General features: G+C 42.4%; 32 protein-coding genes, 1 tRNA gene and 3 pseudogenes (1 of these 36 running past the window's edge). 21 read left to right on the forward strand and 15 right to left on the reverse strand.

The window, feature by feature from the left end; translation table 11 throughout:
• The 11 genes and pseudogenes from PN457_RS07500 to PN457_RS07550 form a co-directional block, all read left to right on the forward strand.
• Window positions 1-230: the 3' portion of an RNA recognition motif domain-containing protein gene (locus PN457_RS07500; protein WP_271732383.1), read on the forward strand. 55 nt of this gene lie to the left of the window's left edge; 230 of the gene's 285 nt are visible here — the last part of the coding sequence; its start codon lies beyond the left edge, outside the window; it ends in the stop codon at window positions 228-230.
• A 405-nt stretch (window positions 231-635) separates the two neighbouring features.
• Window positions 636-1685, forward strand: a complete 1050-nt coding sequence (fbp, locus tag PN457_RS07505; RefSeq protein WP_271732384.1) for a class 1 fructose-bisphosphatase — start codon at window positions 636-638, stop codon at window positions 1683-1685.
• Window positions 1686-2041: 356 nt separating this feature from the next.
• Window positions 2042-3219 (forward strand): annotated as a pseudogene (gene tal / locus PN457_RS07510) (transaldolase).
• A 104-nt stretch (window positions 3220-3323) separates the two neighbouring features.
• The gene (zwf, locus tag PN457_RS07515; RefSeq protein ID WP_271732385.1) at window positions 3324-4853 is read left to right on the forward strand and encodes a glucose-6-phosphate dehydrogenase; all 1530 of its coding nucleotides are present in this window, start codon (window positions 3324-3326) and stop codon (window positions 4851-4853) included.
• A gap of 32 nt (window positions 4854-4885) precedes the next feature.
• Complete coding sequence (opcA, locus tag PN457_RS07520) at window positions 4886-6247, forward strand: glucose-6-phosphate dehydrogenase assembly protein OpcA (RefSeq protein WP_271732386.1); 1362 nt, start codon at window positions 4886-4888, stop codon at window positions 6245-6247.
• A gap of 155 nt (window positions 6248-6402) precedes the next feature.
• The gene (locus PN457_RS07525) at window positions 6403-7890 is read left to right on the forward strand and encodes a cobyrinate a,c-diamide synthase (protein WP_271732387.1); all 1488 of its coding nucleotides are present in this window, start codon (window positions 6403-6405) and stop codon (window positions 7888-7890) included.
• Between the two features lie 78 nt (window positions 7891-7968).
• The gene (locus PN457_RS07530) at window positions 7969-10710 is read left to right on the forward strand and encodes a cation-translocating P-type ATPase (protein ID WP_271732388.1); all 2742 of its coding nucleotides are present in this window, start codon (window positions 7969-7971) and stop codon (window positions 10708-10710) included.
• A 329-nt stretch (window positions 10711-11039) separates the two neighbouring features.
• Entirely contained in the window at window positions 11040-14024 is a 2985-nt protein-coding gene (locus tag PN457_RS07535) for a UPF0182 family protein (RefSeq protein ID WP_271732389.1), read from the forward strand.
• A gap of 135 nt (window positions 14025-14159) precedes the next feature.
• The gene (gene lpdA / locus PN457_RS07540) at window positions 14160-15587 is read left to right on the forward strand and encodes a dihydrolipoyl dehydrogenase (RefSeq protein WP_271732390.1); all 1428 of its coding nucleotides are present in this window, start codon (window positions 14160-14162) and stop codon (window positions 15585-15587) included.
• A gap of 155 nt (window positions 15588-15742) precedes the next feature.
• Window positions 15743-16669, forward strand: a complete 927-nt coding sequence (gene trpC / locus PN457_RS07545) for an indole-3-glycerol phosphate synthase TrpC (RefSeq protein ID WP_271732391.1) — start codon at window positions 15743-15745, stop codon at window positions 16667-16669.
• A gap of 315 nt (window positions 16670-16984) precedes the next feature.
• Window positions 16985-18133 (forward strand): pyridoxal-phosphate-dependent aminotransferase family protein, encoded by a 1149-nt coding sequence (locus PN457_RS07550; RefSeq protein ID WP_271732392.1) that lies wholly within the window; start codon window positions 16985-16987, stop codon window positions 18131-18133.
• 386 nt (window positions 18134-18519) lie between these two features.
• On the opposite strand, the gene PN457_RS07555 is transcribed toward PN457_RS07550, so the two are convergent.
• Entirely contained in the window at window positions 18520-18747 is a 228-nt protein-coding gene (locus tag PN457_RS07555; protein ID WP_200987871.1) for a DUF2949 domain-containing protein, read from the reverse strand.
• A gap of 448 nt (window positions 18748-19195) precedes the next feature.
• The gene (locus PN457_RS07560; RefSeq protein ID WP_271732393.1) at window positions 19196-19720 is read right to left on the reverse strand and encodes a DUF192 domain-containing protein; all 525 of its coding nucleotides are present in this window, start codon (window positions 19718-19720) and stop codon (window positions 19196-19198) included.
• Window positions 19721-20199: 479 nt separating this feature from the next.
• On the opposite strand from PN457_RS07560, the gene PN457_RS07565 reads away from it, so the two are divergent.
• Window positions 20200-21048 (forward strand): alpha/beta fold hydrolase, encoded by an 849-nt coding sequence (locus PN457_RS07565; protein WP_271732394.1) that lies wholly within the window; start codon window positions 20200-20202, stop codon window positions 21046-21048.
• A 21-nt stretch (window positions 21049-21069) separates the two neighbouring features.
• On the opposite strand, the gene treS is transcribed toward PN457_RS07565, so the two are convergent.
• Entirely contained in the window at window positions 21070-24471 is a 3402-nt protein-coding gene (gene treS, locus PN457_RS07570; protein WP_271732396.1) for a maltose alpha-D-glucosyltransferase, read from the reverse strand.
• Between the two features lie 316 nt (window positions 24472-24787).
• Here treS and grpE point away from each other — a divergent pair, with 316 nt between their 5' ends.
• Both grpE and PN457_RS07580 read left to right on the forward strand, forming a co-directional pair.
• Window positions 24788-26005 (forward strand): nucleotide exchange factor GrpE, encoded by a 1218-nt coding sequence (gene grpE / locus PN457_RS07575; protein WP_271732397.1) that lies wholly within the window; start codon window positions 24788-24790, stop codon window positions 26003-26005.
• 30 nt (window positions 26006-26035) lie between these two features.
• Complete coding sequence (locus PN457_RS07580; protein WP_271732398.1) at window positions 26036-29197, forward strand: Hsp70 family protein; 3162 nt, start codon at window positions 26036-26038, stop codon at window positions 29195-29197.
• 22 nt (window positions 29198-29219) lie between these two features.
• Here the strand turns inward: PN457_RS07580 and PN457_RS07585 are convergent, their stop codons facing one another.
• The 10 genes from PN457_RS07585 to PN457_RS07630 form a co-directional block, all read right to left on the reverse strand.
• Window positions 29220-30836 carry a glycosyltransferase family 39 protein gene (locus PN457_RS07585; protein WP_271732399.1) on the reverse strand — a complete coding sequence of 539 codons (1617 nt, stop codon included), beginning with the start codon at window positions 30834-30836 and terminating at the stop codon, window positions 29220-29222.
• 139 nt (window positions 30837-30975) lie between these two features.
• Window positions 30976-31896 (reverse strand): NAD(+) kinase, encoded by a 921-nt coding sequence (locus PN457_RS07590; RefSeq protein ID WP_271732400.1) that lies wholly within the window; start codon window positions 31894-31896, stop codon window positions 30976-30978.
• 6 nt (window positions 31897-31902) lie between these two features.
• Window positions 31903-32208, reverse strand: coding sequence for an NADH-quinone oxidoreductase subunit NuoK (nuoK, locus tag PN457_RS07595; RefSeq protein ID WP_006199065.1), 306 nt, complete (start codon window positions 32206-32208; stop codon window positions 31903-31905).
• Between the two features lie 81 nt (window positions 32209-32289).
• The gene (locus PN457_RS07600; protein ID WP_271732401.1) at window positions 32290-32904 is read right to left on the reverse strand and encodes an NADH-quinone oxidoreductase subunit J; all 615 of its coding nucleotides are present in this window, start codon (window positions 32902-32904) and stop codon (window positions 32290-32292) included.
• A gap of 191 nt (window positions 32905-33095) precedes the next feature.
• Window positions 33096-33653: an NAD(P)H-quinone oxidoreductase subunit I gene (ndhI, locus tag PN457_RS07605; RefSeq protein WP_271732402.1), complete on the reverse strand. Its 558-nt coding sequence runs from the start codon at window positions 33651-33653 to the stop codon at window positions 33096-33098.
• 82 nt (window positions 33654-33735) lie between these two features.
• Window positions 33736-34854: an NADH-quinone oxidoreductase subunit NuoH gene (nuoH, locus tag PN457_RS07610; protein WP_271732403.1), complete on the reverse strand. Its 1119-nt coding sequence runs from the start codon at window positions 34852-34854 to the stop codon at window positions 33736-33738.
• Between the two features lie 579 nt (window positions 34855-35433).
• Window positions 35434-36570: a citrate synthase gene (locus PN457_RS07615; RefSeq protein WP_271732404.1), complete on the reverse strand. Its 1137-nt coding sequence runs from the start codon at window positions 36568-36570 to the stop codon at window positions 35434-35436.
• Window positions 36571-36682: 112 nt separating this feature from the next.
• Window positions 36683-37177 carry a phosphohistidine phosphatase SixA gene (sixA, locus tag PN457_RS07620; protein WP_271732405.1) on the reverse strand — a complete coding sequence of 165 codons (495 nt, stop codon included), beginning with the start codon at window positions 37175-37177 and terminating at the stop codon, window positions 36683-36685.
• A 159-nt stretch (window positions 37178-37336) separates the two neighbouring features.
• Window positions 37337-38626: a DHH family phosphoesterase gene (locus PN457_RS07625; RefSeq protein ID WP_271732406.1), complete on the reverse strand. Its 1290-nt coding sequence runs from the start codon at window positions 38624-38626 to the stop codon at window positions 37337-37339.
• 919 nt (window positions 38627-39545) lie between these two features.
• Window positions 39546-40043, reverse strand: a complete 498-nt coding sequence (locus tag PN457_RS07630; protein ID WP_271732407.1) for an HNH endonuclease — start codon at window positions 40041-40043, stop codon at window positions 39546-39548.
• A gap of 362 nt (window positions 40044-40405) precedes the next feature.
• On the opposite strand from PN457_RS07630, the gene alr reads away from it, so the two are divergent.
• The 7 genes and pseudogenes from alr (at window position 40406) to PN457_RS07665 (ending at window position 49560) form a co-directional block, all read left to right on the forward strand.
• Entirely contained in the window at window positions 40406-41593 is a 1188-nt protein-coding gene (gene alr / locus PN457_RS07635; RefSeq protein ID WP_271732408.1) for an alanine racemase, read from the forward strand.
• Window positions 41594-41672: 79 nt separating this feature from the next.
• Window positions 41673-41754: transfer RNA gene (locus PN457_RS07640), tRNA-Leu, on the forward strand.
• 533 nt (window positions 41755-42287) lie between these two features.
• Window positions 42288-43346 carry a response regulator gene (locus PN457_RS07645; RefSeq protein ID WP_271732409.1) on the forward strand — a complete coding sequence of 353 codons (1059 nt, stop codon included), beginning with the start codon at window positions 42288-42290 and terminating at the stop codon, window positions 43344-43346.
• A gap of 60 nt (window positions 43347-43406) precedes the next feature.
• Window positions 43407-43784 carry a response regulator gene (locus tag PN457_RS07650; protein ID WP_271732410.1) on the forward strand — a complete coding sequence of 126 codons (378 nt, stop codon included), beginning with the start codon at window positions 43407-43409 and terminating at the stop codon, window positions 43782-43784.
• A gap of 7 nt (window positions 43785-43791) precedes the next feature.
• Window positions 43792-44292: a chemotaxis protein CheW gene (locus tag PN457_RS07655; protein WP_271732411.1), complete on the forward strand. Its 501-nt coding sequence runs from the start codon at window positions 43792-43794 to the stop codon at window positions 44290-44292.
• Window positions 44293-44820: 528 nt separating this feature from the next.
• Window positions 44821-46074: pseudogene (locus tag PN457_RS07660) on the forward strand (methyl-accepting chemotaxis protein); the annotation flags it as partial.
• 633 nt (window positions 46075-46707) lie between these two features.
• Window positions 46708-49560: a hybrid sensor histidine kinase/response regulator gene (locus tag PN457_RS07665; protein WP_271732412.1), complete on the forward strand. Its 2853-nt coding sequence runs from the start codon at window positions 46708-46710 to the stop codon at window positions 49558-49560.
• A 155-nt stretch (window positions 49561-49715) separates the two neighbouring features.
• On the opposite strand, the gene PN457_RS07670 is transcribed toward PN457_RS07665, so the two are convergent.
• Window positions 49716-50000 (reverse strand): DUF427 domain-containing protein, encoded by a 285-nt coding sequence (locus tag PN457_RS07670; protein ID WP_271732419.1) that lies wholly within the window; start codon window positions 49998-50000, stop codon window positions 49716-49718.
• A gap of 220 nt (window positions 50001-50220) precedes the next feature.
• Window positions 50221-50341 (reverse strand): annotated as a pseudogene (locus PN457_RS07675) (IS630 family transposase); the annotation flags it as partial.

The following is a 50341-nucleotide window of genomic DNA, read 5'->3' on the forward strand; positions in this document are numbered from 1 at the left end:
CTGTATTTGCCGAGTATGGTCAAGTCACAAGAGTGGTCTTACCTACTGACCGCGAAACAGGTCGGATGCGAGGCTTTGCATTTGTTGAAATGAAGGAAGATGCTCAAGAAGATGCAGCTATTACCGAGTTAGATGGCGCAGAATGGATGGGCCGTCAACTGAGAGTCAATAAAGCCAAGCCCAGGGAAGACAATCGCGGCGCGAGTTGGGGTAAAAAAAGAGATTATTAACAATAGCAGATTTTTATACCGACGGAAAATTAATTGCTCAATTTGACCAGTCCTAGAGCAGAAAGCCCACTCCTTCTTGGGGTGGGATAAATTTCCAGCAACTTTAGTTGCAGTCAAAACCTACTGACATTAATTTAGCGGTAAGGCAAACAATAGAAAAAATGAACTAGGTAAGCTAGTAAAACTCCTGATATCAAAAAAATTTGCTCATAAAGGTATACAAGCACTAACAGGCTATTTCCAGGAGTTCAGAGAACTTTCACAGGCAAAAGCCAAAATTTCAATTCTTTAGTTTATCTAAAATCATATTTGAGTTATCAAAATACCTTTCTAAGATAGAGGCAGCAACCAAAAGTTGTCATTAATAAATCCAACTCACAAGCACAATGCTAGGGAGTAACAAAAATGACTCAAGCTCCAGAATCTCTAGATTTTTTTATGAATGATGCTACGGATAAGAGCTTAGATCGTGATTGTACAACATTATCGCGTCACGTACTCCAACAATTTAAGACTTTTTCCCCAGATGCACAGGATTTGAGCGCGCTGATGAATCGTATAGCCCTGGCGGGTAAACTAGTTGCTCGTCGTCTGAGCCGCGCAGGTTTAATGGAAGGAGTTCTGGGATTTTCTGGAGACGTCAACATCCAAGGGGAATCTGTCAAAAAGATGGATGTCTACGCCAACGATGTATTTATCTCCGTGTTTAAGCAAAGTGGCTTAGTCTGTCGCCTCGCTTCCGAAGAAATGGAAGAACCTTACTACATCCCAGAAAACTGCCCTATAGGTCGCTATACCTTGTTATATGACCCAATTGATGGCTCATCTAATACCGACACCAATCTCAGTTTGGGTTCAATTTTTTCTATTCGTCAGCAAAAAGGCGATGATATTGATCGTCAAGCATCGGATCTCCTGAGCAACGGACGGGAACAAATCGCCGCCGGATATATACTGTATGGGCCGAGCACAATGCTGGTTTATACTATGGGCAATGGTGTTCATTCATTTACCCTTGACCCCAGCTTAGGGGAATTTATCCTCTCGGAAGAAAACATCCGCATCCCTAATCATGGTTCTGTTTATAGCGTTAACGAAGGTAATTTTTGGCAGTGGGAAGAATCAATGCGAGAGTATATCCGCTACGTTCATCGCACTGAAGGCTATACCGCTCGTTATAGTGGCGCTATGGTGAGTGACATCCATCGCATTTTAGTTCAAGGTGGCGTATTTCTCTATCCAGGGACAATTCAGAAACCAGAAGGGAAATTACGCTTACTTTATGAATCTGCTCCCTTAGCTATGTTGATTTCACAAGCAGGCGGTCGCGCCACCACAGGATTAGTAGATATTTTGGAAGTAGTGCCGAAAAAGCTACACCAACGCACACCTTTAATTATTGGTAGTCAGGAAGATGTGGCCAAGGTGGAGTCTTTTATTCAAAACGGACACTAGTACCGCTCCTAATTCCTAGTGCTGAGACTAAAAATTCTTTTGATTAATTGGCAATGAGTAGTTGATTCACACCGAGGAGCTAATAGATACAATAAATCTCTACCAAGAATTAACAGTTAACATGGCTATGTTATTCGAGAATATCTGGAATTGCGGACGGATCAGATCCCTGGTGATGAACTAAAAATTACCTCAGCGGGTCGATGTCATGAGTGATGATTAACGCCACAATTCAAAAGAAAACATCAAAAATTGATGTATTGTGCGTTGCTTCTCTGGTGATGGCAATAGCGTAGCGTGGCGTAGCTATAGCAACACACACCAGAAGTATCATCAACAGAAGTAAAATCATGGGTATGTCCACCAATCATTTGCTCGAAATTAAAAAACTTGGTCAAAGTCTCTGGATGGATAATTTGAACCGTAAAATTATGAAATCAGGTGAACTGCAAGACTTGGTAGAAAATCAGGGTATCTGTGGGATTACTTCCAATCCAGCCATATTTGAAAAAGCGATGGCTGGGCCAAGCTACGCTATCGCCAACAATACCATGTATGATGCGGACATTGAAGCTGGCATTCGGAAGGGATTACCCCCAAGAAAAATTTACGAATCCCTAATTTTTGCAGATATTTGCAACGCATATGATCTGCTGCACCCAGTATATGAAGCATCCAATAAACTCGACGGTTATGTGAGCATAGAAGTAACACCCACCATTGCCCATGATCCCCAAGCCTCAATAGCAGAAGCTCGTCGCTACTGTCAAGAAATTGGGGGGGAAATGTCATGGTAAAAATACCTGGGACACAGGCCGGTTTAGCAGCAGTAGAACAGGCCATATCCGAAGGTATCAACATCAACATCAGCCTAGTGTTTGCCGTAGACAGTTACATCAAAACAGCAAAGGCTTATATGCGGGGCTTAGAAAAACGGGCGGGAAAAGGTGATAGCGATAGCGTGGCGTTAGCCATAGACCTGAGTAAAATTGCTTCCCTAGCTAGCTTCCTTCTCAGTCGCATTGATACTAAAATTCATGCCAAAATAAAAAGTGGCATTACTGATATCACCCAAAAAGCCAAACTGCAAGCAGTCAAAGGCAAAGTCGCGATCGCTAACGCCAAAATTGCCTACCAGGAATACAAAAAAATTATTCAAAGCCAGAGATGGCAAGCCTTGGCGGACAAAGAAGCGAATGTACAGCGATTACTTTGGGCCAGTACCAGCACCAAAGAGCCAAAATACAGTGATTTCATGTATGTTAACCAATTGATTGGGCCCCAGACCGTTAACACCTTACCACCCGAGACAATTGCAGCTTGCGCAGACCATTGCGATGTAGCATTGCGCTGAGAAAGCGGCGTTGCAGAAGCCTATCAACTCATGGAAAGCCTAAAAGACCCAGACATTAACATTGATCTGAATGTAGTCATCGAGGAACTCCTAGTTGAGGGTATTGATAAGTTCGTCAAACCTTATGAGTCCTTGATGAACTCTTTAGAAAACAAAGTCAAGTTATTGTCACCAGTATAGACCTTCAAGGCACAAGTTTATTTGTAGATGCAATAGCCAAGCGTGGCGTAGTCAGATATCCAGCGTCTCATCAACACACCACTTAACACCCACTGAAAACTTCTATGGTTAGTTTGCTAGAAAATCCCTTGCGCGTTGGCCTGCAACAACAAGGGATGCCCGAGCCTCAAATTATTATCATCTTTGGCGCATCTGGTGACCTTACCTGGCGTAAATTAGTCCCTGCCCTTTACAAATTGCGCCGAGAAGGACGCATACCTCCAGAAACCACCATTGTCGGCGTTGCCCGTCGAGAGTGGAGCCACGAGTACTTCCGTGAGCAAATGCAAAAAGGCATGGAAGAAGCTCATGCTAAAGTACCTTTAGGTGAATTATGGCAAGACTTCTCCCAAGGTCTGTTCTACTGTCCAGGGGACATAGACAATCCTGAAAGCTACCAAAAGCTCAACACCCTTTTAAAGGAATTAGACCAGAAACGGGGCACAAGAGGAAACCGAATGTTCTACCTCTCCGTAGCTCCTAACTTCTTCCCCGAAGCCATTAGGCAACTAGGAAGCGCCGGAATGCTAGACGACCCCTACAAACATCGTCTGGTGATAGAAAAACCCTTTGGTCGCGACCTAGCATCAGCCCAGAGTCTGAACCAAATAGTGCAAAAATATTGCCAAGAAAATCAAGTTTACCGCATTGACCACTACTTAGGTAAAGAAACAGTTCAAAACCTGCTGGTGTTCCGGTTCGCTAATGCCATATTTGAACCGTTATGGAACCGTCAATTTGTTGACCACGTACAAATTACCGTCGCAGAGACCGTAGGAGTAGAAGACCGAGCCGGCTACTATGAAAAAGCGGGCGCTCTCAGGGATATGTTGCAGAATCACCTGATGCAACTTTACTGTCTCACGGCCATGGAAGCACCTAACTCTATGGATGCCGACAGCATCCGCACAGAGAAAGTAAAAGTACTGCAAGCCACGCGTTTAGCTGATATCCCCAATTTGTCACGGTCAGCAGTACGTGGTCAATATAGTGCTGGGTGGATGAAAGGTCAACCAGTGCCAGGATATCACGAAGAACCGGGAGTAGCCCCCAATTCCACTACACCCACCTATGTAGCTATGAAATTTCAGGTTGATAACTGGCGCTGGCAAGGTGTACCTTTTTACTTACGTACAGGGAAGCGGATGCCAAAAAAAGTAAGTGAAATATCTATTCACTTCCGCGATGTTCCCTCTCGTATGTTTCAATCAGCATCTCAACAAAGAAATGCCAATATCTTAGCCATGCGTATTCAGCCAAACGAAGGAATTTCCTTGCGTTTTGATGTTAAGATGCCAGGGGCTGAATTCCGCACCCGTTCGGTGGATATGGACTTTAGTTATGGTTCTTTTGGTATTGAAGCTACTTCTGACGCTTACGACAGACTGTTTCTTGATTGCATGATGGGCGACCAGACATTATTTACTCGTTCCGACGAAGTAGAAGCGGCTTGGCAAGTAGTAACTCCTGCTCTTTCAGTTTGGGATGCACCAGCAGACCCAGCTACTATTCCCCGGTACGAAGCTGGTACCTGGGAACCTACAGAGGCGGAATTATTAATTAACCAAGATGGTCGTCGCTGGCGCAGACTGTAAAAAAATAACCAACGAATACTGACTAAAGTACTATGATTTCCCAAGCTCCAACAATTTTCTCTCTTCAGGCTCCTAAAGATATTTCTATCAGCGAAATAGAAACGGAGCTTAATCAAATTTGGCAAAGTTACGGCATCACAGGTGAAGACGGTACTCTTCCTGCTGCTACCAGAGCCACAACATTTACTTTGCTAGTTTACGAACCGGAAGAAACTCAATATTTGTTATCAGTTCTAGGATTTTATAAAGGTCCTTTAGATGGCATTCTCGGTCCACAAATGGGAGCAGCCCTCAGGCAAGTTCAAGTGAAGTATGGACTTCCCGAAACGGGCACAGCGACACCGGAAACCGTGGCTATACTAAGGGAAGAATTCGCTAAACGTCAGGGAAATATGGCAACATCTGAAAGTGTTGCTTATAATTTCAGCCCCACAAGCCCCTCTATCGCTGATGAAATTGCTCTACGTAATCCCTGCCGCATTATTGCTCTGTTCCCTATTGCTGGGGAAGATGAAGGGGTTAGAGCTTCAATTTCTGCCTACTGTCCGATTCAAAAGCAGTCTTCTAGCACTCTTATCTGTTGTGAATATATTACTTTGAGTGGAACGGCTGCGGCTTTAGAACGCGTGGGAGGTATGATCCCAGCATTATTAATTGGTGGCTTACCCAAGTTTCTCTGGTGGAAAGCTACACCAGACCCTAATAACAATCTCTTTAAGCGACTGGCAACAGTTTGCAATAATGTGATTGTGGATTCTTGCAATTTTAACAAGCCAGAAGGTGATTTACTTAGCTTGCAAAAGTTGGTAGAAACTGGTGTTCCTTTGGCTGATTTAAATTGGCGACGCCTGTCGGCATGGCAAGAATTGACGGCTCAAGCTTACGACTCACCCCATCGTCGCGCGGCTCTTAAAGAAATTGACCGGGTGACTATAGACTATGAGAAGGGTAATCCTGCTCAAGCATTATTATTTTTAGGTTGGTTGGCTAGTCGCTTGCAATGGTCACCAGTTTGTTATAAAACAGAATCTGGTGATTATGAAATTACTCAAGTTCGTTTTGTTGCTCAAGATCAGCGACAAATAGAAGCGGAATTAGCCGGGGTTCCGGTTGCTGATGTAGGTGATGTTGTGGGTGATTTAATTGCTCTACGTCTAAGCTCCACAAATCCCCAAGCGGACTGTGGTACCGTTATTTGTACAGAAACTGGCGGTTGTATGCGTATGGAAACCCACGGGGGGGCTCAGTCTGCTGGTATGTTTCAACAGGTCGGTTCCCTTTCTGAACAAAAAGCAGAGTCTTTGTTAAGTCAGCAGGTGCAGCGTTGGGGTCGGGAGTTACTTTTTGAGGAAAGTTTGGCTGTTGTAGCCGAGATTCTGCTTTTAAACAGTTGAAAAGTATTCTCTAGCAGATGCAAGTTTCTTTAGTAGAGAAGTTCCGACGGAACGTCTCTACAGGGTAGCGTAGCACCACCCGATTGCTATGGCTATCCTTTTTCTTATGTCATAATTACTATGGTGCAGTTAATATTTTTGATGATTGCCAGTCTATGGCTTTAGTTGTCGCAGGAGAACGGAGTGGAGTGGGTAAGACAACGGTTACCCTGGCTCTTTTGGCATCTTTACGCCGTCGTGGTGTATCTATACAGTCTTTTAAGGTTGGTCCAGATTACATTGACCCTATGTTTCACGCTTATGTTACTGGTCGTCCTTGTCGCAACTTAGACCCGGTACTAACTTCTGAGGCTTACCTTAAAAGGTGTTTTGTTGATCACAGTCAGGAGTGTCAATATTCCCTGGTGGAAGGGGTGATGGGTCTATTTGATGGAGTCAAGGGGGTAAGAGGGGGGGAAAAACCTTCCTTGAGTACAGATTTTGCTAGTACGGCACATATTACCAGACTGCTAGATTTACCTATACTGTTAGTAATTGATTGTAGCCGTTTATCCGGCTCTGTGGCTGCGATCGCTCACGGTTATTGTTCTTTTGATCCAAGAATAAAAATTGCTGGGGTGGTCTTAAATCGCGTCGGGAGCGATCGCCATTTATCTCTACTTAAAGACTCTCTAGCAGTATTACAATTACCTATAGTGGGCGTACTGCGTCGTCAGGATAATATCACTATACCCGATCGTCATTTAGGTTTAGTGCCTACAGCAGAACTTCCGAAATTGGAAGCTGTTGTTAATGTTCTGGCTGATTTAGGCGATACCTGTTTTGACTGGCAATATTTATTACCATTGTTGGAGAATCCCAAGGGGGACACAGACGGGTACAGACCTTCCGACCGAACGTCTCTAGACTTTAAGGGAGAAGGGGGAGGAGAATTATTCCCACATTCCTACGGTTATCCTCTCAAAATTGCAGTAGCGCGCGATCGCGCTTTTAATTTCTACTATCAAGATAATCTCGATTTACTGCAAAATCTAGGTGCCGAAGTCGTTTTCTGGAGTCCTTTAACAGATACCCAACTACCTCCTGATATACAAGGAATGTATTTTGGCGGGGGTTTCCCGGAGGTTTTCGCTGAGGGTTTAGCAGCTAACATTTCTGTGCGTAATGCGGTTAAAACAGCAATTTTAGCAGGAGTACCCACCATAGCCGAGTGTGGGGGATTAATGTATTTATGTAAAGAAATTATCGACTTTGAGGGTAAACCTTGGCAGATGGCGGGGGTCTTACCCACATCTGCTATTATGGGCAAAAATTTAACTTTAGGGTATCGTCGAGCGGTAGCTTCACAAGATAACCTATTAGTATCAGCAGGTACAAGCATTTACGGTCATGAATTCCATCGTTCTGAGTTAAACCCTAAACCTGAGCAAAGTTTATTTAAAATTTATCCCTACGATGGTGATGGCTTGGAAGTAGAACACAACAGTCAACATCTGGGAACTGATGGTAAGACCCACAGCTTGTCTGGGCTACATCTGAGAAATCTGCACGCATCTTATATTCATGTACACTGGGGACAAAATCGGGAAATCCCCCGCAGGTTTCTGCAACGCTGTCTAGAGATATCAGAAAAGAAAAAGTAGTACAGACAGAGGACGACGTATTTATATATCCAAATTTATTTAGAGATTTTAACCACTCTAGAATTTGAGAACATTTTTATGCCGACGACTGGAACTAGTATATCAGCACCCCAAAACTATCACAGCCAATGGACAACAGAAGTTATTCAAGTTCTCAATAGCGACCCAGAAAGGGGATTATCTTCTACGGAAGTTGACAAACGACAATCTGAGTTTGGTAAGAATGAACTTAAGGGTAAACCGGGAAAGCCTGCTTGGTTGAGATTTGTCTTGCAGTTCAATCAAGCCCTTCTCTACATTTTACTTATTGCCGGGTTAATTAAGGCTCTTTTACTTCAGTGGACAAACGCCGGGGTAATTTGGGGTGTGACTCTAATTAACGCTATCATTGGCTTTGTCCAAGAGTCAAAAGCCGAAGGTGCGATCGCCGCCTTAGCCCAAGCTGTTACCACCGAAGCGACGGTGATTCGTAACGGACAAAAATCCCGAATCCCCTCCCAAGAATTAGTTCCCGGTGATATTGTCTTACTTACTTCTGGGGATAAAGTCCCAGCAGATTTACGGTTATTCAACGTTCGTAATTTACAGGTAGATGAGTCCGCTTTAACGGGGGAGTCAGTACCGGTAGAAAAGTCTACTGCTGACCTCAGACCCGATACTCCCCTAGCAGAAAGGGTGAATATGGCTTATGCAGGTAGCTTTGTCACCTTTGGTCAAGGTAGCGGTATTGTTGTGGCCATTGCCAACGCTACGGAAATGGGGCGTATTTCCCAGTCCCTAGAACAAACCACCAGTCTCAGCACCCCCCTCACCCGTAAATTTGACAAATTTAGTCATCAACTCCTCTATATAATCCTTGGACTAGCAGCTATGACGTTTGCTGTGGGCTTAGGAAAAGGACAAACCTGGCCTGCTATGTTTGAGGCATCGGTGGCCTTGGCGGTGAGTGCAATTCCCGAAGGTTTACCCGCAGTGGTGACGGTGACCATGGCTATTGGAGTTAACCGCATGGCAAAACGTCACGCCATCATCCGTAAACTACCGGCGGTGGAAACTCTAGGGGGGGCTACTGTTATTTGTTCGGATAAAACTGGTACTCTCACAGAAAATCAAATGACGGTTCAGGGAATTTACGCCGGCGGGCAGCATTTCCAAGTCACAGGTACGGGTTATAATCCTCAAGGGGAGATTCTGTTTGAGCAGCAACCAGTAGATTTACAAACCGGATACTTCCCCGCCCTTGCAGATTGTTTAATGGCTGGGTTACTTTGCACAGACTCTCATTTAGCAAAAAATAGTAATGGTAATTGGTCTGTGGTAGGTGATCCTACTGAATGCGCTATAATTATAGTGGCAAATAAGGCGGGGTGGAGTCAGTCGGAAATGACAAAATTAACTCCGCGCATTGATGGTATTCCCTTTGAGTCTGAGTTTCAATACATGGCTACTCTCCATGATAACCGAGACTCGGAGTCGAGAATTATTTACGTCAAGGGTTCCGTTGAAGCTATTACCAGTCGTTGTGAGCAAATGCTCAATGCTGAGGGAGAACTCGAACCAATGGCGGATCTTGAGTTAATAGAGCAGCGCGTGGTAACGATTTTAGCTAAACAGGGAATGCGGGTTTTAGCTTTTGGTAAAAAAATCGTCAGCCATGGGCAGAACTCTGTAGACCATGAAGATATTGCTTCTGGTTTGATTTTCTTAGGTTTACAGGGGATGATTGACCCACCCCGTCCAGAGGTGATCGCCGCAGTGCGTGCCTGTAAAACCGCAGGGATTCAAGTTAAGATGATTACAGGCGACCATATTACCACAGCCAAAGCCATAGCCCAACAAATTGGTTTAGAAAAAGACGGTCAGGTACAAGCCTTTGACGGTAAGCAAATCGCCCAAATGGACAACAGCCAACTCGCCCATGCTGTGGAGCATGGTGTGGTCTTTGCTAGGGTAGCTCCAGAGCAGAAATTGCGCTTAGTGGAAGCTTTGCAATCCCAAGGGGAAATTGTGGCCATGACCGGCGATGGAGTCAACGACGCTCCCGCTCTCAGACAAGCAGATATTGGTATCGCCATGGGGGGCGCAGGTACAGATGTAGCCCGGGAAGCCTCTGATATGCTGCTTACCGATGACAATTTTGCCTCTATTGAGGCTGCGGTGGAGGAAGGACGCACAGTATATCAGAATTTACAAAAGGCGATCGCCTTTATCTTACCGGTGAATGGGGGCGAATCCATGACTATTCTCATTAGCGCCCTCTTCGCCAGAGACCTACCCATTCTCTCCCTCCAAGTGCTGTGGTTAAACATGGTTAACTCTGTAGCCATGACCGTACCTTTAGCATTTGAACCCAAATCAGACCGGGTAATGAAACGTCCACCCCGCAACCCCAAGGAGCAGTTACTTTCTCGTACACTGTTCCAGCGCATAGCAGCAGTTTCTATCTTTAACTGGATTCTCATCTTTGGGATGTTTGAATGGGTGCGTCAAACCATAGGGGATATTAACATAGCTCGAACCATGGCAATTCAAGCTCTAGTCGCGGGACGAATTGTTTATTTATTGAGTATTAGTCAGTTAGCGAATGTAGCGGCGCGAAAAATCCAAGGTCAAGCAGTCAGTATCAACGATGGTCGCGCCATGTCTGTGGGTATACTCGGCACAGTATTATTACAAATCATATTTAGTCAATGGGATGTTATGAATCTTTTATTTAAAACCGCACCCCTGAATTTACAACAGTGGTTAATTTGCTTACTTCCGGCTATACCTATGATTCCCCTGGCTTGGTTTGTTAATCGCATAGACCCCACTAATTAAGGCCAATGGCTAACGCCACGCTATATGTGTCCGTTCTGTTCTACTATGTTCTTTGGTCTGACCAATATATTTGGTGTATTCCTTTACCTTTAAGTTGACCCACCAATTGCGGCACAGGAGTAAGCGATAGCGAAGCGCTGCTGCAAGCAGATCGCTATCAATAAAACTAGAGAAATAAATCTTTCACCAATTACATTAGTATCCAGGGTAAGAGCATCTGAATCACTGCATCGGTTACCACCATCACCACACCACTACCTCACCGAGATTCAGGTAAAATAGACCTAAGAGGGTGAAAGTTGTGCACTCTCGCTTACCTGAGTTGATTTATGTTACGGAATTGGTGGTTTAGATTACTAACAATATCCCTAGGAGTCTGGCTATTCCTGGATTTGCTTGCGCACCTAGGAGCAGAAATACTCTGGTTTGAAAATATCGGTTATTTACAAGTATTTCTTCTACGGATAGTCACCATGGGGGGACTGTGGATATTTGTAGCAGGTATCAGCGCCGCCTTTTGTTTGGGTAATCTTCACTTAGCTTACCGCCACCAGCATCCCCCAAATCATCCCTCCCCCATGGTGGCTGTAAAAGTGCAACAAGTCCCCAGAAGTAAAGAAATTAAACTAGTCTGGTTACTACCCATAGCATTAGTATTAAGTTTTCTAGTTGGCTTAATGGTGATTTACTATAGCCAAATAGCTGCTACCCATTGGCATCCGGGAATTATCCGCGATATTCCGGTAAATCCTCAGTTATTTCGACCGGGGCGCATTTGGGAGTTAATAGGTAACTTTATTTCCACCCCTTGGTATTTCGGTTTAATTTTGGCAATAGTCATCGCCATTGTAGTATATCCTCATTTTCTATTGCGGGCGATCGCAATTCTTCTGAGCCTTCTATTTGCTCAAATCATATCCCACAACTGGGCTAGGATACTGCAATATTTCGCCCCCACATCCTTCAACGCCTCCGAGCCATTATTTGATCAAGATATCAGCATATATATATTTTCCCTCCCCTTTTGGGAGCTTCTAGAACTATGGTTAATGGGATTATTCTTGTATACCCTCATCGCTGTAGCCCTAACTTACCTCTTGGGTGCCGGTAGCCTTAGTCAAGGCGTTTTCCTGGGGTTTTCTTCCCAGCAACAGCGTCATTTATACGGTAACGGTGGACTATTCATGCTCCTAGTAGCCCTGAGTTATATGCTCAGTCGTTACGAGCTAGTTTATTCCCCACGTGGCGTTACCTACGGTGCAAGTTATACCGATGTTACAGCCGTTCTCCCGTCCTATACCATCCTCTGCTTTGCTTCCCTAGCCCTAGCCTTTTACCTGCTATGGCGGACAGTAAGCTGGAAACCCCAATCCCGCTACCGGCCATTTATATTTTACAGCTTAGGAGTTTATCTAATAGGAATGGTCGCCGCCGATATTTTCCTCCCCACCCTAGTGCAATATTTAATCGTACAGCCCAACGAACTCCAACGGGAACAACCCTACATCCAGCGTACCATCGCCCTAACCCGCCAAGCATTTGACTTAGAAAACATTGACGTGCAAACCTTTAACCCCACAGGAGACCTAACAGAAGCCGATATCCAAAGAAATGACTTAACAATTCGTAACATTCGCCTGTGGGACCAGCAACCACTGGTAGAAACTAACCGCCAACTGCAACAGATTCGCCTTTACTACCGCTTCTCCGATGCGGACATCGACCGCTACACCCTGCTTAAGGAAGTACCCGCGGAAATACCCACAGCAACGGGGGTATTTCCCAACCCAGTAGACGAAGAGACCACAGAACGGCGACAAGTACTAATAGCCGCCAGGGAATTAGACTACACCGCCGTACCCCAGCAAGCTCAAACCTGGGTAAACCGCCATTTAATCTATACCCATGGTTTCGGGTTCACTATGAGTCCAGTAAATACCGTCGCACCTGGTGGACTACCAGAATATTTTGTCAAAGACATCGCCGGTAATAACGACACCGCCCTTACTACCTCCAGTGAAGCCATTCGCGAGAGCATCCCCATAGGAAAACCCCGGATTTACTTCGGTGAAATCACTGATACTTACGTCATGACTGGAACAAAAGTTAAAGAATTAGACTTTCCCAGTGGTAGCGATAATATATACAACATTTATGATGGTGTGGGCGGAATTCGTGTTGGTAGAGGGTGGAGAAGATTACTATTTGCCATGTATTTAAAAGATTGGCAAATGCTATTTACAGAAGACTTTTTACCAGATACTCAAGTGTTATTCCGGCGGAATATTAAAGAACGTATTCAAGCGATCGCCCCCTTCCTCCAATTTGACAGCGACCCTTATTTAGTTGCTGCTGATGCTGGTGACAAAGACTTTGAGAAAAACGGCAGCTACCTTTACTGGGTAGTTGATGCTTACACTACAAGCGATCGCTATCCCTATTCAGACACAACCAGCCTCAACATAGCCGACCATCAAGAGAAAATCAACTACATCCGCAACTCAGTTAAAGTAGTCATTGACGCTTACCACGGCACAGTTAACTTTTACATAGCCGACCCCGGAGACCCCATCATAGCCACATGGGGGAAAATATTTCCCGATACCTTCAAACCCCTCTTGGACTTACCACTGAACCTGCGGAAACATATTCGTTACCCCGTGGACTTGTTCAAAATTCAGTCCGAGCGATTAATAACCTACCACATGACCGACCCCCAGGTGTTTTATAACCGGGAAGACCAGTGGCAAATACCCACAGAAATCTACGGGGACGAAGCCCGTCCAGTTAAACCATACTACCTCATCACCAGCCTCCCCACAGTCCCCCTTTCTGACAGCAATTCCTCTCATAGGGAAGAATTTATCCTCCTCCTACCCTACACCCCCAGACAACGCTCTAATTTAATCGCCTGGTTAGCAGCTCGGTCAGACGGTGAAAACTACGGTAAATTATTACTCTATGTATTCCCCAAAGAACGCCTAGTTTTTGGACCAGAGCAAATAGAAGCCAGAATTAACCAAGACCCCATCATCTCTCAACAAATTTCCCTCTGGAATCGTCAAGGTTCCAGAGCAGTTCAAGGTAACCTCTTAATTATCCCCATTGAACAATCCTTATTGTACGTCGAGCCAATTTATTTAGAAGCCACTCAAAATAGACTCCCCACCCTAGTACGGGTAATCGTGGCTTTTGAAAATAGAATTGTGATGGCTCCTACACTCGAACAAGCATTACAGGGAATCTTTCAGCCAGAGGTAACACCAACCCCCACAATTATTCGTCCTTTGGAGGAACCAACCCCATCACAGTAAATTGAAAAAATTTAAAGTTTAAAAAATTTAAAGGAATTGCCAAACTATGGGGAGTTGCATAGGTTGCACGTGATAGCGTAGCTTGGCATAAGCCATAGTTGAAAATAAATAGGCAAAGTACAAGGGGAAACTAACGTGAGTGATGGATTTGATTACGATTTAGTGATTATCGGCGCGGGTGTGGGTGGACATGGCGCAGCCCTACACGCTGTTAGCTGTGGTCTGAAAACAGCGATTATTGAAGCTGGGGACATGGGGGGAACCTGTGTGAATCGTGGCTGTATCCCTTCCAAGGCTTTGTTAGCTGCGTCTGGACGTGTGCGGGAGTTACGTAATGCCCATCATCTCAAATCCCTGGGAATTCAAGTTGATCATGTGGCATTTGACCGTCAAGCGATCGCAGACCATGCTAGCAGTCTTGTATCAAAAATTCAAGGCGACCTCACCAACAGCCTCAAACGTCTAGGAGTAGATATTATCAGAGGTTGGGGAAAAATTGCCGGCACTCAAAAAGTAACTATCACTAGCGATAGTACACAAAAAACAGTGACAGCTAAAGATATCATTCTTTCCCCTGGCTCTGTCCCCTTCGTACCCCCAGGCATAGAAGTAGATGCTAAAACCGTTTTTACCAGCGATCAAGGTGTAAAATTAGAATCTCTACCGGAATGGATCGCAATTATTGGTAGTGGTTACATCGGCTTAGAATTTTCTGATGTTTACTCGGCTTTGGGCTGTGAAATCACCATGATTGAAGCCCTAGACCAACTCATGCCAGGATTTGACCGGGATATTGCTAAACTAGTAGAACGAGTCTTAATTACACCCCGGGATATAGAAACCAAAGTGGGAATATACGCCAAAAGAATCATCCCCGGTTCCCCCGTGGTAATTGAATTAGCAGACTTTAAAACTAAAGAAGATATTGATGTTATTGAAGTCGATGCTTGTTTAGTAGCCACAGGGCGTATTCCCGCCACCAATAACTTAGGACTAGACACTTTAGGCATAGAACTAGACCGGCGGAATTATATCCCCGTAGATGACCATATGGCTGTGCTCTCTGGCGGGGAAGTAGTCCCCCATGTCTGGGCCATTGGTGACGCCACTGGGAAAATGATGTTGGCCCACACCGCCTCGGCTCAAGGTGTCGTCGCGGTGGAAAATATCATCGGTCGTCCCCGCACTGTGGACTATCGCAGCATCCCAGCGGCCGCATTTACTCACCCAGAGGTCAGCTATGTAGGCTTAACAGAAGTAGCCGCCCAGGAATTGGCGCAAGCTGAAGGCTTTGAGGTGGCTACTACTAAAAGTTACTTCAAAGGTAATTCCAAAGCTCTGGCAGAAAAAGAAGCCGATGGTATGGCTAAAGTAGTGTATCGCCAAGATACTGGTGAGGTTTTAGGAGTGCATATCTTTGGCATGCACGCCTCGGACTTAATTCATGAAGCCTCAGCCGCGATCGCTAACCGTCAAGCTGTCCAAGACCTGGCTCACTTAGTACACGCCCATCCTACACTTTCGGAAGTGCTAGATGAAGCTTATAAACGCGCCGTGGTTTAAGGACTAGGGCGGGAAGGTCTTATGAGTCGTGATGGCTACGCTACGCCATCAGTGGCTAAAGGGTGCCTGTTAACACTGAAATATTTTTCGCCCGTCATTGTCTCTTGAGGGCCGGGAGTGTCAAACTCAGGAAAGAAGAACTCAAAACTTAAATTATGCAAATTCGTCGCCGTTCTACCAACACTACCATTAATGTCTCTTTTTTACGTTATCAGTCTGCTTTGCCAGATATAGAACCAAACAACATTTTGGAGGAAATTGTCTGGCATAAGGAAGTTGAAATTGACCAAATGCGGGAAAGGCGACCTTTAACAGAATTGCAAAAGCAGGCACTCTCGGCACCACCCACCCGTGATTTTATCGCCGCTTTAAGACAAGGAAGCACCAAGCCGGCTTTAATTGCTGAAGTCAAGAAAGCTTCCCCTAGCAAGGGTGTCTTACGAGCGGATTTTGACCCGGTAGCCATTGCTTCGGCCTATGAACAAGCCGGAGCTAGTTGTCTTTCTGTTTTGACAGATAGGAAGTTTTTTCAAGGCAGTTTTGAGAATTTAGCCCAAGTGCGTGCTAGGGTGAAATTACCACTTTTATGTAAGGATTTTATTATCTATCCTTACCAAATGTATTTGGCTCGTATTCAGGGTGCAGATGCAATTTTGCTAATTGCGGCTATTCTCAGTGATCAAGATTTACAATACTTCCTGAAAATTGCTAAAGCATTGAAGATGACAGCCTTGATTGAGGTTCATAGTTTGGCAGAACTTGATCGCGTGTTAGCTTTAGCTAAACGTTGGACAGCGGACCGCTCAACTTGTGAGTTTTTGGTGGGGATCAATAATCGCAATTTAGAAGATTTTTCCGTTGATCTTCAAACTACCTGTCAATTATTGGCAGCACGAGTTAGTCAATTACAGGAACTTAATCTCCTAGTTGTGAGCGAGTCAGGGCTACATACTCCTGAAGATTTACATATAGTACACCAGGCAGGAGCAGCAGCCGTACTCATTGGAGAGTCGTTAGTTAAACAACCCGACCCTGGTTTAGCGATCGCTAAACTGTTTGCTAACCACCGCCAACCGCTGTAGCGGGAGATTCGGTGCTTATTTATGTCCATGCAGGCAGAACCTAGGGTAGGGTACACAGATAAATCCGTAGTTGAACAGATGATAAAATGCTATAACTTGAAAGAAGAATTTTAGATTATTTTTAACTAATATACATAGGTTGTTGCAAAAGTCAAGTAAACCATCATTCTTTAGCTCTAATGATCTTTAAATCTGTGGATTTGAAGACTATGGCAAGTATTGTTTATGTATATGCAGATAAAACCTAAAATTCCCCCCAAAAATTTAAGTATCCTCCCCAAGTTTTGAACTTTTATTCTTTTTTAGGACGAACAAATGGACAATAAGCTAATGCTCATGATTCCTGGCCCCACACCAGTACCAGAAGCTGCTTTATTGGCATTAGCCAAGCACCCAATTGGACACCGCACCAATGAGTTTAGTAACATCATGGCGGAGGTGATAGAAAACCTCAAATGGTTACACCAAACTCAAAATGATGTACTAATGCTCAATGTTAGCGGTACGGGTGCGGTGGAAGCGGGAATCATTAATTTTCTGTCTCCAGGCGATCGCGTTTTGGTCGGTTCCAATGGGAAGTTTGGAGAACGCTGGGTAGAAATCGCTGCAGCATACGGTTTGAATGTTGAAGCTATTACTACCGAATGGGGGAAACCTTTAGATACATCAGTGTTTGCAGAAAAACTGCAAGGGGATACCAACAAGGAAATTAAAGCCGTCATTATTACCCACAGCGAAACCTCAACCGGTGTGTTGAATGACTTAGAAACTATCAACCGGCTAGTAAAGGAACATGGCGAAGCTTTAATTATCGTGGATGCAGTTACTAGCTTGGGCGCATTCAATTTACCCATAGATACCTGGGGTTTAGATGTAGTGGCTTCCGGTTCCCAGAAAGGTTATATGATTCCCCCAGGATTAGGATTTGTTGCTGTTAGCCCCAAGGCTTGGGAAGCTTACAAAACTGCAAAATTACCGAAATATTATCTTGATTTAGGTAAATATCGCAAATCTGCCGCCAAAAATACCACTCCCTTTACTCCACCGGTGAACTTGATTGTGGCTTTACACACCACATTACAAATGATGAAGGATGAAGGCTTGGAGTCAATATTTACTCGGCACCAAAGACTCAAAAATGCCACCCGCGCCGCGGTGCGTGGTTTGAATTTACCTTTATTTGGTGCAGATGATTATGCCAGTCCAGCAATTACCGCTGTTGCCCCACAGGGTATTGAAGCTGATAAAATTCGCTCATTGATGAAGAAGCGTTTTGATATTGCTTTGGCCGGTGGACAAGACCATCTGAAAAACAAAATTTTCCGCATTGGTCACTTGGGTTTTGTTAGCGATCGCGATATTCTCACCTGTATAGCCGCCTTAGAAGTGACTCTTACTGAACTCGGCTACGAAGACTTTATCCCTGGTGCTGGTGTAGCAGCAGCGGCTAAAGTATTTAGTTAGTCTCCATCCCCAGTCTATCTGGGGAACGTAAACCCTTGGCGAAGCGTCTCCAAGAGAAAGGAGAACTGTTAGCCACACCAATGATGAGTATTTTGGTTCTACTCCCATTGAAATTATAAAGAGCGAGTTAAACAGTCAACTCGCTCTTTGCATCCTTCTGGAAATAAGTAAAAATGGTAACAGTCAATTCTGCTATCTATCGGACTCGGTACAACACAGAATCCACGTGACATCCTCAATTCTCCGGTATGAAAGGCATACTTATACACATTAGAACCATGATTGCAATCAAAAACTTCGCCAATCCAACTTATGTCATAGAAACGCCATAGGTTGAGGTAGCCTGTATTTTAGACTTAGACAATGCAAAACTCAAATTCCTGCTCTTATGCTGTTTCCAGCCAATCATAAATTTGTTCTAACTGTTCTAACGTAATTAATCCATACTGCCAAAGAATCATTGGTAAAGGACCGGGATCTTGTTCCCGATGTCGCAGGGCGACTGCAAGAGAAGCCGAGGAAATTGACAAATCTTCCTCTAGAAAATGAATCAGTCGTGAATAGGTTGATGGTGACATTTGTAACTCACCCCCTTTAGTTGAATTTATTGTCATATAACCATGTCCCATTTCTCAGTAACCTGCAGCTAATGTTTCATTCGTAACTGGTGATGACCGGAATGACTTACGCCACGCTACGTTCTCAGAAATTCCAACACAATTGGCTAAAACTCTTCAAACTGAAAGATTTCACCGGTTAAACTCGAAGATTCCCAATTCAAAGCACCACTGATATTGTTGACTATTATGTTTGATTTCATCACACATTTAGTCACAAATATTCCATAGCTAATACTCTCTTATGAGAGTCCATTTACACTTACGCCAAAAGGAATATTTTTGGCATCCATAGTAGAGAAATGTGATTATAGCTTGAAACTGCAAATTTCACTATGATGTAAACAAGGTAAATAGTATCCATAATAAAGTTCTATTCTATACTTAGCAAATCTTGGAAACAAAGATATTAACTTAGGATTCGCCCCATCTGACAGGGGGAAATTTATTTCCCCAGATTTCCCGTATCGAAAAACTCAATTTTGATCACATCACCATCCCGCAAATTTAATTCCGCAGATCGTCCAGATCGCAATTCAATGACCATATCAACGGGCACATTAGGACCATAAGTAGGGCAAGGTTCCCTAGGACACGGAGGCGCAGAAGCCTGAATATATCGCACCACCCCATTTTGCAAAAACACCATATCCAGAGGAACAGGGACATTTTTCATCCAAAATCTGACAGGTCGTGCAGAAGGGAACTGAAATAACATCCCCTGATCATCTGGTAAAGGTGGACGATACATTAAGCCCTTCGCCTGCTGTTCCGGTGTCCGTGCCACTTCCAATTGGACTCTAGTACCATTAGACAGAACTGCTTGTGCTGAAATTGGTAGCATTTGACCACTGGGAGCTTTTGTTTGGCTACTGGCTGTGGATGTGGTAGATTTTGCTGTATTTCCAACAGAACAGCCCATTAGTAAAACATTCAGGAGCATCGGGACTACAATTAGCCAACGCATCATAATATTTTCTGATTTGGTAATTTAAATTGCGATTGCACAGCACTTATGCTAAAAACTACGGTGTGAGGATAGATAAAATTAATACTTCCAGTTTAAAAAGCAGCCGCTTAAGTCATATACTGCTTTGGCCTGGGAAAAAGGTCAACACCATCAGATTTGTGTTTTTACCTCATAGTAAATCAAATGATGATCATTGTGATTCCTAGGGAAATTGGCGCTAAATATATGAATTGTAGCTCCCAACTTGTGAGTTGAGAAGGAACTTTTTAAAAGAGGTATGAAAAATATAGCACATAAGAATATTCTCTCCCAGGTGAAAAAAAACTTGTAGCAGAAATAAACAAAGTACAAATCAATCCTGGGGCATACCTGGTGGTTGTGGAACATGACAAAGGGTAATTGCAAGGCACACAAGTCAAGAGCGTCAATAGACTGTAAATCAATTGAATTTTATTTATTGAGGGGGAAAATATTAAATTATGTCCTATATCTCCACCACACCGGCAAACCTGAACCTCTACATCCAAGGTGAGGGGTTCCCTATTCTGTGTTTACACGGTCATCCTGGATCTGGTCGTAATCTTTCTGTTTTTACCAATCATTTATCCAAACGCTACCAAACTTTCGCCCCTGATTTACGCGGCTACGGTAAAAGTCGCTGTAATGGCAATTTTGAGATGTTAGACCATTTGACAGACTTAGAGGCGCTTCTAGACCGCTTTCAAATTGAAAAATGTCTGATATTGGGATGGTCACTGGGTGGAATTTTGGCAATGGAAATGGCATTGCGACTACCACAACGCTTTACTGGTATGATTTTGGTGGCCACCGCAGCCAGACCCCGTGGCAATCATCCCCCCATTACTTGGCAGGATAATCTATATACTGCCATTGCCGGAATTTTGAACTATATTCAACCAAGTTGGCAATGGAATATAGATACTTTTGCCAAGCGATCGCTTTTTCGCTATTTGATTCAACAACATACCTCCACAGCTTATAATTATATTGCCACCGAAGCAGTACAGTCCTATTTACAAACCTCTTCTTTCGCAACTCGCGCCCTCTACACTGCTCTGAAATCTGGTTACAATCGACTCTCTGATTTACAAAAAATTCACTGTCCTGGTTTGGTACTGGCTGGGGAACAAGACTGTCATATTACCCCTGAGTCTAGTTTAGAAACGGCACAACATTTGAAAAGTAGCCAGTGGCGTTGTTACCCAAATACAGCACATTTATTTCCTTGGGAAGTTCCCCAACAGGTATTAGGTGATATTGATATTTGGTTGGAAGCACATCCCCAAGTTGTGAAAATGCCAAGATGAATTAACCACAGATAAGCAGGTTCATGATTCTGATATTAGTTGCAAAATCAGTTGTAGGGGAATTTCTACGTAATCTGGACGATGGTTGAGTTCATGGTGGAGTTCCTCTATTGCTTTTTCTAATAGATAGGCAAATAGCAGTAATTGTAGTTCCGCAGGGGTTTTTGGTAAAAAGTTGTTTTCCCCAGCAGTTGCTAAATAAGAATTGCAGAAGGTAGCACTCACCCAGGTATACCAAAATTTTGCCCATTGTTTCATAAGTGGCAGATTGTCAGGGCGAACCATACCAGTTTCTATTTCACGGCGCAAAGCTTCAGTCACAGCATAATTGAAGGATACCAGCATCCGGGCTACATCTCTTAATGGCGATCGCTTGCGGCGGCGTTCACTCAAACTGCGGGCTGCTTTACCTTCAAAATGGGTGATAATAAAGTCCTTACCAGTGTACAGCAATTGCCCCAGATGATAGTCCCCATGATAACGAGTCCGGAAGGCGATAATTTTTTGATTCACAACTAACTGGAAACGTGCCAAAATCTCTTGTTGGTTATTAAGTACATCTGTTGCCAATTCCTGGGTATGAGATGGCAAATCTTTTGCCCTTTCCCTAAGTAATCGGAAAACTCGCCCTGTGAGGTTACGTGCATCTTGGTAGATGGAACGTTGGTAAAATGATGAAAAGGGTTCTGGCGCAAAGTCGGGATTATCTGTATCTGTAGCTAAGGTCATATGCAATTCAGCCGTGGATTTACCTAATATTTCTACATTTGGAAGGTAAGAATTAATGGTTTTGGTCGCCAGGTCGGGAATATCAGTTCTCTGTAAGTTTAAGAGAGAACCTGATGGTATGGGAACTTCTGTAATACTCGCCTGTTCTGTAGTCACCACATCAAAATAATGACGTAGGCTGTCTACGGTGTAATCCCAGCCGCTGCGAGTATCTTGAATTAACTCTTGTAATATGCCTATGGTCATCGGTAGGTTGGAAATATCCCCAAATCTCTGATAGCTTGCGTGGCGTACCCATTGGCGACCATACTCTAAAGCCCCTGCTACAGGTACAAAATGTTGTAAGCGTTTTTTCTCCCCCAGAAAACGCCGGATTTCTAAATCCGGGTGCATACCTTCCTCAAATTTCCGGAAGAGTTTCAAACATAGGCGCGAGCCATAAACTATATAAGTATTGGTTTGTTCTTCTTCCTTGAGAACATTTGGTTCATGGTCACCGTTTTGTGAGTATAACTGTGAAAATAAATCAGTGGTCGTGGCAAATAATTCTCCTTTTGTCCCTCTATATAAACGCTGCTCCCCAATAGCATCTAATAATGAACTCAAAAAGTTCTTATCTACTAACGCATCAAACAAAATTCCTACTTCTGAAGTATTAACCAGGGTATTCTCCCTTTGCACTTGCAGACGTGAAATTACAGCTTGGGGGATTTCTCTCAATAGCTGCATTGCTTGCTCACTCTCTGCATAGGCGAAAAATAATAGATAAGTTTCCCTGTGTCTATCAATATAATCTACCTGTAACCAAACCATTTCGGCTAACTGCTGATTGTAGGGTATGGCAATGGTTTCTACAATTTGCACCGATTGCAAAGTTCTGGTTTTACCACCAAACCATTTACAGGTATATAGGTAATCCCGCAGTGTTGATTCTAAAACCCCTTTTAACTCCCGTTGTAAAATCACATTTTGCCACCGTTCATTCACAACTAGGGTAGGTAACTCGGCTTGGGGTTTCGGGGGTTGAGTCAAACTAGGCTTACGTTTGAGGACAAACCAGTAAAATCCATGGGGACTCAGACTGAGAAAATAAGGCGACTCTCCAATGGCGGGAAACTCCGTGTAACCAAAAATTTCCACTGGTACTAGTCCTGTGAAATCTGATAAATCTAATTCTGCCGTTTGGACATAATGAGATAAATTTGCTACTATGAGGATATGTTCTTCTTCGTAGGTGCGGCTAAAAGCAAAAACTTTGCGGTTATTAGGGTGTAATAATTCAAATTTGCCTTTACCTAAAGCCTGAAAACGGTTTCGAGTAGCAATCAAGCGTTTCATCCAATACCACAGAGAATTGAAGTTAGCCCTCTGTGCCTCGACGTTAACCGCTTCATAGTGGTATTCTGAGTCAATAATCACCGGCAAGTACAACCTCTGGGGATTAGTCCGACTAAAACCGGCGTTGCGGTCAGAACTCCACTGCATAGGAGTGCGTACACCATTGCGATCGCCTAAGTAAACATTATCCCCCATGCCAATTTCATCACCATAATAGATTACGGGTGTTCCCGGTAGGGATAACAACAAACTATTAAGTAACTCAATTTGGCGGCGGTCATTACCTAACAGAGGTGCTAGTCGGCGGCGGATACCTAAATTTAATCTCATTACCGGGTCTTGAGCATACACCCGATACATAAAGTCTCGGTCTTCATCTGTGACCATTTCTAAGGTCAATTCGTCGTGATTACGCAAAAACAACGCCCACTGACAATTGTCAGGAATATGTGGAGTTTGTTGGAGAATATCTACAATGGGGAAATTGTCTTCCATCTGTAGGGCGATAAATAGGCGTGGCATTAGGGGAAAATGAAAGTTCATATGGCATTCATCCCCGTCGCCATAATATTTAGCTGCATCCTCTGGCCATTGATTAGCCTCAGCTAGTAGCATCTTGTGAGGATGTTTCGCGTCAATGTGCGATCGCAATTCTTTCAGGAAAGCATGAGTTTCCGGGAGATTTTCGCAGTTAGTCCCTTCCCTTTCATACAAATAAGGTACTGCATCCATACGTAATCCATCAACGCCCATTTCTAACCAAAAATCTAAAACATCAAATACCGCATCTCTTACCAAGGGATGATCATAATTTAGATCCGGCTGATGGGAATAGAAACGATGCCAATAATAAGCCTTAGCCACCGGATCCCAAGCCCAATTCGAGGTTTCAAAATCCTGGAAAATAATTCGCGCTTCTTGGTATTTTTCTGCCGTATCACTCCACACATAAAAATCTCTTTCTAGACTACCTTTTGGGGCGCTGCGTGCGCGTTGGAACCAAGGATGTTGATCCGATGTATGGTTAATAATTAACTCAATAATCACCCGGATACCCCGCTCATGGGCAGCATTCAATAGGTTTTTAAAGTCTTCTAATGTCCCATAGATGGGGTTAATACTGGTATACTCAGCAATATCATAACCATCATCTTTCAGTGGTGATGGGAAAAAAGGTAGTAACCAAATAGCCGTAATCCCTAAATCTTGCAAGTAATCTAGTTTTTCTATTAGTCCCTGTAGGTCGCCAATACCATCACCATTACTATCAGCAAATGCACGAATAGGTACTTCGTAAATAATCGCTTTCTTAAACCATAAGGGGTCATCTTTGATGATTAAGTCTGCTCTTCTCATTTTATCTATCAACTTTTAGTGATAAAACTCTTATTTATTTTTTTATAAAAAAATTGTTAACTCACTTTTTCCTCTTCCCTCCTATCACAAAATACCTAAAATCATAACTTTATCCATCTCACACAGGTAAGAGCATTAACAAGCTCTTGATTGGAAGAGGACTATTCCAGCTACGTGATATAATCACTGAGTTGTTAATCAAGAGTCTTTCAATATCTATCTTTAGATAGATGACAGTGCATATTTTTTTATTGTTAAGTATATGCTTCTACATTCTGATGCATCATTACTGCCTACTACATAATTACTCGAACCTATGGATCACAACACTCACAAACCAAAACCCAAAAAGAAAAATTCTACTTTTGTTCGTCCATTACCTCAACAACCTAAAAAGTCTCAAAACACTAAATCATCCTTAAAAGATGAATTTGATCTGGAAATTCTCCAAAAAAATCCTTGGGGACAATTTTTATTATTTGTGGAAGATTTCTACAGTAAATACATTCCACCCAGTACAGAGGAGGAGAAAAAACGTGGAAATATATTGCAAACCGCCATTAAAACCTTCAATGAACATCATCAAGAATCTTGGAGACAAATACTCCATAGAATTCCTCCATCTTCCACCAAGCTGATTGATGACTTTTACTATTATCTATCTAACCGTAGAAAACTTACACCACAGGAAGTTTATCAAGAATCTCAAGCAGCTATCCAAGGTTTGATTAATAACGCCGAATATGGATTTATACACACAGATAATAAAGATATTGGCAGAATTAGCCAGCTATGTGATGCCATAAATTACTTTCAAAAACACCGTTCTAAAACCTATTTAGTTCTGTCTCAAATAGAAGCATATGTTCCAGAAGATGCTAAAAAATTCTTTGCAGCTTCTCAGGTCTTTCAAGGCATAATTGCATCTGGTCCTCATGAAATACTCATGGATTTTGGCATGGCCTTGATGAAACATTTTAAAGTTACGCGCACTGCAATTAAAGACCAAACAGCTAAGAATCTTGTTTCAGGTCTCGGAGAGATTGAAAGACAATTAACAACTCAAATTAGTATTTTAGAAGCTGAAAACTTAGAACTGACTCGAGAGTTGGAGCAACTGCGTGAGCAAGGACATCAAGAAATTGTGACCCAAATTGCTCAAGAACTACAAAATGGTTCCCAACCGGCTTTAGATCAAATAGAGAAAATTATCAGTTTAATAGAACCTCAAATTGAAGCGAGTGGAGAAGCTCAAATTTCCTCTGATGATTCTCTGTCCATATTTATTGTCTTGCGTAATTTAATGAAAATATTCCAAAAACTAGGAATAGAAACTTACCCGAAGTCCCTCAAAGATAGTTTCACAATATCTCAACTTGACTTAGCAAAATATGCTTATGTAGGGGGAACGCCTTTTACAAATTACACAGAAATTAAACAAGTACAGTGTATTCAGAAAGGATGGAAGGTTAACGACAACATAATTACACCGGCAAAAGTACAAGAATTAACTGATAATTCCAGCAATAATTAAAAGATTTTTATAAAAACAGGATAAAAAACCATGGCAGAAAATATTGCAATCTTATTAGACCTAGACAACATTAAACCTGAACTTGGGGAAATTGAATCTATTTGTACCAAGTATGGTTCCATAAAAGTACGTCGTGCATTTTCCAACACTCCAGCAGTCCTCTCTGCTTATGGTAGTCAGCTACGTAATCTAGGATATCGCTTTGAATTAACACCCGGATTGACATCTGTTCCCCAAGAAGTTGATAATTTAATTTTCCGCACATCCGAGGAGTTGATTAACAATTCCCAGGAGCAAATTAATATCATTGCCGTTGTTAGCAATGATAATGATTATGCCAAATTATTTTCTTATTTAACCAGTAAACAAGTTAAAACAGTAGCTATTGGTAATAATCAACTGGGAAATAAACTTAGAGAAACAGCCACATATATTGAATTACTCCAAAACATTTTACGCCCCACATATTTAGGTATCGACTTAGGCACTACTAACACAGTCATAGCAAGAGCTAGTCAAACATTAATGCAGGAATGGAAAGCTAACGCCATTAGTATTCCGGTCAAAAATGAGCATGAAGCTGTACAACATACAGAATTAATTCCTTCTGCTGTCAGGTATTCTCAATTAGATACTGCGAAAATAGGTAACCATGTCCGCAGCCAATATTATGCTTTTAGAGATCAAACTATTCTGGCTTGGAAACATGATATTGGTACTCTTCAAGATGGGTTACCTTTTGAATATCAACTTACTATCGGTAATGTTACACCAGAACAAGCCGCCGCAGAAGTTTTAAAGTTTTGTCGTCATCAATTAACCCAAAAACAAATAGATGTGAGAGGTGCAGTCATCACTCACCCAGCGTCCTATGAACCTGATGCTATTGAAGCGACCCGGAAAGCCGCTAAATTAGCAGGTTGGGAAGAAAATAACATTGTTTTGTTACCAGAACCAAAAGCTGCTTTATATGATTTCTTATATAGACTCCGAAATGGAGAGATTTGCGCTGATTTAGATACCAGTCGTCCTTTAAATATTCTTGTCTATGATTTAGGAGGGGGAACTTTAGATACTTCATTGCACAAAGTATACTGGAATAGCGATATAGCCCAGTTTTTTATTGAGGATATTTCTATTGGTTCCCGTACCAGAGTGGGAGGCGATCAAGTTGATGAAAAAATAGTTGATTATTTGTTTACTAACTATAGTAAAATAGGTAAGTTATCTGTACCTGAGCAAAAAAAATTGTGGTATGAACTCAGGATTTATGCTGAACAATTTAAGCAAGTTTGGGGCAGTAGATATTCTGATAGCCTCGATAAGGAAGAGTTTAGAATGCCGTTTGAATACGTGAGTTCTAGCTCTAGTTTTCCGATTTTCTACAGTTTGGGATATCGGCAAATGCAGGAAGCTTTAAAAGAGTTGCTGTGTCCAGATATTAAACCGGAACTAATAGAAAAGTTAGACCCAAAAACCGCTTTTAATCAATCTCCCTTTGTAGACCGTCGTGACACTTTTATCGTACCTGTTCTTGATGTCCTCCTCAAAGCTAAAGAGAAGTTGGGGGAATTACCTAAAATTAATGGCATTCTGCTTAATGGGGGGATGACATATTTCCCTTTAATTCGGGAACGCTTAGAACAGCTTTTACCTGGAATCCTCATTCTATCAGAGGGAGATCCAGACTTGGCGGTGGCTCGTGGTGCTGCACTTTATGCAGCAGGTACTGTGGGTAAATCAGAAGGAATTAACCCCACAAATATTTGGCTAGAAGTGACAGATTATAATACTCAAGAATCAAAATTAGAGTTGTTAGTTGCTCATGGTCAAAAGTATCCTTATCGCACTACCTTGGCGGGATTCCGTTTACCAGCATTTGAAGACGACGGTTTGATTGGTTTTAAAGCTTGGGTGGGTATGGGTTCCCAAATTAATCAAAATACTACTTTACAACGGACTCGCCGTGTTAATACCGATGAAATTCGGGCTGCTGATATTCAACCAGGAGATTATTTAAATCTGGAAGTAGAATATACCTTTGATGAGCGATTATTACTGACACTCGTACATCGCGATCGCCCAGATACTCGTTTCCGCTTAGAAGTTTCCCCCCAAATACCGAGAATTAGCAATGTTGAAAAAACAGTTAATCAAAAAACAGTTAATAACACAGCCACAGATTTAATTCCTAAAATTAGCCGTTCCCGTCCAGGTAAAGAAATTAATCCCGATATTGAGGTAGAATTTTCGGCTTGGGGGAGGGTCGCATTTAGTCTGGCTCAAAATTGGCAAAATGCTAGTGTTCAAACCCAAAGACGAAATCTAGAAAATCAGACTTGTCAGGGTAAAAATCGTTTATCTATTATTCGCAGTTTATTACAGTGGTTGGAAACACAGAGTAATGTTAAACCTGATTTACAACAAAGCAGAAAAATTGTAGCCGTAATGGCTTTGTCTAATATTATGCAAAGTTTACCTGTTGATAGTTCTGATTTCCAAGTCAGAGAACTAGAACAAAGGTATCACAACTGGATTTTACGCCAATTTCAAGCTGGTTTATCCAGATATAACCACATACATGAATTACAAACAGCCATTTCCCTGGCTCCGGGTAAAATGCTATGGTCAGATTTTAGCGAGTTAATTTACCAAGAGTTTACAGTCATCTCACACCTAGCACGTTCCGTTAATTTACTTAACTCATTTGGTTTTTGTGCTGAACCTTCTGTACGTAATATTACGCGCTTGCGCTCGATTATCCAAGGCAATCAACATTTAGCTGTGCGCCAAAAAGCTTTCTGGGCTTTAGCCAGAATCATTAGCCCTGGTCAACCCCAGGAATGGCGAGCCAATCTCAATGATGTGGAAAAAGTAGCATTATTTGTTTTAGAGCAACTTAAACATCAAATTAGTGAGCCTCAAATTGCTTTAGATGCTTTAGGTTGTCTGGGTCAATGTATTGGTTGGCACATAACAGGGAATCTACTTCATGAACGAATTGTCAATGACATTTTATCCCTGACAAAGATTTATCTGCCTTGTCAAGGTAGAATGGTTAATTTCCCGGGTATCTCCCAACAGTTTGACCGCAAGTTAGAGCTAATAGAAAGGGCTTTTCATCTTGATACTGCTACTATTGAAGATATTAAAGACATCAAAACTTGGCTTTTAGAAATTGTCAATGGTTAAAGTCTAAATTCAATTGAGATAGTTACCGGAGATGAGTTAACTTCCACAGCAAGTGATAATTATCGCGATAAACCACATTAGCTGTAGATTTATATCTGGTTTCTATTTCTCTACGCCAGGTATCTGAAGGATTGAGTAAGAAAATATCCTTAAAACCATCAGGAATATTAGGAATATCTTCACCATTAATTAATTGAAACCTTACTTTTGGAGTAACAAGATAGCTCAGGGAAAATACAGTTACATAATTAATTCCCTGAGAATTACTAATTAAAAGTGGTTTTTGCGCCTCATTGAGAATCTCAGCAACTTCTGGATTACCATAACTAATTCCCTTATTCCACCAAGTTTCTCCTTCATAGCGAACTCTACAAGAAACCATCCCCAACACAATTATTAATACTAAAATTACTTGCCACAATCTCCGGCGCGATGAAATTCCACTATATATTTGGCTAGCTAACATATAGGCAACAGAAACTAGAATACATAAATATACAGGTATTAAATATATGATAGAAGTATAAACTAGTGCTTGATAAAATAAATTCGGCAGCATTAGTGGTATGAAGGGAACTATAATTAATGTCACCATAAACAACCAGGTCTTATAATTAGTGGTGCAACATATAAAATAAAGTGCATATCCTGCTAGAGATGTAAAAATCAGAGAAATTAAATACTGTATGGGGTTTTCTAAGCCGATGTTCAAATCGAAAAAGATTCGACTTATCTGTATAAATAAAATTGGCTGCCAATGTAACATAGATTTATCATTTTGCGTGACATCTGCTGATACAATAAACTCAAATAAATTGGCTACCACAATAGTCATCCAGGGCATAAAAGCTAAAAAACCTAGAGATGAGGCTAGTAAATAAGCCCTAACTGTTTCCGTTAGTTGAAATCTATTAATTGTAATTACATAAATTCCCTGGGTAACCGCTAAAAAAATACTCCACAAACTTGTATAAAGACTAACTACCAAGCTCAATACATAAATACCCCAGGTAGCAAAAGGGTCTGGCATTTGCTGTACTTTGACTAATTCGTGGTCAGATTGTGATTCCAGGCGCATAGCTCGCAATAGTGAGGCACTACATAGTAGTATGGTGAGTAACCACAGAATATATGATTGTGCTTCTTGAGCATAAAGCACATGAAGAGGGGAAATTGCCATCAAAGCGATCGCTAAACCAGGTACTGACAATGGCACATTAAATAATTCACGGCAGAGCCAGTAAATAGATGGAAAGACCAACAAACTGATCAAAGCAGATAAACTTCTAATGACAGTGACTGAATTACCAAAGGTTTGCACCCATAATCTGGCAATTAAATAATAAAGTGGTGGAGCTTGCGGGTCTTCTCTTACCAGAGACATAATTGTGTCACTAAAGCCCTTTTCTAGATTAGGAAATTGGAACCTAGCAAAACTTGCCTTAGTAATTACACCACCGTTAAATAATTGCTGCTTAACTTCAGCTACCGTATAGCCAGAAATGCGCAAAGATGTATAAATTTCATCATGGGAGTAAACTTTGCCTTGAATATTAACAAAGCGGAATAATATACCCATGGCCAACAAAAAAATAATTAAAAACCGCAACCAACTCGGAACAAGAGTCAGGTTCCGCATAAGCAGGTTTCCGATAAAGTAGTTTAAAATCTTCCCACAGCCACAATTACTGAAAAACCCCCGAAGATACCCGGGGGCTAGCATATTGTTGTGTTCACAGATAACTAGCAACAAAAACGCTCGGTAGACACCTGAACAATCAATTGCGGTGATTATTACTGTAGCGAACCCTTGTACCCGCCCAAAGCAGCTTCTCTCGGAGTGTCTGATAGTATGAATTGTTCTCTCGCAAAATAATGAACTTCGCCCGACAATCTGCCATACGCACATCAACCCGATGTCCTGGCCAAATAGAGGTAGATAACACCCCATCCATCCACAGTTTTGTACTCAAATCATAATCTCCCAAAGGCCAGATGCTAACAACCGAACCAGGAGGTAAAACTAGGGGGCGGCTAGAAAGACTCATAGGACAGATGGGAGTTATGGTGAGAGCCTCCATACCGTCATGAATAATCGGTCCATTAGCAGAAACAGTATAACCGGTAGAACCTGTGGGAGTGGAAATAATCAAACCATCTCCCACATATTGGTCTACCACCTCACTATCAATTTCCATTTCCAGAATTGAGGTAATCATGCGGTCAGCGGAAGCAGGTTTGACACAAAATTCGTTTAAAGCGAGGTAGTGTTCAGTCACTGGTTCCAAATTCGTGCGATGACCCTCATACACTGCAGCTTGTAACATCATCCGCCGTTGGATAGCATAGCGATCCTCAAACAGTCTGTCCCAAACTTTCTCTGTATCTTCAAACTCGTCTACGGACTCAGTTAAGAAGCCCAGATGTCCGCCAACATTAACGCCCAAAATAGGTATACCGGCCGGGGCTAAATGTCTAGCACCAGTTAAAACAGTGCCGTCACCGCCGAGTACTAAAGCCAAATCAATGGGTTGAGTTGCAGAAGCCAAAAATACCGGGTAAGGGTTATCTTTGGGCCCACTAGGCCCCATCAACACGTGACAATGGCGATTTTCCAGTTGTTGAGCACAGAGTTCTGCCCAGCGTTGACTCTGGGAATCTCGGGCTTTATAAGCAATGATTACCTGCTTGATTTGCACACAAAATTACCACTTGAGGAGATTAAACTGCTCCATATCAACGGTATCACGATTGCGATAAATGGCCAGCACAATGGCTAAACCCACCGCCGCTTCAGCAGCGGCCACGGTAATCACAAATACAGTGAATACCTGACCTTTAATTAAAGTTGAATCCAGAAAGTTAGAAAATGCCATTAAATTGAGATTAACAGCATTTAGCAGTAACTCAATTGACATTAACACCCGTACCGCGTTACGACTGGTAATTAGTCCGTAAATGCCGATACAGAACAAAGCTGCTGCTAGTAATAAAAAGTATTGGAGTTGCATCGATTTTACTGTCCATTCTCGTAGCTTGCGTAGCGTAGCCATAAAAAATCTGGCCTTTACCGGCGAATAATATCGCCGATTTTACTCTTTTGTTTCACTACCTGCTGATATCAGGTCTCTGGGGCGTTCTGGCAAAGTCAAAATTGTTTGTGGTAACTCTGAAGCTGTGGTTTTTTCAGGCAAATACTCGCGACGTGCCAAAATGATCGCTCCTAACATAGCTATCAGCAACAATACTGAAGCTAGTTCAAAAGGTAGTAGAAAGTCAGTAAAGAAATGCTCACCAATCACAACTATAGAACTTTCGGCAGCTACAGGAGCAGGTGTTGAGTATGCCCAGTGAGTCCCCAATACCATTGCACTCAACAGACCAAATAATCCTAAACTGACTATGGCTGTTACTACTTTGCGCAGTCCAGCACTGGGAAATGGTGCAAAATCCTGGCGCTTGTTCACCAACATAATGGCAAACAAAATTAACACGTTGACTGCCCCAACATAAACCAGTACCTGTGCTGCTGCTACAAAGTCAGCATTGAGCAAGAGGTACATCCCCGCCATGCTGATAAACACCCCCCCCAGCATAAAGGCAGAATAAACAACGTTAGAGAACAGCACTACAGCTAAGGCTGCTCCAATCATCATTACACCCAGTATGCCTAACGAAACAAACTGTACTCCTTCAGCTAAATTCACTTTTTCCGGTCCTTTTTGATTTCCAATAAATGGTAACTGGTAAGTGGTAATCGGTAGTAGCGATTACCCACTAGTACGGCACGGCGGAAACAGAAACATTTTTCCAGACAGTTCAAAAGACTAGAATGTGACCTTTGACTTCCGCCCAGCAGCGCTAGCCACTTGTTTTTTCTGTGTGCTCTACCAGGTCTTCACCGAGGAGAACCAGCACGAGGAGCATCAGCAGGTAGGTCATGAGGTTCCATGACACCATTGGGTAAGTAAGCCAGTTCGCGCAGTGGGGTCACCATTGGGTCGTTTGTGACTTTATAAGGCAGACGACCTAATGCTACGTTGTCATAGTTTAATTCATGGCGATCATAAGTGGATAGCTCATACTCTTCTGTCATCGATAGACAGTTAGTCGGGCAATATTCGACACAGTTACCACAGAAGATACAAACTCCAAAGTCAATGCTGTAGTGTTTGAGCTTTTTCTTTTTGTTGGCTTTCTCAAATTCCCAATCTACTACAGGTAGGTTGATGGGACAAACCCTCACACAGACTTCGCAGGCGATACATTTATCAAACTCAAAGTGAATCCGTCCCCGAAATCGTTCGCCAGGAATTAGTTTCTCGTACGGGTACTGTACTGTAACTGGTCGCCGTTGCATATGGTCGAAAGTTACAGCTAAACCTTGACCAATGTAACGTCCAGCTTGTACTGCTTCTTTGGCGTAATCACCAACTTGTTTGAGGAACTTTAGCATTTTTAGTGTTTTTCTCCCTATGAGTCAATTCACCGATTTAGGCTTTAGGCCTTATCTTTAGGTAAAACTTATTAGCCTGAATTTATCCCCCAAAGGCAAAGGGAAAGGCAAGTTTTAGTGCTGCAGTTACTAGAAGATTAACTAAAGCAAGTGGTAACAAAAACTTCCATCCTAAATCTAGCAATTGGTCAATCCTCACGCGGGGTACTGTCCAACGCAATAAGATGGCGATAAAGACTAACAGATAGGCTTTGATTAGGGTCATGATGATACCCAAAGAAGCAGTGACCACCTGCAATACTGGATTGAGTTCACTCACTCCCAGCCAGTTGGCTATCACACTCACCGGAATGGGAAAGTCCCAACCACCTAGGTATAAAACTGACACTAGTAGAGCAGAAAGCACTAGGTTGACATAGGAGCTAAGGTAAAACAGAGCGAATTTCATGCCAGAGTATTCGGTCTGATAACCAGCTACGATTTCTTCTTCTGCTTCTGGTAGGTCAAAGGGTAAGCGTTCGCATTCAGCCAGGGCTGCTATCCAAAAAATTAGTAACCCCACGGGTTGACGCCAAATGTTCCAGCCGAGAATACCATAGCCAGATTGCTGATTAACAATATCAATGGTGCTAAGACTGTTAGACATCATGACTACGGCTAGCACGCTCAAGGATAGCGGAATTTCGTAGCTAATAGATTGGGCGGCCGCCCGCAAACCACCGAGTAAGGAATACTTATTATTGGATGCGTAACCAGCCATTAATAACCCAATGGGGGCAATGCTAGAAAAGGCAATCCACAAGAATATTCCCATGCCTACATTGGTAATCACAATATTCTGTCCAAAGGGGACAATTAAGTAGGACAGAAATACTGGTAGGACAACTAGGATGGGTCCGATGGTAAATAGCCACGGGTCAGCTTTGGCTGGGACAACATCTTCTTTAAATACCAGCTTGACACCATCGGCTACTGGCGCTAGTAAGCCAAAAGGGCCAATAAATTCTGGACCTATGCGCTGCTGTACTGATGCCGAAATTTTCCGTTCTAGCCAAACACAGACTAGTACGCCCACTGTTGCGCCAATGAGCATTAGTATCATGGGTAAGGGCATCCAAATGGCTTTGGCTGTCCCTGCTGGTATCCCTAAATCCATCAAGGATTTAATAAACGTTCCTTGGAGGTCAATTCCTGAATTCATTTTTGGTGCTCTTTTAAGTCAACTACAGTATGAATTGTGAAGTTATGAAGTATAAATTTCGGACTATGGCTACGCCACCCAAGCCATCATCCTTGATTACACACCTACTTCATTCAACATCACTGGGCTTTGCCAAGGTCAGGGGCGGGCAAGATGCCCGCACTACAAAAGGCTTACACAGATCATCGCCGTTGGAGACTTGCCCACCAAGTGTGTGGCTTTTATTGGGCTGCTATGGGCTAGTCAACTCTTAGTTGAAGCTATCCCAAGCCTCATCCCCATAGCTTAGGTAAGGTAGTTGACCCTTTTATGCTTTGATGAGGTCGCGGGAATGAATTCCCATGCCTAGTATATCGTCGGATGGTTTTCAGCCCTCGAAGCTATACAAGAACTTCTACTTATGGTCAGGATTGGGATTTCTTTTGGGGAGATGGGGTAGTGCATGAACAATTCTGTTTCTACACCTCCCTTATCCCTTTACCCTGCCCTTGTAAAGCTCAGACATTACCTCCGCTGAGTTGATCTCAACGGTGACCCAGTTGATTGGGGCATTAGTATGACTAACGATCAAACCGCCCGTTAACGTTGCTCTATGGGGATGTAATTAACCCCATGCTCACCGTTATAAATCTGGCTAGGTCGGAATATCCGGTTTTCTGCCAGTTGTTCTTTCCAGTGGGCTAGCCAACCTGCAACCCGGGCGATCGCAAATATTGGTGTAAATAAGTCTGTGGGAATCCCCATTTTCCTGTACACCAAACCAGAATAAAAGTCAACATTAGGATACACTCCTTTACCCCCGAGTTTTTCCGCTACTACCTGCTCCATTTCTTGGGCAATGTCATAGTACTTATCATGCCCAAACTTAGCAAACAACTGCTCTGCCAGGTTTTGTAGGACTGTAGCTCGTGGATCTTTGACTTTATAGACACGATGCCCAAAGCCCATAATCTTGGCTTTACGTTGCAGCAGGTCATCTACATAGGGACGCACATTTTCTACCGTACCAATATCTTCCAACATCTGAATCACTTCTTCATTGGCTCCACCGTGTAGGGGACCGCCTAGGGTTCCTACAGCACTAGCCACCACGGCGTAAGGGTCAGTTAGGGTTGAAGCTGTTACCCTAGCACTGAAGGTAGAGGCATTCATTGTATGCTCCACATGCAGGATCAAGCAGATGTCAAAAATTTTTGCCGCCAAAGGATCCGGTTCTTTCTCATTGAGCATGTAGAGAAAGTTGGCAGCGTAGTCTAAGTCATCGCGAGGTTTTACGGGGTCATTGCCTTTTCGCATCAACCCAAATGCCGCTACCATTGTGGGAATGGTTGCTAACAAACGCACCACAGAATCCCGAATATAGGCGGGATTATGTAAATCCCGACGTGAATAAAACAAGCCTAGAGCCGCTGCTGAGGCTTGGAGAGCATCCATGGGGTGACCGCTTTCGGGAAAACATTTCATCATGTCACGAATGCGGTACTTGATCCGCCTGTGGGAGCGAATATCATCCTCAAATGTCTTCAATTCGTCTTTACTTGGTAGTTGACCCCAAATCAAAAGATAAGCAGTTTCTAGAAATGAACTTTTTTCTGCTAGTTCCTCGATTCGGATGCCACGATATTCTAGAATTCCCTTTTGCCCATCAACATGACTTATACTTGATTGGGCAGCCGGAATGCCTTCTAAACCAGGCTTGTATTCGCACACCATCATGGCAACACCATTTGCTTTTTGAAATATCTGATCAAGCCAACTTACCAGAAATTATTTTCACCATAACAGCAGTCAATGTCACAACATTTTGGGTAAAAATGTTGAAAGGCTGTTACAGCAGGTACTTGGGCGATGCTAGCCAAAACATTTGACTACGACCCACAGGTGAACCTATTTCTGGTAGCTTTATCCCGATCATACCTGCTTTTTTCAAGACTAAACTGTGTTTGACTTCCCCCCAAAGCATAATTTCTGCCCAATTGCTTAAACAAGGCTCATGGCCTACTAAGGCAATTTGGCTATTTTGGGCATAATTTTTTGGTTCTAACCACTCATTTAGCCAGCCTTCCATATTACCATTAGGGGCAACATAAATAGATTCCTCTAGTTGGGTACTTAGTCCAGCGGTTATGAGAATTTCTGCTGTCTGGTACGCTCTTACTAAGGGACTGGTGAGAATCACGTCAAACTGCAAACCCATCTGTTTAATTCTTTGGGCTACTTTCTCGGTTTTTTGTCTTCCTGCTTTAGTCAGCCTTCGCTCTTCATCTTGAATGTCTGGTTGCTTCTCTTGAGCGATACCATGACGAATTAAGTATATTTCCATGTTATTATCACTACTATTATAATAAGAGCCTGAATAAATCTATCCGTAGGGCTTTGGCATTACTCCTCGCAATGACAGCAGTCGCAGCCAATCCCTATACTATATTTTCCTAGGTTTTTTTCGTAAATATTACTTATGGATAGTGTATGAATTATAATTTCACACTGATTTAATGGGGTCGTCTTGAGGATTAACTAACTTGAGTAGTTTTTGCTTGATTTGAGAATCATATACTTCCCATTTCATTTTGGCATAGGTGGAATTTTCGTTACTACCAGACAGAAAACCCATGGGAATTTCAAAACCGCCTGCTCCTGTACGTCCGCCACCAAAAAATCGTCCTGTGCTATCTTGTCCAAAGGCTTCCTTGATAAATTCATCAGGGTCAAGGGTGAGTTTAGCAGTTCTGAGGGAACCAATAACTACTTCTACCTCGTTTTCGTCGTGAACAATACCGTAAACTACTGCGGTATGAACGTTTTCCTCAGTCACCAGAAAATCAGCGGCTTGGGGAATCGCATCCCGGTCTTCGTAGCGAAGATAACCAACCCCAGCAATGGAAAAGTTATTCTGAACAATGCGGTTTTTCAGCGATCGCTCAATCACATCCATTACCCGCTTAGAACGATTTGCCTGTAAAATAGCATTCAGCAATTGAGCATCATAAAACCGACTCAGATATGCTGCTGCCATGAAATCTTCTTCTTGGGCCTGCATCAGCCGATTAGTATCCGACCGTAAACCATGCATCAATGCTGTAGCACATTTAACGTGTTGGCTGATGCTGCTATCTAAAGAGAGTAAACCGGATTGCAGATACTGAGTAAAAATTGTCGATGTTGCTCGCACATTAGGACGAATATCAACAAACTCTGACTTGTGTTCCGCCTGTAAGGTGTGATGGTCAATGACTGCTATTACGGGAATTTCCGCCTGTTGTACGGCGGTCATCAGTTGACTTGTAGTTCCCTGATTATCAATCAAAATACAACCCTGATAAGATGACAAGTCTTTGCTTTTGAGGACTTGTGATGTCCACCTTTGGGCAGGTAATCCAGTTAGTTTAACTAAGGCAATATTTTCTTGATGACTCAGCGTACCAGCATAAATGATTTCACATTTTATATCATACTGCTGAACAATTAACTGGTAAGTCCAAGCACAAGAGAGAGCATCAGGGTCGGGGAAATCCTGTAGAATTACCAGATGACGCTCATGTCGGTGTGCAAAGAGGATCTTTTGCAACTCTTCAGATTTCTGAAAAGCCAAGGAATTTCCCCTTTGACCTAAATATCTATCTTGTTTTCCTTCGTCATGGGATGATGCCAAGGATGGCTTGGTGTGTGAAACTTCAAATGGTTCTTTACCTCTATGAGTAGCATCCTCTAGGCTAGGTTCTGTGGTCAATAAAAAACTTTCTGATTGCTGCGCGGCAGAATTTAATTGCATAGGGGACATTTTGATAAGTGCGAGCCTCCATTGACTTGTAAAGAAATAATACAATCAACACTCAACTGATTTCGAGACACATTCTAATATTCGCAAAAATATAGCTTGGTTGACATACTTATCTGGATGTATTTTCTGTGAATCAAATTAGTCAATAATCTGCCAAAATCACCCAAGTTCCCCCTGGTTATTTTTGATAATTTTCAATAATAGTTTCAACTAAACTTTTTATGTGATTTCAACTAATATAAGTATTTTGCATATTTTTATACTGTGGGGCGAGATTTCCACCTGACTCAGTTATTTTACAATATTCTGAGGTACTATAGACACCCTAATCTATAGTTGATTAGACACTCCGCCCAGTGAAGTGAAGGGGATTCTTGCTTTATCTGTCGTTCTTAGAGACTAAATACTAGCACCAAGCCTCCGGGTGTGGATAGCTCCACAAGCTGACAACGACTGTGCTAAGGGGTCTGAGGGGAGATTTAACGAAACTCCTGCTGAGACTCCCATATTTGTACAAGATTTATGATTTTTGCTACCAGGGTTCTGGCTGTTGGATCTCTCCACTTGACTTAGTACGGCCGGGTATGGGTATACCACGCAAGCTATGACAAATATGATTCATTCTTAACGGGCATATTAGTAAACCGGCTCCTAGGGTTTTTATATGTGCGCTTTACCGCTATGAAAATACTTTAGCATTTTCATACCCAATAAATTTGGGAATGCGCCTATCTCCCCCGATTAGAAACCGGTCGCTCAATAGAACATTATATTTGCCATCATGTTCTATTAGATGTCGCCAAACATCCTCTCGTATGGGGACAGAAGACCTCCCTCTGATGCCGCAGGATAATTTTACACCCGCAACAGGTGATAATTCCTTTAGGTGTTACGAATCATTACCGGATCGTCAAAGACCAATCACATATTTTTGCCACTCATTATGCAGTCCGCTGTTGAGGTGTTTAGTGACCTCAAAATAAAGGCTACTATAGGGCTGGCGTGGGGGATGACGCAAAGGCATATGGGCTTCGTAGGGTGTACGGTTACCTTTTTTGACGTTGCAACGGACACAAGCAGTAACAATATTTTCCCAGGTATCACCTCCGCCGCGCGATCGCGGTATGACATGATCTAGTGTCAAATCATCGCCGACATAGCCGCAGTATTGACAAGAGTGGCTGTCACGGTGCAAAATATTTCGACGAGTGAGAGGAATTTCCTTGTAGGGCACGCGCACATAATGACGCAGCCTAATTACGGTGGGCAACGGAAAATCTGTATACAGAAATTTACCGTTATGCTCAACGCGTTCTGCCTTGCCTTTAATTAACAGAATCACAGCGCGACGCCAGCTCGTGATATTGAGCGGTTCGTAAGAGGCGTTTAGGACTAAAACCTTCCCCATTGGTTAACGCTCGAGGTATTAGTTTCATGTATATTAACACAAATATACTCTTATTGGGAGATGAGAATAATTTATACGTTCATAACTGCTGGCTGTAAATGAGGTAGAGTTAATTCATGAAATACCCACGGCAATCAAAGAGATATTGGCGGGTTGACTTGAGATGCAATATGGGTTATCATGAATACGATGAGGAAGAACTATTCTTAAATAAATTAAATAAATTGCTGTTGATAACCTGATAATAACTCCCGGAACAAGGGTGAAGTTTACTGATTCAATTGATATAGCCTTAAGGGTGGCAAACCAGAATAATCAGATAACTTGGCCAGTGTGCAGTGCTGTGATAGGAGTTAAGTGCAATGTTAAGTCGCAGAGAAACGCCTAGTTTTGCGGATAGTCAGGAGCGTGATACATATGCTTGGTTCTCGCAAAGGGCTTGGGTGGAAATTGATTTAGGGGCGTTATCCCACAATGTGGGGCAGTTAGTAAACTTTATATTGCCACGTACCCAGTTGATGGCTGTGGTCAAGGCTGATGCTTATGGACATGGAGCGGTCACAGTGGCTCAAACAGCACTGCAATCAGGAGCCAGTTGGTTGGGAGTCGCTACAGTTCCAGAAGGTATTCAACTCAGGGAAGGTGGCATAAAAGCGCCGATTTTGATTTTGGGCGCAGCCCACACACCAGAGCAAATTCGGGCCATCGCCCACTGGAAACTACAGCCAACTCTGTGCAGTCCCAAACACGCTCTGATTTTTTCCAATATCTTAGAAACCATTAATGATACTTCTCCTTTACCCGTACACATTAAGTTAGATACGGGAATGTCTCGGTTGGGAACTGACTGGAAAGAATCCCTTGAGTTTGTGCAGTTAGTACAGAATTTACCTCATCTTGAGATTGCCAGCATTTATTCCCACTTGGCAACGGCAGATCATGCTGACACTACCTTCATGGAAGAGCAGCATAGACGATTTGAGCAGGCGATCGCCCAAATCAAAAAAATGGGAATCAATCCACATTGCTTGCATTTAGCTAACTCAGCCGCCACGCTAACCAATCCTGCCCTACATTACGACATTGTCCGCGCCGGTTTAGCCATCTACGGACTTTATCCAGCTCCTCATTTAAAAAATACGATTAACCTCCAGCCTGTTCTGCAACTGAAGGCGCGAGTTACTCAGGTCAAAACAATTAGCGCCGGTACTGGGGTTAGTTATGGTCAACACTTTATCGCTCCCCACGAACTCCGGTTGGCCGTGGTTGGTATTGGTTACGCTGATGGAGTCCCCCGTAATCTTTCCCAAAAAATCCAGGTTTTAATTCGCGGCCAGCGCGTGCCACAAATCGGGGTGATTACAATGGATCAGTTGATGCTTGATGTCAGCACCATCCCAGACTTACAAGCCGGGGAAATAGTAACCCTACTCGGCGAACAAGGAGGAGAAACCATTTCAGCTAACGATTGGGCGGAAAAATTAAACACTATTTCTTGGGAAATTCTTTGCGGCTTTAAGCATCGCTTGCCTCGTGTGGCGGTCATGTAGGAAAATTGGGCATGAGGAAAATATTTTTTTTATTTCCTCTGTCCATAAGAGATTTTTTGTGCTACGATGAAAGTCTGATGCGGATGTGGCGGAATTGGCAGACGCGCTAGATTTAGGTTCTAGTTCCGAGAGGAGTGAAGGTTCAAGTCCTTTCATCCGCATTTTCAATGCAGTAATTAAACTCCAGCCATCAATATCTGAGGGTAAGGTCACTAAGTTGATTTCTGGCATTGCCAACATAGTTCTAATTGCCCCTTGCTCCTAAGAGAAACACCATCTATTCTTTGTTTCTCCTAGGTGGCTTGGGCGGCAGCTAACCTGAGTAACTGATAATTTCACTCAGTAGCGCCTATTTTTCATGGGTTGGAAACAGGGGATAGTTTCCCGCCTAGAGCCGTGTGTGATGAAAATGTGCCCTGTTTGACAGTAATTATGCCAGTTAAAAATATTATTTTACCTTGTTTATACTGAAATATAATAGCAGCTTTGATCATGTTATTATGCTGCTATTATATTTAGCTCTTGAAAACCAAAATTAACAATATGGATACCAGCGCAGCTTGAGAAAAATGTGCCAATATGACAACTGATGATCCAGTGGACATTGCATCCAATGGCATTCATCTTACATATTACTCCCAAGGGCATCATACATATAGTTCGATTCAGACAAAGGTGAGGAAATAAAAGTAACATGAACATGACTTCTGTAACTAGCCACCGGGTACCCCAAAAACTACATCCCTTATCTCTGTTAGCACAACTCACAGGCCGCCATACTACTGGTAACTTACGCGTATATACTCAAATGGCTTCTTGGTTAATTAATATAGAGGAGGGTAAACTCACTTACGCATCTTATTCAGACAGACTATTTGAGCGTCTGGATCATCACCTATACCGCTTAAGTCAGAGAGTTCCCACTCTAGACAGTGCCACTCGTGTACAAATCCGGCTGATGTTTGAACCCAAAAATGAAAGTCAGTCTATGCCATATGCAGATTATCAAGCAATTTGCTGGTTGGTACGTCAGGAACTTATCACCCCCAGCCAAGCAGAAACTCTGATATCTCAATTATCCCAAGAAGCCCTAGCAACATTTCTCTCCTTAAAAGCAGGAAATTATCAATTTTCCATTGAGGATGGCTGGGAAAAATTACCAAAATTCTGCCATTTAGATTTGCGGTTACTAGTTGAATACTGTCACAAGCAGTTAGGAAATCAGCTAAATATCGACTCATCAGTTAAGGCTAGTCAAGGTTCCCCGGCTTTACCTCTTAAAAAAACGCCGTCGGAATTTCTCAATAGCCCACAATTCTCTCGGGTAAACAATACTGAAACTGCTGACAACAAGAATCATGACAATTCTCAGACATTTGGGAGAGAAAAGGTATATACAGTTGTTTGTATTGATGATAGTCAAACAATATTGGATTCTATAAAACTTTTTCTGGAAGGTGATACATTTTCAGTGGTGGCAATCAATGATCCATTAAAGGCGTTAATGAAAATTATACGATCTAAACCAGACATAATTTTACTAGATGTAGAGATGCCGAATTTACAAGGTTTTGAATTGTGTTCCCTATTAAGGAGGCATTCAGATCTGAAGAACATCCCCATTGTTATGGTGACGAGTAGAAAAGGATTTATTGACAAAGCCAAGGCAAAAATGGTCAGATCATCTGGGTATTTAACTAAGCCTTTTACACAGCAAGATTTACTCAAAATGTTGTTTAAGCATCTGGAATAGTATATATACGTCCATCTGATCATACTGATCATATCAGTTTTATCTTGAGAAAATTTTAGTATGACTATTATTCTAGTGGGCAAAATACTGCTTGTAGACGATTCACCCAGCGAATTAGAACTAATGAGCCATTATCTCAAAGATAGTGGTTACAATGTCATTCATGCCACTAGTGCCAAAGAAGCGTTAGACAAAGCTGCTTCAGAACAGCTAGACGCAATTGTTACTGATGTAGTCATGCCTGGAATGAGTGGATTTGAGTTATGCCGTTCGTTGAAAAAAAATCCATCCACTCGAAAACTCCCAATAGTTATTTGCAGTTCCAAAAATCTAGAAATTGACCGATTATGGGCAATGAAACAAGGGGCTGATGCCTATGTGACTAAGCCATATACACGCGAACAGTTACTGCGTGCTATTAAATCAGTGACGATGTAATCAAATAATGAATAATTTTAACGGTATTTTTTCTGCCAAAGACAAAGAGAGCAACAAGGGTGATTTGTATCTTAAGTTTAAATTAAATCAACAAACCACTGCTCTTGTGAGCATGAATCACACTCAAGAAGCAGTTATATTACCCGTAGAATCTGTCACTGCAATGCCTAATATGCCGCCTTGTGTATTAGGCTTGATGAATTGGCGCAGTCACATAATTTGGGTAATCGACTTGCCAATAATGCTCAATTTAGAATCTATAAATATCAGGCTTCGGCAATACAATGTCATCCTAATTAATGTAAAATCTGTAGTTTTAGGTTTAGTTGTACGAGAGATAACAGGTATAAGTAACTTGAGATCTGATGACATTCAGTCTCCCTCTGGAAAAGTAGCCGCTAGTTTACAGCCTTATGTGCGAGGCATTGTTCACCAACCAGAAATGTGGCTGGTGTTGGATGCATCGAGTATTGTGGATTCCCCGATTCTTTGCAGTGATCATGTGTAAATACAGAAAAACATTTGATATTTATTTATCACCCCCATTATAGCGAATAAAACTATCTTTAACAAAACCGCTATGAGTCAAATTAGTAATCCTCAAAATCCAGCATCTTCCATTTCACCCACAGAAATTACCGATGGTCATGTAAAAGACTCAAACAGGCATCATGCAACAGTTAATCATGTTATACAGGGACATTTACAACGAGGCACTCTGTTGATGAAAAAGACGATTTTAGCCATCGCTATCACCAGTATACAAACAATAGGGATAGGTGCGATCGCTTATTTTGCTCTTCAATCGGTGCATAAAATTGATCAGGCAACCACAAAGTCAACACACAAAGTCAACAGCTTAAATTTGGTTACATATGAAGATATTCAAATGCTGACGGTATTCAGAAATACCATAGCAAATAATGACAGAATTGCCATAGTCAATGGTCAAGGTGACTTGATTCGCCAATCCCAAGACGAACAGCCGAAGCATAGTATTTCAAGACAATTGCAAGAAATCATAGGCAGCCCCATACTACTAACAGGATTGATAGTATTAATAGCAGTGGTAATGATAGTTTGGTTAGCGAGCTATACCACACGGCAAATTTTAAATGCATCTGGGGAATTATCAAAACTTGGTAAAGTTGAAATCGAAGCTCCTGGAGACAGATACAGCCAAGATGATTTACGAATCATCCACGCAAATATTCATCAACTAGCCCTACAATTAGAGGTTTTAACTAGAGAAAAGACCATTCAAAAAACCAGCAAGACTGAAGAACAAGGTGCTAACGAAACACTGCAAATACAACTTTTAGAACTAATCAATCAAGTAGAAAGTGCCGCTGGCGGTGACCTAACAGTACGTGCCGAGGTGACAACGGGAGCAATTGGCACTATCGCCGACTTTTTCAACTCTATTATCGAAAACCTCCGGGACATTGTTACTCAGGTAAAAGAAGCAGCCACCCAAGTAAATGTGTCCATTGGTACTAACGACGCAGCAATTCGCCAACTCGCAGCAGCAGCACTCACCCAATCCGCCGAAATCAGCTGCGCCCTGGATGCTGTTGACCAAATGACTGTTTCTATGAAAAGCGTAGCGGAAAACGCTCAAAAAGCTGCTGTTGTTGCCCACAATGCTGCTAAAAATGCCATCAAGAGTGGAGAAGCAATGGATTTAACAGTGCAAAATATCCTGAGTTTAAAGGAAACAGTTGGCGATACTACTAAGAAAGTTCAACGGTTAGGGGATTCTTCGCAACAAATTTCCCGCGTGGTGTCCTTAATTAACCAAATTGCCACCCAAACTAATTTACTCGCTATCAATGCAGGTATTGAAGCAGCCCGAGCGGGTGAGGAAGGACAAGGTTTTGCTGTAGTAGCCGAAGAAATAGGAGAATTAGCCATCCGTAGCGCCACAGCCACCCAAGAAATTGAGCAAATTATCGAGAATATCCAGCGGGAAACTTCCGCAGTGGTGCAGTCAATGGAAATAGGAACTTCCCAAGTAGTGGAAAGTACAAAAATGGTGGCCGCAGCCAAGGAAAATCTGGGTCAGATTTTGGATGTATCGGGGCAAATAGATGCTTTGGTACGGTCAATTTGTAATGCCACTACATCCCAGTTACAAACCTCCCAAGAGGTCAGCCAGTTAATGCAACAAGTGGCTTCTATTTCCCAACGTACCCGTGATTCTTCTGGTGTGGTTTCCCAATCTTTGCAAAAAACTGTGGAGATTTCCCAGCAATTGCAAGAGGCCGTGGCAACTTTCAAGGTGCTGTGAATTTTGTCTCGGGGAATTCCATAAATTTTTGAAAGGAACCCTGTTACCTATAGTTTTACAATACGGGTAACTGGCAAAAGAATCATGCGTGTTCAAGTTGTGGTTATACCACTCATAGGGATGTTGCAGCCGCTCAAGTAGTTCTTATTAGGGGGCTTGCAGCCCTAGGGCATACGGTGAAGATGCTTGGTGTTAGCGGATCGGCGCGTTAGCGCGGGTAAATTCATGAGAATCCCCGCAAAGCAAGAATCCCCAGGCTTCTAGCCGTGGGGAGTGTCAAAGTACCACAGTTAAACTGCTGCAAGATTCAACTATTAAGGCCAACTGGAAAGCAATCTGACTTCGTGAGTGTATTTGTGAGCAAATGTTAGCGAAAAGGTATCGGTCATGATCACAGTCATGGGAAATAAAAATATTTTTTGTTTTGATAGTAAATTTGTCACATATGAAAGCGAGATATTTTTTTTCAATCTTTTTGCTTCCAAAAGTACAGAATTGAAAACGCTCTCTTTCCCGCCGAGATGGAAGGATTTCGGAGATGAACATCAAAACTGCCTTGTGCATATTCGGGATGCTCCTTATAGATAAGAGTGGCTATATTTGTCTTCAAGATTGGAACAGAACATAAAGAATATGTCAAAGGATAAAGAACTGGAAATCCAGATGCAGTTTCTCGAAGAAGCAAGAGATTATCTTAATACCCTAGAAGCAGTGTTGCTGGAAATGGACACCAGTAAGCGCATCAACTTGGAGAGAATTAACGCTGCACTTCGAGCAGCCCATTCAATCAAAGGGGGGGCTGGAATGATGGGATATCGGACTCTTAGTGATTTAGCCCACCGTCTAGAGGATTCTTTTAAAGTCCTAAAAACCCGTAAAAATTCCCGTGATGTTGACCCTCACGCACAAAATTTACTACTCTCAGCAGTTGACTGGCTCAGGCAAATCATAGAATCCTTATCACAAGGAAATGAGATAGAACAGCAGTGGTTAGATAGTTTTTGTTATCCAGTATTTAAGGAACTGCGAGATCACCTGGGCGAACCCTCTCCTGAAGATGCTGCGACCATGTTATCACCCGAAGATGGGCAAGATATTATCCCGATGCTGTTTCAAACTGAAGTGGAAGGATGTTTGCAGCGTCTGGAGTCTGTATTGGCAGACATCTCTCAGCCTTGCTTACAAGAGGAAGTGGCTATCATGGCGGCTGAATTGGGCGGTTTGGGAGAAATGCTACAATTGCCAGCCTTTACGAGTCTTTGTGAATCGATAGCGCATCATATCAGCACTGTCACCAGAGAGCGCATTCCCGAAGTTGCCCAGTTAGCTTTGCAAGCATGGCGGCGATCGCAAGCTTTGGTATTGACAAATCAAGCGGAGATTTTACCCACTGAGATATATCTGAAGGATGTAAATATTTATATACCTGAAGAAGTACAGACAACAGCAGAAGCAATACCAACAAAAAATACAATATCTTCCTCTGAAATTACTACCGTAGCCGATAAATATATTACCCATACAGAGGATCTAAATAAAGACTGGGAACCCAGAGAAAATACTGTGCGCGTTCCTATTCAACAACTGGATCAAATTCATGATTTATTTGCGGAACTTACTGTCCAGCGTAATGGGTTAAATTTCCAACTGCAAAAACTCCGTAAACTCGTGGGAAGTTTGCATCAGCGAGTCCAAACTCTAGAGCGAGAAAACTATGAACTGCGGACAACATATGAGAAAATCGCCCATCCATCTGTGAACACAAACCCAGTGCGATCGCTCGGAGAATATCAGCTAGGATATATAAAAAAATTCCCTACATTAGAAATGGATCGCCAAGACGAGATTAACCGGCGATCGCATGAAATTATAGAAAGTATTGTGGAGCTACAAGAAGTCACAACTGATATTCAATTAAGCGTTGATGATACAGATCAAATTTCTCGCAAACTTAACCAAACATCCAAACAATTAGGGAGAAAAATTAATCATATTCGGATGCGTCCCTTCTCCGATTTAGTGGAGCGTTTTCCCAGAGCATTGCATGCTCTTAATGTCGAGTATGGTAAAAATGTCAAACTAAAAATTGAAGGTAGAGATACATTAATTGAACGTAGCATTTTAGAGGCCTTAAATGAGCCAATTATGCACTTATTAAGAAATGCCTTTGATCATGGTATCGAAGATCCGGCAACTCGTCGGGCTTTAGGTAAACCAGAACAGGGATTAATTGAAATTACAGCTAGCCATCGCAGTAATCGCATAATTGTTACCATGCGTGATGATGGTCGGGGTATTTCTTTAGAAAACCTTCGCTCTCGCGCGGTAGCAATGGGATTAGATGCTACTTTACTAGCTAATGCCAGCGACGAGGAAATATTATCGCTAATTTTTGAACCAGGCTTTACCACTTCCGACCAAGTCACCGCCTTATCTGGTCGTGGTGTTGGCATGGATATAGTACGTAATAACCTTAAATCACTGCGAGGAGAAATTAGAGTTGATACCAACCCAGGAGTAGGTACTACCTTTACTCTGACAGTACCATTGGCACTATCCGTAGCCAGAGTTCTCGTGGTAGAAAGCAATAAAATCTTATTGGCATTTCCCACAGAAATCGTTGCCGAAATATTTCTACTGCAAAAAGAGCAAGTATTCTCAATAGCAGGGAGCGCCTTTCTCAGTTGGCAAGGAAACACCCTACCATTGATTAACTTGAGTCGCTATTTTAAATTTAATTGTCCACACTACAATAACCCTGAACTGGAAACACCCCCAGTGATTAACGCTAACAGCGTCTTAATCCTCAAAGGTAGTCATCAGCCAGTAGCTATCCAAGTAGACCGTTGCTGGGGTGAGCAGGAAGTAGCTATTCGCCAAGTTGAGGGTAATATACCTTTACCAAAAGGCTTGAGTAACTGTGCAATTTTAGGTGATGGACGAGTATTAGTATTAGTTAATACCAACGATTTGCTGACATGGGTTGCCACTCACCAGGGGACTCCTAAAAACAATCAATTATCATCAGTCGGTTTAAAAACAGCCTTACCTGTCTTTAATCACCATAAACTACCAGGGAGAATTGATGATCATAAAGGCACAATTTTAATTGTCGATGATTCAATTAATGTTTGTCGCTTCTTAACCATGACTTTGCAAAAAGGAGGTTATCAAGTGGAACAAGCTCAAGATGGTCAAGATGCATTGGAAAAACTTCAAAGTGGCTTAAAAGTTGCTGCGGTGATTTGTGATATTGAAATGCCCCGTCTTGATGGTTATGCTTTCTTAGGTTACATCAAAACAGATATTGAGATGAAAAACATTCCAGTTGTGATGATTTCATCTCACGGCACCAGTCAATATCGAGAATTAGCCATGCAATTAGGCGCTGAGGCTTATTTTCGTAAACCTTATCAAGAGGAAGAATTATTAAACACCCTGGCAGAAATTATTGGGAATGTCACCGAAATGCCAATATCGCCATGATATTGTCAATTATACCCGAATTAATTGCTTAAAAACGAGCAAAATATACAGTAGTTAACAAAATCCTGATACCATATATTTTGCTCTACAGGTAAAATTATATCGCTAAAACACAGAGGATATAAGTCGCAAGTGTTACCAATGCCAACTAAGAACTAAGCCTCGACTTTTACACCTTTCCAGAAAGCGACATAGCCTTGAAAATGTTTAGCCTTCTCCTTCGTACTGGGATAGTACCATGCCGCATCTTTATTGGTTTGTCCATCAACTTCAATGGTGTAGTAGCTAGCAACACCTTTCCAAGGACAAGTAGTGTGGGTGTTACTGTCTTGGAAGTATTCCTGATTAATCGATTCAGAGGGAAAATAATGGTTACCTTCTACCAAAATTGTCTGATCGCTTTGGGCTAACACAGTACCATTCCAAATAGCTTTCGGCATAAGTGACTTGAGTAAATAGATTGTAAGCTTAACATTTTGACACTCCATCAGCTGGATCCACAGTAATTCTGCCAAATTAGACCTAATGACTTCACAATTAGACATAAAGTTCATAATTTGTGATGAAAACTAAGATGTTTTACACTTTGTTATTGGCACTGGGTGCTTACTTGATACAAAAATGTATTAATAATTACATGTATAGCAACCGCCAAGGAGGTTAGGACGCAAAAAGTAAGACATCCTCAATGGCATCTCGTAAAGAATCAAACTGCTCAAGTTTTTTGCGGATTCGACTTTTTAACCAAGACCAACATTTTTCAATCTGATTCAGGTCTGGA

The organism is Anabaenopsis arnoldii (genome assembly GCF_028331025.1).
GTDB lineage: Bacteria > Cyanobacteriota > Cyanobacteriia > Cyanobacteriales > Nostocaceae > Anabaenopsis > Anabaenopsis arnoldii.

What these genes read in the sequence shown, in the direction of transcription:
- grpE (WP_271732397.1), top strand. Translation starts at nt 24,788, where the DNA reads ATGGATCACAACACTCACAAACCAAAACCCAAAAAGAAAAATTCTACT.
- PN457_RS07555 (WP_200987871.1), bottom strand. Translation starts at nt 18,747, where the DNA reads ATGACAATAAATTCAACTAAAGGGGGTGAGTTACAAATGTCACCATCA.
- alr (WP_271732408.1), top strand. Translation starts at nt 40,406, where the DNA reads ATGTTAAGTCGCAGAGAAACGCCTAGTTTTGCGGATAGTCAGGAGCGT.
- PN457_RS07560 (WP_271732393.1), bottom strand. Translation starts at nt 19,720, where the DNA reads ATGATGCGTTGGCTAATTGTAGTCCCGATGCTCCTGAATGTTTTACTA.
- sixA (WP_271732405.1), bottom strand. Translation starts at nt 37,177, where the DNA reads ATGGAAATATACTTAATTCGTCATGGTATCGCTCAAGAGAAGCAACCA.
- PN457_RS07530 (WP_271732388.1), top strand. Translation starts at nt 7,969, where the DNA reads ATGCCGACGACTGGAACTAGTATATCAGCACCCCAAAACTATCACAGC.
- PN457_RS07585 (WP_271732399.1), bottom strand. Translation starts at nt 30,836, where the DNA reads ATGCGGAACCTGACTCTTGTTCCGAGTTGGTTGCGGTTTTTAATTATT.
- ndhI (WP_271732402.1), bottom strand. Translation starts at nt 33,653, where the DNA reads ATGCTAAAGTTCCTCAAACAAGTTGGTGATTACGCCAAAGAAGCAGTA.
- nuoH (WP_271732403.1), bottom strand. Translation starts at nt 34,854, where the DNA reads ATGAATTCAGGAATTGACCTCCAAGGAACGTTTATTAAATCCTTGATG.
- PN457_RS07550 (WP_271732392.1), top strand. Translation starts at nt 16,985, where the DNA reads ATGGACAATAAGCTAATGCTCATGATTCCTGGCCCCACACCAGTACCA.
- PN457_RS07565 (WP_271732394.1), top strand. Translation starts at nt 20,200, where the DNA reads ATGTCCTATATCTCCACCACACCGGCAAACCTGAACCTCTACATCCAA.
- PN457_RS07615 (WP_271732404.1), bottom strand. Translation starts at nt 36,570, where the DNA reads ATGATGGTGTGCGAATACAAGCCTGGTTTAGAAGGCATTCCGGCTGCC.
- PN457_RS07645 (WP_271732409.1), top strand. Translation starts at nt 42,288, where the DNA reads ATGAACATGACTTCTGTAACTAGCCACCGGGTACCCCAAAAACTACAT.
- PN457_RS07535 (WP_271732389.1), top strand. Translation starts at nt 11,040, where the DNA reads ATGTTACGGAATTGGTGGTTTAGATTACTAACAATATCCCTAGGAGTC.
- PN457_RS07630 (WP_271732407.1), bottom strand. Translation starts at nt 40,043, where the DNA reads ATGGGGAAGGTTTTAGTCCTAAACGCCTCTTACGAACCGCTCAATATC.
- PN457_RS07670 (WP_271732419.1), bottom strand. Translation starts at nt 50,000, where the DNA reads ATGCCGAAAGCTATTTGGAATGGTACTGTGTTAGCCCAAAGCGATCAG.
- fbp (WP_271732384.1), top strand. Translation starts at nt 636, where the DNA reads ATGACTCAAGCTCCAGAATCTCTAGATTTTTTTATGAATGATGCTACG.
- PN457_RS07525 (WP_271732387.1), top strand. Translation starts at nt 6,403, where the DNA reads ATGGCTTTAGTTGTCGCAGGAGAACGGAGTGGAGTGGGTAAGACAACG.
- zwf (WP_271732385.1), top strand. Translation starts at nt 3,324, where the DNA reads ATGGTTAGTTTGCTAGAAAATCCCTTGCGCGTTGGCCTGCAACAACAA.
- PN457_RS07665 (WP_271732412.1), top strand. Translation starts at nt 46,708, where the DNA reads ATGTCAAAGGATAAAGAACTGGAAATCCAGATGCAGTTTCTCGAAGAA.
- PN457_RS07650 (WP_271732410.1), top strand. Translation starts at nt 43,407, where the DNA reads ATGACTATTATTCTAGTGGGCAAAATACTGCTTGTAGACGATTCACCC.
- treS (WP_271732396.1), bottom strand. Translation starts at nt 24,471, where the DNA reads ATGAGAAGAGCAGACTTAATCATCAAAGATGACCCCTTATGGTTTAAG.
- opcA (WP_271732386.1), top strand. Translation starts at nt 4,886, where the DNA reads ATGATTTCCCAAGCTCCAACAATTTTCTCTCTTCAGGCTCCTAAAGAT.
- PN457_RS07655 (WP_271732411.1), top strand. Translation starts at nt 43,792, where the DNA reads ATGAATAATTTTAACGGTATTTTTTCTGCCAAAGACAAAGAGAGCAAC.
- PN457_RS07625 (WP_271732406.1), bottom strand. Translation starts at nt 38,626, where the DNA reads ATGCAATTAAATTCTGCCGCGCAGCAATCAGAAAGTTTTTTATTGACC.
- trpC (WP_271732391.1), top strand. Translation starts at nt 15,743, where the DNA reads ATGCAAATTCGTCGCCGTTCTACCAACACTACCATTAATGTCTCTTTT.
- PN457_RS07580 (WP_271732398.1), top strand. Translation starts at nt 26,036, where the DNA reads ATGGCAGAAAATATTGCAATCTTATTAGACCTAGACAACATTAAACCT.
- nuoK (WP_006199065.1), bottom strand. Translation starts at nt 32,208, where the DNA reads ATGCAACTCCAATACTTTTTATTACTAGCAGCAGCTTTGTTCTGTATC.